General features: G+C 72.6%; 38 protein-coding genes and 2 pseudogenes. 16 read left to right on the top strand and 24 right to left on the bottom strand.

Annotation, left to right across the window (positions count from 1 at the left end; genetic code table 11):
- Window positions 1-56 precede the first annotated feature (56 nt).
- Entirely contained in the window at window positions 57-944 is an 888-nt protein-coding gene (locus NMN56_RS38310; protein ID WP_274047442.1) for a methyltransferase domain-containing protein, read from the top strand.
- Between the two features lie 40 nt (window positions 945-984).
- Here the strand turns inward: NMN56_RS38310 and NMN56_RS38305 are convergent, their stop codons facing one another.
- Window positions 985-1,548 carry a GNAT family N-acetyltransferase gene (locus tag NMN56_RS38305; RefSeq protein WP_274047441.1) on the bottom strand — a complete coding sequence of 188 codons (564 nt, stop codon included), beginning with the start codon at window positions 1,546-1,548 and terminating at the stop codon, window positions 985-987.
- Window positions 1,549-1,575: 27 nt separating this feature from the next.
- Complete coding sequence (locus NMN56_RS38300; RefSeq protein ID WP_274047440.1) at window positions 1,576-1,983, bottom strand: CoA-binding protein; 408 nt, start codon at window positions 1,981-1,983, stop codon at window positions 1,576-1,578.
- Window positions 1,984-2,087: 104 nt separating this feature from the next.
- Between NMN56_RS38300 and NMN56_RS38295 the strand changes: the two genes are divergently transcribed.
- Entirely contained in the window at window positions 2,088-2,750 is a 663-nt protein-coding gene (locus NMN56_RS38295) for a YigZ family protein (RefSeq protein ID WP_274047439.1), read from the top strand.
- 80 nt (window positions 2,751-2,830) lie between these two features.
- Here the strand turns inward: NMN56_RS38295 and NMN56_RS38290 are convergent, their stop codons facing one another.
- Window positions 2,831-3,289: a peptidase inhibitor family I36 protein gene (locus NMN56_RS38290; RefSeq protein ID WP_274047438.1), complete on the bottom strand. Its 459-nt coding sequence runs from the start codon at window positions 3,287-3,289 to the stop codon at window positions 2,831-2,833.
- A 414-nt stretch (window positions 3,290-3,703) separates the two neighbouring features.
- Here NMN56_RS38290 and NMN56_RS38285 point away from each other — a divergent pair, with 414 nt between their 5' ends.
- From NMN56_RS38285 to NMN56_RS38270, 4 genes are all read left to right on the top strand, one after another.
- On the top strand, window positions 3,704-4,672 hold the full coding sequence (locus tag NMN56_RS38285; RefSeq protein ID WP_274047437.1) for an AraC-like ligand-binding domain-containing protein: 969 nt from the start codon (window positions 3,704-3,706) through the stop codon (window positions 4,670-4,672).
- A gap of 185 nt (window positions 4,673-4,857) precedes the next feature.
- On the top strand, window positions 4,858-6,033 hold the full coding sequence (locus NMN56_RS38280; protein WP_274047436.1) for an exonuclease SbcCD subunit D: 1,176 nt from the start codon (window positions 4,858-4,860) through the stop codon (window positions 6,031-6,033).
- Window positions 6,030-9,176 (top strand): SMC family ATPase, encoded by a 3,147-nt coding sequence (locus NMN56_RS38275; protein ID WP_274047435.1) that lies wholly within the window; start codon window positions 6,030-6,032, stop codon window positions 9,174-9,176. The genes NMN56_RS38280 and NMN56_RS38275 overlap by 4 nt, the downstream gene beginning before the upstream one ends.
- 100 nt (window positions 9,177-9,276) lie before the next feature.
- Complete coding sequence (locus NMN56_RS38270) at window positions 9,277-9,606, top strand: hypothetical protein (protein ID WP_274047434.1); 330 nt, start codon at window positions 9,277-9,279, stop codon at window positions 9,604-9,606.
- 178 nt (window positions 9,607-9,784) lie between these two features.
- On the opposite strand, the gene NMN56_RS38265 is transcribed toward NMN56_RS38270, so the two are convergent.
- From NMN56_RS38265 to NMN56_RS38250, 4 genes are all read right to left on the bottom strand, one after another.
- Window positions 9,785-11,536 (bottom strand): DUF885 domain-containing protein, encoded by a 1,752-nt coding sequence (locus NMN56_RS38265; protein WP_274047433.1) that lies wholly within the window; start codon window positions 11,534-11,536, stop codon window positions 9,785-9,787.
- Window positions 11,537-11,716: 180 nt separating this feature from the next.
- Window positions 11,717-13,078, bottom strand: coding sequence for a GNAT family N-acetyltransferase (locus NMN56_RS38260; RefSeq protein ID WP_274047431.1), 1,362 nt, complete (start codon window positions 13,076-13,078; stop codon window positions 11,717-11,719).
- Window positions 13,079-13,276: 198 nt separating this feature from the next.
- On the bottom strand, window positions 13,277-13,825 hold the full coding sequence (locus NMN56_RS38255; protein ID WP_274047430.1) for a DUF1990 domain-containing protein: 549 nt from the start codon (window positions 13,823-13,825) through the stop codon (window positions 13,277-13,279).
- Window positions 13,826-13,862: 37 nt separating this feature from the next.
- Complete coding sequence (locus tag NMN56_RS38250; RefSeq protein ID WP_274047429.1) at window positions 13,863-15,455, bottom strand: alkaline phosphatase D family protein; 1,593 nt, start codon at window positions 15,453-15,455, stop codon at window positions 13,863-13,865.
- Between the two features lie 219 nt (window positions 15,456-15,674).
- On the opposite strand from NMN56_RS38250, the gene NMN56_RS38245 reads away from it, so the two are divergent.
- Window positions 15,675-18,842, top strand: coding sequence for a hypothetical protein (locus tag NMN56_RS38245; protein ID WP_274047428.1), 3,168 nt, complete (start codon window positions 15,675-15,677; stop codon window positions 18,840-18,842).
- A 108-nt stretch (window positions 18,843-18,950) separates the two neighbouring features.
- Window positions 18,951-19,775 (top strand): annotated as a pseudogene (locus NMN56_RS38240) (EamA family transporter); the annotation flags it as partial.
- A 73-nt stretch (window positions 19,776-19,848) separates the two neighbouring features.
- On the opposite strand, the gene NMN56_RS38235 reads toward NMN56_RS38240, so the two are convergent.
- On the bottom strand, window positions 19,849-20,772 hold the full coding sequence (locus NMN56_RS38235; protein WP_274047427.1) for an alpha/beta fold hydrolase: 924 nt from the start codon (window positions 20,770-20,772) through the stop codon (window positions 19,849-19,851).
- Window positions 20,773-20,893: 121 nt separating this feature from the next.
- Between NMN56_RS38235 and sigJ the strand changes: the two genes are divergently transcribed.
- Entirely contained in the window at window positions 20,894-21,817 is a 924-nt protein-coding gene (sigJ, locus tag NMN56_RS38230) for an RNA polymerase sigma factor SigJ (protein ID WP_274047426.1), read from the top strand.
- A gap of 30 nt (window positions 21,818-21,847) precedes the next feature.
- Here sigJ and NMN56_RS38225 read toward each other — a convergent pair whose 3' ends face one another.
- Entirely contained in the window at window positions 21,848-22,621 is a 774-nt protein-coding gene (locus tag NMN56_RS38225) for an SDR family oxidoreductase (RefSeq protein WP_274047425.1), read from the bottom strand.
- Between the two features lie 184 nt (window positions 22,622-22,805).
- On the opposite strand from NMN56_RS38225, the gene NMN56_RS38220 reads away from it, so the two are divergent.
- Complete coding sequence (locus tag NMN56_RS38220; protein ID WP_274047424.1) at window positions 22,806-23,570, top strand: GntR family transcriptional regulator; 765 nt, start codon at window positions 22,806-22,808, stop codon at window positions 23,568-23,570.
- 80 nt (window positions 23,571-23,650) lie between these two features.
- Here NMN56_RS38220 and NMN56_RS38215 read toward each other — a convergent pair whose 3' ends face one another.
- Window positions 23,651-24,826 carry an ROK family protein gene (locus tag NMN56_RS38215; protein WP_283742552.1) on the bottom strand — a complete coding sequence of 392 codons (1,176 nt, stop codon included), beginning with the start codon at window positions 24,824-24,826 and terminating at the stop codon, window positions 23,651-23,653.
- A 256-nt stretch (window positions 24,827-25,082) separates the two neighbouring features.
- On the opposite strand from NMN56_RS38215, the gene NMN56_RS38210 reads away from it, so the two are divergent.
- Together NMN56_RS38210 and NMN56_RS38205 are read left to right on the top strand one after the other, a co-directional pair.
- Window positions 25,083-25,427, top strand: a complete 345-nt coding sequence (locus NMN56_RS38210; protein ID WP_274047422.1) for a hypothetical protein — start codon at window positions 25,083-25,085, stop codon at window positions 25,425-25,427.
- 47 nt (window positions 25,428-25,474) lie between these two features.
- A complete protein-coding gene (locus NMN56_RS38205; RefSeq protein WP_274047420.1) occupies window positions 25,475-25,885 on the top strand; it encodes a hypothetical protein in 411 nt (136 codons plus the stop codon).
- A gap of 94 nt (window positions 25,886-25,979) precedes the next feature.
- On the opposite strand, the gene mug is transcribed toward NMN56_RS38205, so the two are convergent.
- The 8 genes and pseudogenes from mug to NMN56_RS38165 all read right to left on the bottom strand — a co-directional run bounded on the left by mug (window position 25,980) and on the right by NMN56_RS38165 (window position 35,458).
- Window positions 25,980-26,474: a G/U mismatch-specific DNA glycosylase gene (gene mug, locus NMN56_RS38200; RefSeq protein WP_274047418.1), complete on the bottom strand. Its 495-nt coding sequence runs from the start codon at window positions 26,472-26,474 to the stop codon at window positions 25,980-25,982.
- 56 nt (window positions 26,475-26,530) lie between these two features.
- On the bottom strand, window positions 26,531-27,961 hold the full coding sequence (gene purB / locus NMN56_RS38195; RefSeq protein ID WP_274047417.1) for an adenylosuccinate lyase: 1,431 nt from the start codon (window positions 27,959-27,961) through the stop codon (window positions 26,531-26,533).
- 24 nt (window positions 27,962-27,985) lie between these two features.
- On the bottom strand, window positions 27,986-28,801 hold the full coding sequence (locus NMN56_RS38190; protein ID WP_274047416.1) for an SGNH/GDSL hydrolase family protein: 816 nt from the start codon (window positions 28,799-28,801) through the stop codon (window positions 27,986-27,988).
- A 115-nt stretch (window positions 28,802-28,916) separates the two neighbouring features.
- Entirely contained in the window at window positions 28,917-29,927 is a 1,011-nt protein-coding gene (locus tag NMN56_RS38185; RefSeq protein ID WP_274047415.1) for a hemolysin family protein, read from the bottom strand.
- Window positions 29,924-31,288 carry a hemolysin family protein gene (locus tag NMN56_RS38180; RefSeq protein ID WP_274047414.1) on the bottom strand — a complete coding sequence of 455 codons (1,365 nt, stop codon included), beginning with the start codon at window positions 31,286-31,288 and terminating at the stop codon, window positions 29,924-29,926. The genes NMN56_RS38185 and NMN56_RS38180 overlap by 4 nt, the downstream gene beginning before the upstream one ends.
- 219 nt (window positions 31,289-31,507) lie before the next feature.
- Window positions 31,508-31,965 (bottom strand): annotated as a pseudogene (locus NMN56_RS38175) (GNAT family N-acetyltransferase).
- 127 nt (window positions 31,966-32,092) lie between these two features.
- Complete coding sequence (locus NMN56_RS38170; RefSeq protein WP_274047413.1) at window positions 32,093-34,663, bottom strand: ABC transporter permease; 2,571 nt, start codon at window positions 34,661-34,663, stop codon at window positions 32,093-32,095.
- Between the two features lie 12 nt (window positions 34,664-34,675).
- Window positions 34,676-35,458, bottom strand: a complete 783-nt coding sequence (locus NMN56_RS38165) for an ABC transporter ATP-binding protein (protein WP_274047411.1) — start codon at window positions 35,456-35,458, stop codon at window positions 34,676-34,678.
- Window positions 35,459-35,735: 277 nt separating this feature from the next.
- On the opposite strand from NMN56_RS38165, the gene NMN56_RS38160 reads away from it, so the two are divergent.
- Window positions 35,736-37,244 carry an aldehyde dehydrogenase family protein gene (locus tag NMN56_RS38160; RefSeq protein WP_274047410.1) on the top strand — a complete coding sequence of 503 codons (1,509 nt, stop codon included), beginning with the start codon at window positions 35,736-35,738 and terminating at the stop codon, window positions 37,242-37,244.
- 232 nt (window positions 37,245-37,476) lie between these two features.
- Here the strand turns inward: NMN56_RS38160 and NMN56_RS38155 are convergent, their stop codons facing one another.
- From NMN56_RS38155 to phnA, 3 genes are all read right to left on the bottom strand, one after another.
- A complete protein-coding gene (locus tag NMN56_RS38155; protein ID WP_274042635.1) occupies window positions 37,477-38,673 on the bottom strand; it encodes a TIGR03364 family FAD-dependent oxidoreductase in 1,197 nt (398 codons plus the stop codon).
- Between the two features lie 31 nt (window positions 38,674-38,704).
- Complete coding sequence (locus NMN56_RS38150; protein WP_274042634.1) at window positions 38,705-40,177, bottom strand: MFS transporter; 1,473 nt, start codon at window positions 40,175-40,177, stop codon at window positions 38,705-38,707.
- A 132-nt stretch (window positions 40,178-40,309) separates the two neighbouring features.
- Window positions 40,310-41,560, bottom strand: coding sequence for a phosphonoacetate hydrolase (phnA, locus tag NMN56_RS38145; protein ID WP_274042633.1), 1,251 nt, complete (start codon window positions 41,558-41,560; stop codon window positions 40,310-40,312).
- Window positions 41,561-41,795: 235 nt separating this feature from the next.
- On the opposite strand from phnA, the gene NMN56_RS38140 reads away from it, so the two are divergent.
- From NMN56_RS38140 to NMN56_RS38130, 3 genes are read left to right on the top strand one after another with little or no spacing between them, the layout of a single operon-like run.
- Window positions 41,796-42,779: a LysR family transcriptional regulator gene (locus NMN56_RS38140; RefSeq protein ID WP_274042632.1), complete on the top strand. Its 984-nt coding sequence runs from the start codon at window positions 41,796-41,798 to the stop codon at window positions 42,777-42,779.
- Between the two features lie 15 nt (window positions 42,780-42,794).
- Entirely contained in the window at window positions 42,795-43,046 is a 252-nt protein-coding gene (locus tag NMN56_RS38135; protein ID WP_274042630.1) for a toxin-antitoxin system HicB family antitoxin, read from the top strand.
- A complete protein-coding gene (locus NMN56_RS38130) occupies window positions 43,043-43,414 on the top strand; it encodes a fic family toxin-antitoxin system, toxin component (RefSeq protein ID WP_274042629.1) in 372 nt (123 codons plus the stop codon). Before NMN56_RS38135 ends, NMN56_RS38130 begins: the two co-directional genes overlap by 4 nt.
- A gap of 18 nt (window positions 43,415-43,432) precedes the next feature.
- Here the strand turns inward: NMN56_RS38130 and NMN56_RS38125 are convergent, their stop codons facing one another.
- The 3 genes from NMN56_RS38125 to NMN56_RS38115 form a co-directional block, all read right to left on the bottom strand.
- Window positions 43,433-44,101 carry a class I SAM-dependent methyltransferase gene (locus NMN56_RS38125; RefSeq protein WP_274042628.1) on the bottom strand — a complete coding sequence of 223 codons (669 nt, stop codon included), beginning with the start codon at window positions 44,099-44,101 and terminating at the stop codon, window positions 43,433-43,435.
- Window positions 44,102-44,172: 71 nt separating this feature from the next.
- Window positions 44,173-45,276, bottom strand: a complete 1,104-nt coding sequence (locus NMN56_RS38120) for a hypothetical protein (RefSeq protein WP_274042627.1) — start codon at window positions 45,274-45,276, stop codon at window positions 44,173-44,175.
- A 2-nt stretch (window positions 45,277-45,278) separates the two neighbouring features.
- Window positions 45,279-46,331: a hypothetical protein gene (locus NMN56_RS38115; protein ID WP_274042626.1), complete on the bottom strand. Its 1,053-nt coding sequence runs from the start codon at window positions 46,329-46,331 to the stop codon at window positions 45,279-45,281.
- Between the last annotated feature and the right edge of the window lie 197 nt (window positions 46,332-46,528).

Genomic DNA, 46,528 nt, shown 5'->3' with positions numbered 1-46,528 from the left:
TCCCGCGCACCCGCGAGCATCGCCTTTCCCAGGCCAATAGGACTCGCTTGAGCCGTGTGCCGCGACGAGTGGCACGCACGGTTCTTAGGGGGGACCGCCGCAGCAATGCGGCGGTCCTACCCGACACGGGATGGAACGCCGCACTGCTCTCCTACCGTCTCGGCCAGGACAACGTTGTGACCGTCGAGGTGGACCCGGCTGTCGCGGCGGAGGGCAGGCGCCGCTTCGCCGGGATCGGCCTCGTCCCGCTGTCCGTCGTCGGCGACGGCGCGCAGGGGTACGCACGCCGGGCTCCGTACGACCGGATCATCGCCACATGCGGGATCGCGCGCGTGCCGTACACGTGGGTGGAGCAGGCCAGGGAGGGCGCCGTGATCGTGGCTCCGTGGGGGCCGCCCTACGGTGGGCAGGCGGTCGCGCGGCTCCGGGTCGGCGGGGACGGCGTCGCCACGGGCCCGTTCGTGGCCTCGTCGGCCTTCATGCGCCTGCGCGACCAGCGCGACCGGTTTCCGGTGACGCGTACGTTCCCTGGCGCGGCCCAGTGGCCGGGCGAGGGGACGCGGCGTACGACGACGCTCTCGCCCGACGACATGGGCGCTTGGCACCACATGTTCACGCTCGGTGTGCGGGTGCCCGACCTGTTCTGCCGCGTCGAGCGGGGCGAGGGAGGCCGGGAAGGCGGGGAGGGCGCCTATCGGCTATGGCTGTTGGAGATGTCCGGGCAGTCATGGGCGACGGCGGATTACGAGGACGGCCGCACCGAGTACGAGGTTGTCGAGTCCGGGCCGCGGCGGCTGTGGGCCGAAGCGGAGGCCGTCATGTCCTGGTGGCGCGAGCAGGGTGAACCAGGGTTCGAACGGTACGGGTTGACGGTCATGCCGCACGGGCGGGAGACGGTGTGGCTTGACCGCCCGGACAACCTGGTACCCGTTCGGGTGCCGTAGGGCGCCGGTCGGGGTCCTGGCCGGGGCATTGGGCGGGGCCTCAGCCGGTGGCGTTCCGCGCGTCGGGTACGTGGTGCGTCCCCGACAGGTCGAGGGAGAGGGCGATCGAGTGTTCGTTGAAGCCCAGTGCCCGGTACATGCCCTCGGCCTCGTCCGTCGCGTGCAGATCGACGCGGGTGACGCCGTGCTCGGCGAACCAGGCGAGCAGCGCCTCCGTCGTCGCGCGCGCGAAGCCCTTGCCCCGGTAGCGCGGATCGGTGCACACGTTGAAGACGAACCCGAACCGCCCCGCCGGATGACCGGGTGCAGGCAGCCGTTCCTCGACCCTGCCCACCGCGCACGCGGCGAGGTGCGGCGCCCCCGGCTCCCCACCGTCCACGACGAAGCCGCCCAGGAGCGTGCCCGCACCGGTAGCACCCCCGGTGCCGGCAGCACCGGCACCCCCGGCCGCGACGGCCTCCGCGAGCTGGCGTCGCGCCATTTCGGTCGCCTCCGCCTCCCACGGGCCCGGCTCGTCCCGCCCGTTCATGGCGGCGAACATGATTCTGCGCAGCCGTACGATCTCGGCCGCGTCCTCCGGCTCAGCACGTCGTATCGCGATCATGGAATGGACGCTAGCGCACGGCCGCGCTCAGCTCAGGCGCGGGATCTCGATGGCAGGACAGCGGTCCATCGTCATCTCCAGTCCGGCGCCGCGTGTCCTTTCGTACGCCGCCTCGTCGAGGACGCCGAGCTGGAACCAGACCGCCTTCGCGCCCACCGCGACCGCCTCGTCGGCGACCTGGCCGGCGAGGTCCGAGTTGAGGAACACGTCGACCACGTCGACGGGAAAGGGGATGTCGGCCAGCGAGGCGTACCCCTGTTCCCCGTGCACCGTCTCGGCCTTGGGATGGACGGGCACCACGCGCTTGCCGTAGCGCTGGAGCGTTTCGGCGACACCGTAGGCGGCACGGGAACGGTTGCCCGAGAGGCCGACAACGGCCCAGGTGTCGCCCAGCTCGGTGAGAATCCTGCGCACCGTCGCATCGTCGCCGTACATCGTCTGCCTCCTGGAGCCCATGGCATTCCTGCCGCGTGTGTCTGTCACAGGCAACGGCTCACACCGCCAGGTGATTCCCGCGCACGGGGCCATAGGCTGGCCGGATGCAGCAGGACCAGCGCGAACACGCAGAATCCGGCGGGCCCCCGCGGTACGTGACCGTGGCCGCCGAAGGGGTGCACGAGACCGAGATCAACCGCTCGCGCTTCCTGTGCGCGCTCGCGCCCGCCGCCACCGAGGCCGAGGCGCAGGAGTTCATCGCGCGCGTACGCAAGGAGCACCCGGGCGCGAACCACAACTGTTCCGCGTACGTCATCGGCGCCGACGCGGGAATCCAGAAGGCCAACGACGACGGCGAGCCGGGCGGCACGGCGGGCGTGCCCATGCTCCAGATGCTGCTGCGCCGCGACATCCGCTACGCCGTCGCCGTCGTCACCCGTTACTTCGGCGGCGTCAAGCTGGGCGCCGGTGGCCTCATCCGCGCGTACGGCGGCGCCGTCGGCGAGGCGCTCGACGCGCTCGGCACCGTCACCCGGCGCCGCTTCCGGCTGGTCACGGTCACCGTCGGCCACGAGCGCGCCGGCCGCCTGGAGAACGACCTGCGCGCCACGGGCCGCGAGGTGCGCGACGTCCACTACGGAGCCGAGGTCACCATCGAACTCGGCCTGCCCGAGACCGAACTGGCCACTTTCCGCGCCTGGCTCGCCGACGCGACAGCGGGCCAGGCACGGGTGGAGACGGGCGGCGAGGCATTCGGCACGGTGTGACCCGGAAAGCCCCCACTTTCAGGGTCGGTCGGATTCCGACGAGCACACGTGCCGATTACCCCTGTCGCAGTGGAAAGAAATCAGCAGGGCGCGTACACGGAACTGATCTTGTCGTTGAAGTTCGTCGGGAGGTTGATCGGCGGGCCGAACGCTCCGTAGCTTCCCAGCATGGTGACCCCTCCATTCCCGTTGTAGATGTTCAAGGTGCTACCCGCCCTGTTCCACAGGGAACTGGCTCGGTTGTTCATGCTGGAATCAAGGGTGTACACGCGGTTGCAACTGGGCACGACGTACATCGTTTGCCCTGGGCTGTTTGCGTTGCCGTCCTTGTTCTGGAACAGACATGCCTGTCCATGCAGGCAGTTGTCCCAGGCCGCAATGCGCGCTTCGGCGGTCTTCAACTGGACCGGTTTGATGACCCCCGCGGGTGCGCCCGCATTTCCTGCGGGCTCGGTACGCTCCTGTGCGGATGCGCTGCCCACCGCTGATGCGAACAGCAGAGCGGTGCTCGCCGCGACCAGTGCGATCTTTCGGTTCACGTTTTTGTGCCTTCCTCGTGGGAGATCCGTGGGAGATCTCGTGGGGATTTCTCTGGCACGCGGATCGTTCTCGCCTGATCCGCTGTGGAATGACCATAGGCCGATCGAAGAAATCCGAATGTGCTGGCCGTGCACGGTTCTTGACCAGGCGTGCACGAGCCGCGCCAGGATTCCGGAAGTGATTCCCGGGGACCGGCGCGTCACTTCGCGGTGAGCCGGCTCCGGGAGTGCGGCGGCTTTCGGACAGTCGCCGTTGCGCGGGTGTATCGGGCCCTGTAAGGGTGAGGGCCACAACGGATTCCTTCTTGGAGCGGAGGACGGCTCGGTGAGGAAGCGGCACGGCGGTGAAAAGATCCACGTGTCCGGACCGCACCGGTCCGCTCGGCACCGTTCCCACCCGCGGAGGTCCGCACCGTGAGTCCGGTCCTGGACACCGCGTCCTTACCCCCGGGGGACCGCGAGGAGCTGGTACGGCTGGCGGTGTGGGAGTCCGTCGTGAGAATCGACATCGCTCACCACCTGCCGTCGACCGACCTCTCGGTCCGCATCGGGTGGGAGACCGTCGGGCCCATCGGCATCTGTTCGGCGCGGGCGACCGCGCTGACCATCCAGCGCACACCGCGGCTGGCGCGGGAGGACGAGGAGCCGGCCGTCTTCCTCGGCCTGCAGCTGAGGGGCGCCAGTCTGGTGGTGCAGAACGACCGCCAGGCGCTGCTGAGACCGGGGGACTTCGCCCTCTACGACACGCGGACCCCCTACACGCTTGTCTTCGAAGAGGGCGTCGATCAGCACTTCCTCCGCTTTCCCCGCTCGGCGCTCGCGCTTCCCGAACGGTCCCTGCGCGACATCACGGCCGTCACCCTCGGCACCGACAACCCGGTCGCGCGCCTCGCCTCCACGTACTTCTCCCAACTGGCCGTCAGCGAGGACCTGCACGAGGGCCGGCACGCAGCGGCGGTCGCTGAGCCGAGCATCGAACTGCTCCGCGCCGTCGTGGCCTCCCAACTGCGGAACACCGATCTGGCCAGGGCGCCGCTGGAGGCGACGCACGGCCTGCGCGTCCTCGAATACATCCGGGCACACCTGGCCGAGCACGATCTGTCGGCCGCGCGGATAGCCGCCGCGCACGGGATCTCCGTCCGCCATCTGTACGTCGTCCTGGCACGCTCGGGTGTCAGCCTGGGGGACTGGATACGGACGCGCCGGCTGGCCGAGTGCCAACGGGAACTGGCCGACCCGGCGGGCCGGCACCGGACGGTTGCGGCTGTTGGCCGTGGCTGGGGCTTCGCGGACGCCGCGCACTTCAGCCGGGTGTTCAAGCAGGCATACGGCCTCTCCCCCCGAGCCTGGCGCGACCAGAACCGTCCAGATCCCAGCACCTGAACCGGTACACACGCGGCACATGTCACGGCCCGAGACCTTCCGAGCAGACCCACCACGGCGCCCTTCCGCCGGGGTGTGCGGGCGAGCACCCCCTCATGCCGGGCACCTCCTCTGGTGCTTCCTTTTCCTCCCGGGGCATGGGTTGCCGCACGTGCTGTCAGTGGCGGGCCTTAAGGTCGTTGACCATGCGCCTGCTGCACACCTCGGACTGGCACCTGGGCCGGAGTTTCCACCGCGTGAGCCTCCTCGAAGCCCAGCGCGCCTTCCTCGACCACCTCGTCACCACCGTCGAGGAGCGGGCGGTGGACGCGGTGCTCGTCGCGGGGGACATCTACGACCGCGCGGTGCCCTCCCTCGCCGCCGTCGAACTGTTCGACGGCGCGCTCCACCGGCTCGCCGACCTGTCCGTACCCACCGTCATGATCTCCGGGAACCACGACTCGGCACGCAGGCTCGGCGTCGGCTCGGGCCTCATGGGCAGAGCCGGAGTCCACCTGCGCACCGATCCCCGCACGTGCGGCACGCCCGTGCTGCTGTCCGACGGCGCCGGCGAGGTGGCCTTCTACGGGCTGCCCTATCTGGAGCCGTCCCTGGTCCGCAGGGCCCTCGAAGCCGAGCGGGGCAGCCACACCGCCGTGCTCACCGCCGCCATGGCCCGGGTACGCGAAGACCTCGCCGCGCGCCCCGCGGGCACCCGCTCGGTGGTACTGGCGCACGCCTTCGTCACGGGGGCCGAAGTCTCCGACAGCGAACGGGACATCACGGTGGGCGGTGTCGGCTCCGTGCCGGCCTCGGTGTTCGACGGGGTGGACTACGCGGCACTCGGCCACCTGCACAACTGCCAGCGGATCACCGAACGTGTCCGCTACTCCGGCTCCCCGCTCGCCTACTCCTTCTCCGAGACGGGGCACCCCAAGTCCATGTGGCTGGTCGACCTCGCCGCCGACGGCGGCCTGGAGACCGAGCGGATCGAGTGCCCCGTGCCACGCCCGCTCGCGCGGCTGCGGGGCACGCTCGAAGAGCTGCTGGACGACCCCGCGCACGAGCCGCACACCGGCTCCTGGATCGAGGCCACGCTCACCGACGCGGCCCGTCCGCACGACCCCATGGCCCGGCTGGAGAAACGCTTCCCGCACACCGTCAGCCTCGTCTTCGACCCCCAGCGCGAGGACACCGAGGCCGGCGTCTCCTACGCGAAGCGGCTGCGGGACCGCACCGACAGGCAGATCGCCGAGGACTTCGTCGGGCACGTACGCCCCGGCCGCCAAGCGGCGCCGGAGGAACGGGAGATGCTCGGACGCGCGCTGGACGCCGTGCGTGTGAGCGAGGCGGCCGACGAGACCCGCGAGGTGGCCAGGTGAGGCTGCACCGGCTCACGCTCACGGCCTTCGGCCCGTTCGGCGGCACGCACCACGTCGACTTCGACGCGCTGTCCGCCGCCGGGCTCTTCCTCCTGCGCGGCCCGACCGGCGCCGGCAAGACCTCCGTGCTCGACGCGGTCTGCTACGCGCTCTACGGGGGCGTGCCCGGCGCCCGCCAGCAGCCGGGCGGCACGCTGCGCAGCGACCACGCCGAGTCGCACATCCGTACCAGCGTCACGCTCGATCTCACCGTCGCCGGCCGCAGGCTGGAGATCACCCGCGCTCCCGAACAGCTCCGCCCCAAGGCGCGCGGCACCGGGCTCACCCGCGAGCGCGCGCACTGCGAGCTGCGCGAATGGGACCAGCAGAGCGCGGCGTGGCAGCCGCTCAGCCGCTCCCACCAGGAGATCGGCGAGGAGATCGGCCAGGCGCTCGGCATGAGCCGCGACCAGTTCTGCCAGGTGGTGCTGCTGCCCCAGGGCGACTTCGCGCGCTTCCTGCGCTCCGGGGCCGAGGACCGCGCCAAACTCCTCGGACGGCTCTTCGACACCGGCAGGTTCGCGGCCGTGGAGGACGAGCTGACCCGCATGCGCAAGGAAGCGCAGCACGAAGTGGCGGTCGCCGACGAGCGGTTGCTCACCCTCGCGCACCGTATGCGGCAGGCGGCGGGGGAAGCGTCCGAGCTGGGCGAGGGACCCGGAGGGGCCAAGGAGGAGCTGCCCGCACAGCGCGGCCGGGGAGGCGGAGCGGCAGCGGCGCGAGCAGAGCGCGGGGGCGGCACGGAGCCCGCAGCCCGCGCGGGACGGGCCGCTTCCCGGGAGCCCGGCTCCGCGCGCCTCGCTCCGGGCGAGCCCGGCCTCGCCGACGCCGTGCTCGCCTGGGCCGCCCAGGCCCGGGTGTACGCGCGGGAGCGCCGCACCTACGCGGGGCTCGCCGCCCGTACGGCAGGTGAGCACCACGAGAAGGCCGCGCGGGAACTGGAGGACGTACGCGAACTCGCCCGCGCGCAGGAGCGGTTCGCGCGCGCCAGGCGCCGCGCCGAGGAGCTGGCCGAACGCGCTGGAGAGCGCGACCGCCTGCGGTGGCGGCTGGAGCGCGCGCACGCGGCCGAGGCCGTGGCCCCCGCGCTGGACCTGCGGCGCTCGGCACACGCCGAGCACACGAGTGCGTGCGAGGCCGAAGGGCGCGCACGCGCGATGCTGCCCGGCACCCTCACACAGGCCGGACCGGGGCGCCTGTCCGAGCTGGAGCGCGCGATGCGCCAGGAGCTGGGCGCGCTCCGGGCAGCCCGCGAGGAGGAACCCCGCGCCACCGCCATCGACCGTGAACTGCTCGCCCTGGACGCCGAGTCACGCGCCGACGAGGAGGCGTCCGACGAGGCGGGGGAGTGGCTGGCGGGCTGGGAGGACAGGCGGCGCACACTCCAGCGCACGGTCGAGGACGCACAGCAGGCCGCCACCGACGCCGAGCGGCTGGCCGGCGAACTGGCCCCCGCACGCGCGCGCCTGGACGCGGCACGCCGCCGTGAGCAGCTCGCCCATGAGGTCCGCGAGGCCGAGGAGCGGTGGCAGGAGGCCAGAAGCGAGGCCAACGAGGCGGACCGGCGCTGGCTCGACCTGCGCGAGCGCCGCCTGCGCGGCATCGCGGCCGAGCTGGCCGCGGGTCTCACCGCAGGAGAGCCGTGCGCGGTGTGCGGCTCGGCCGAGCACCCCGCACCCGCGCGCGCCGAGGCGGGGCACGTGGACCGCGCCGCCGAGGAGGAGGCGCTCGCCGCTTCCCAGCGAGCGGGAAAGGAAAGGGAGTCGGCCGAACGGGACCTCGCCGCACTGCGTGAGTCCCACACGGTGGCCGAGGACGCCTCCGGCGGCGAGAGCACCGACGCGCTCGCTGCGGCCGTCTCCACGCTCGAAGAGGCACACGCAGCGGCACACGCCCAGGCTGCCCGTACCCACGAGGCTCGCGAGGCGCTCGCCGGAGCCGAGCGCGAACACGCGGAGCGGCTCGCCCTGCGCCAGGAAGCCGACCGCCGCACAGCGGCGCGCACCTCGCACCGCGAAGCGCTCGTACGGGAACGCACCGCACTCACCGAGCGCCTGGACAGGGCGCGCGGCGAGGCCCCTTCCGTCGCGGCACGCGCCGCCGAACTGGAGCGCCGCGTCGGCTTCCTGGCCACGGCGGCCGAGACGGCCCAGGCGGCCGAGGCAGCGGCCACCCGCCTCAAGGACGCCGACGCGCGCCTCGCCGACGCCGCGTACCAGGCACGCTTCGACACCCCGGAGGAGGCCGTCGAGGCCGTACTGCCCGAGGACGAACAGCGGGCGCTGCGCGAACGGCTGGAGGGGTGGCAGGCCGAAGAAGCTGCCGTGGCAGCGGAGTTGGAGGACCCGGCGCTCGCCGCAGCAGCCGCGCTTCCTGCCGCCGAACCCGAGGACGCTGACCGCGAAAGGGAGGCAGCCGAACGCCGGCTGCGCGCTGCGAACTCGGCGCTCGACGCCGCGCGCTCCGCCACCGAGGCGCTGGACGCGCTCGGCCGCGAGGCCGTGGACCGCGCCCTGCGCCTCGCTCCGCTGCGGGCCCGCTACGAGGGAGTGGCCAGGCTGGCCGGGCTCACGGCGGGTACGTCGGCGGAGAACGAGCGCCGGATGCGCCTGGAGTCCTATGTGCTCGCCGCCCGGCTCGAACAGGTCGCAGCCGCCGCCTCGGCACGCCTCGCGCGGATGTCAGGAGGCCGCTACACGCTCGTGCACTCCGACGAACGCGCGGGTGGGCGCGGCAGATCGGGGCTCGGGCTGCACGTCGTGGACTCCTGGACGGGCGCCGAGCGGGACACCGCGACGCTCTCGGGGGGCGAGACGTTCTTCGCCTCCCTCGCGCTCGCGCTCGGCCTCGCCGACGTGGTGACCGACGAGGCGGGCGGTACCCGGCTGGAGACCCTGTTCATCGACGAGGGCTTCGGCAGCCTGGACGAACAGACGCTGGACGAGGTCCTGGACGTCCTCGACGGGCTGCGCGAGCGTGACCGCTGCGTCGGCATCGTCAGCCACGTCGCCGATCTGCGCCGACGGGTTCCCGCGCAGCTGGAGGTCACCAAGTCGCGCGCCGGCTCGGCGCTGCGCCATCACGACACCCCGGCCGACGACTGAAGGGCCCCGCCAGGACCGGGTGCGGCACGGCGCTTGCCGGAGTGGCAGGCGGGGCCTATCGTCCTGGTTCAAATTCAAAACTGAACCAGGAGGTCCCCCCATGCGACGAAGGGCACGACTCGCTGCCTTAGCCGCCGCGGCCGGCGCCGTCGTCGGCGTGCTCGGTGTTCCCGCGGTCACCGCGGGCACCGCGACCGCGGCGCAGGCGCCCGCACCTCCCGGCGCGCAGCAGTTCTACTGCGGCTACAACGACGCCAACTACCAGCCGTACTGGCTCAGTTGCAGCGGCCAGGACCGTGAGATCAAGGTCCGCGACAGCGTGCAGGGTGAACACACGCGCTGCGCGCCCGCGCGCAGGCTGACCAGGATCGGCGACAACGTCTACCAGACGACCCTGGCCTGGGAAACCGGCCGAAGCTGCCGCGCCTGACCGGCCCGGCCCGCCGACCGGCCGGCGGGCCGGGGTGCCCAGCGACGGCGCCGGGCACCCCGGTCCCCTTGCCGCGTACGGGGATTGCGGGTCACAGGCCCCGCGTACGGGGATCGCGGCTCGCAGTCACCGCGTACGGGTCCTGTGGGTCGCCGTCACCGCGTACGCGGAACGCGGGTCACAGCGCGGACAGTTCGGCCTCCAGGTCGTCCAGGCCCAGGGAGCCCAGCGACAGTGCCGCCATGTGCCATGCCTTCGCGTCGAACGCGTCGCCGTGTGCCTGCCGCGCGGCGGCCCGGCCCTTGAGCCAGGCGCGTTCGCCCAGCTTGTAGCCGATCGCCTGTCCCGGCATGCCCAGGTAGCGGACCAGTTCGCTCTCCACGAAGTCGGCCGGCCGCCCGCTGTGCAGCCCGAAGAACTGCTGCGCAAGCTCCGGCGTCCAGCGCTCGCCCGGGTGGAACGGCGAATCCGCGGGGATCTCCAGCTCCAGGTGCATCCCGATGTCGACGATCACCCGGACCGCGCGCATCATCTGCGCGTCCAGGTAGCCCAGCCGCCGCTCGGCCGTCGTCAGGAAGCCCAGCTCGTCCATCAGCCGCTCCGCGTACAGCGCCCAGCCCTCGGCGTTGGCGCTGACCATGCCCACCGTCGTCTGGTAGCGGGAGAGCTGGTCGGCGACGTACGTCCACTGCGCGAGCTGGAGATGGTGCCCCGGCACGCCCTCGTGGTACCACGTGCTCACCAGGTCGTAGACGGGGAAACGGGTCTCGCCCATGGTCGGCAGCCAGGTGCGTCCCGGGCGGGAGAAGTCCAGCGAAGGCTGCGTGTAGTACGGGGCAGCCGCGCTGCCGGGCGGAGCGATACGGGCCTCCACCTGCCTGACCTCATCGGCCAGTTCGAAGTGCGTGCCGTCCAGCTCCGCGATGGCCTGGTCCATCACGCCCTGGAGCCACTCGCGTACCGCCTCGACACCCTCGATGGCCTCGCCGTGCGTGTCCAGGTGGCGCAGCGCCTCCCAGGGCGTCTCCGCGCCGGGCAGGATCTTCTCCGCCTCGGTGCGCATCTCGGCCAGCAGCCGGTGGAACTCCGACCAGCCGTAAGCGTACGCCTCCTCCAGGTCCAGGTCCGTGCCGTTCCAGTAACGCGACCAGAGCGCGTAGCGCTCGCGGCCCACGGTCTCGGGGGCGCCGGCGATGCCCGGCGCGTACACGTCCCGCATCCAGTCACGCAGCCCGGCGATGGCGCGGGCCGCGTCGGCCGCCGCGCCCTCCAGCTCCCCGCGCAGCGCCTCGGGCCCCTGCGCGGTGAAGTCGGCGAACCAGCTGCGCCCGCTGCCGGGGCCGCCGCCCTCTGCGGTCTCGCCCAGCCACTCGGCGAACTGCTCAAGCACCGTGGAAACCTGGCGGGGACCGGCGAAGAGTCCCCTGGTCAGGCCCTCTTCGAGCGAGGCGCGGTACCCCTCCATGGCCACGGGCATGGCGCGCAGCCGCGAGGCGACGGCACGCCAGTCGTCCTCGGTCTCCGACGGCATCACGGACAGGATGCCGCGCGCCGAGTGCGCGGGGGAGCTGAGGTTGCTGACGGACCGCAGGCCCTCTTCTTCCTCGTGCACGGCCAGTTCGGCCGTCAGCCGCTCACGCAGCAGCCGCGCGCAGCGCCGCTCGGCCGCGCTGTCGCCTCCCGGACGCGTCTCGGCGGCCGTCAGCTCCTCCAGGGTGGTGCGGTTGAGCACCGCCAGCGCCTCCTGGCCGGCGGGGGAGTAGTCGGGCAGCTTGCCGTGGCTCTCGGGCACGCCGAGGTAGGTGCCGGTGATCGGGTCGAGTGCGACGAGCGCGTCGACATAGGTGTCGGCGACCTGGCGCGGGAGCGGCGCTGTGCTCGCCGTCTGTGCCGCGTTCGCTGCGTTCGCTGGATTCATTGCATCGGACATGGGCCCATCCTCGTACGGACCTGCCTCCCCCGTCAGCATCACTGCCGCTTGGCAGCTCTGCGCCGCCTGGCGGCATCACGCCGCCGGTCCGCCGGCCGGGGCCGTCGCGCCCGGCGGACCGGGGCCGGGATGGGGCACGGTGATACGGGGATACGGGGGCGCGGGGCACCCCGGCAGGGGTCAGGGTGAGGTGACCTCGACGGGGGCCAGCGAGGCCGTGACGACGAGCGTGCCCTCTTCCACCTGGTAGTCCAGCGGGAGGCCCAGGCCGCGCATCGCCGCGACCATGCCGGTGTTGGACGCCTGCGTGACCGCGTAGACGCTCTCGCAGCGCGCCTCGCGGGCCAGCGCCGTCAGCCTCCGCAGCAGCTCGCCGCCGAGACCGCGCTGCTGCCACGCGTCCTCCACCAGCAGCGCCGCCTCCGTCTCCTCGCCGTCCCACAGCAGATGGCCGAGCGCGACCAGCTTGCCCGAGGCCGTCTCCACGGCGAGGGTGCGCCCGAACCGGGGCGAGAGCAGGTGCCGCAGATAGCGGTCCGCGTCCCCCACGGGCCCGTGGTAACGCAGCGCGAGGCTCTCCTTGGAGCAGCGTGCGTGCATGGCGAGGGCCGCGTCCAGGTCTTCGACACCGGCCCGCCTGAGGGTCAGCGAGGGCCCTTCGGGCAGGGTCAGCGCGTCCTTGCCGCGCGGCGTCCGCTGCCCGAGCCGCGTGTCCAGTTCGACCAGGGCGCGGGCACGTGCGAACTCGGTCGGTGTGAAGGCCAGTTGGGGCCGCTCCACCACGATCTCACCTCCGGCGGGGTCAGGCAGCCGCAGTACGGTCCCCTCCAGTGTGCCCTCGGCCGGGGCCGTGCCCGGTACGGAACGGATGGCGCAGCGGCCGAGCAACCGCCGCAGCGCGAGCGGCAGTTCCGCCGTGTCCAGTGCCGTACGGGTGGCCAGGCCCAGCACCCGGGTCGGGGTGTCCACCAGGTCGTGCGCGTCGGCACGCTCCGTCCAGGTGTCGTAGCCGCCAGCCCCGGTCACCAGCAGCGCCAGGGAGCGCGGGTCCAGCGAAGCGGGAGCACGCAGCAGGAACTCGTCCACGGTCGCCTCGCCGAGCGGGTGGGTCTGCAGGGCCAGGATGTCCACCCGGCCGCCGGCCAGTGCGGTGCACAGCCGCGCGAGAGAGCCGGGCTGCTCCCGTACGGTCGCGCGCATCCGCCACAGCGCCGTCCCGCCGTGCGGCTCCTCCGCCTCCGCCCCTGCCCCTGCCCCGGCTCCCGCTCGCGCGTCGGCGTCGCCGCCGCCGTCGGGCCCTGGCGGGACGCGCTCGGGCGCCGGGGGAGGGGCGTGCGTGTGCCGCCGTGCCCACCAGGTGTGCCAGCCGGCCGTACCCGCGAGCGCCGCGGCGCACAGCACCAGCGTGACGGGGCCGTCGGGCGCGTTCACCACCGTCTTGGCGACGGTGTCGGCGACCGTGACCGCGGTGAACAGCGCGGCCAGTTCGACCAGGTCGCGACGCCAGTGGTGGTGCTTCCCGTGCGGGGAGTTGTCAGCCATGCGACCACCCTCCAGGACAGGCGTTGCGCGATCACGAACGAGGTGTGACCGGTGAGTTAAGAGTGGATCTGGCGCCCAACGCCCGATTCCCACCTTTACGCCCCTCGCCTCGTCATGTTCTGCGCCCGTCGCTTCAAGACGCTCAGCGTGCCTCGCTTGGTGACACCCGCGCCTCCCGGTTGGTGACGCCGCTGCGCCTCACCTCCCGGCCGACGTACCCGCGCCCGCCACCATCCGGCGCAGCACCTGCCCGCAGCGCCGCGCGTAGGCCCGCTGGAAGAGGCGCATCAGCGGTCCCGCGGCGCGCAGGAACCAGGTGCCCGGTCTGCTGTACGCCGTCACCGTCAGCCATACGGAGCCGTCGTCCTCCGCCCGTACCAGGAACGCTTCCTCACCGACGGCCGGATGCCCGGGGAGCGTGCCGTAGGCCCAGCCCGTCTCGCGTTCCTCCTCGACCGTCCACACCACCCGGCAGGGCCCCTTCATCCGGAAAGGACCCACGCCGAGCCCCACCGTGACCTCCGCACCCGGTGCGGCGCGCGGCGCACCTGTGGTGACGCGTACGCCCATGCGGCGGTGCATGCGCCAGGTCATCAGCGCTTCCGAGGCCGCACGGAAGACCGCGTCGCCCGTGCCGAGACGGGTACGGGCGCACAGCCCGCCGAAGCCGGGCGGTGTGACACCGCCCGCCGTGGCCCCGACGGGCGTGTAGGTGAGGGCGGTTTCGCGCGAGGGTGGGGGCGTCACGGTCGCCGAGTATCCCGCAGAAGGTCACCGCGCCGGATCACTGCCCCACGCGGCCGGGCTGCAGCGTCTGTGTGAACAGGACGGCCCCGCCCTCCTCACGCAGCCTCACCGTCAGCTCTCCTGTCCCGCCGTCGATGTCGACCTGGCCGAAGTACTGTCCGCCCTCCGACGGCGGTGTGTTCGCGCGCGTCGGGGCCTTCAGGAAGCGCTGGTCCGGCCCGAAGGTGCCGTCCAGCTTCAGCGCGCCGAACCCGCCCGCGTTCATCGGCCCCGAGACGAACTCCCAGAACGGCGCGAAGTCCTTGAAGCCCGCCCTGTCCGGGTCGTAGCGCTGCGCGCAGGTGTGGTGCACGTCCGTGGTGAACCACACGGTGCCGGTGATCTTCCGCCGCTTGATGTGCCGCAGCAGCTCGGCGATCTGCAGCTCGCGGCCCAGCGGCGCCCCCGGGTCGCCCTGCGCCACCGCCTCGAAGTCCGTCTTGCCGTCGGGCACGACCAGGCCCAGCGGCATGTCGGAGGCGATCACCTTCCATACGGCACGCGAGCGCGACAACTCGCGCTTCAGCCACGTCAGCTGCCGCTCGCCCAGGATGCCCTGCTCGTCGTCCGCCTGGCGGCCGGGCGAGTTGGCGTTCCTGTAGGAGCGCATGTCCAGCACGAACACGTCCAGCAGCGGCCCGTGGCGCACCACGCGGTAGACGCGTCCGTCCTCGTCCTTGGGCGGCAGGGTGCTGATGGGGAAGTACTCGCTGAAGGCACGCAGGGAACGGGCCGCGAGCGTGTCCACGTCCTTCACGGTGTATCTGGCGTCGTCCAGGATCTCGCCCGGGTACCAGTTGTTGAGCACCTCGTGGTCGTCCCACTGCACGATCCACGGCACCTGTGCGTTAAACGTACGCAGCTTCTCGTCCAGCAGGTTGTAGCGGAAGTTGCCCCGGAACTCCCCGAGGGTCTCGGCGACCTTCGACTTCTCCTCCGTGGTGACGTTCCGCCAGGTCTCGCCGTTCGGCAGCTCGACCTTCTCCACGATCGGCGAGTCGGCGTAGATGGTGTCCCCGCTGTTGAGGAAGAAGTCCGGGTCCAGGCGCCGCATCTCCTCGAAGATCGGGTAGCCGCCGCGGTCGGGGTTGATGCCCCAGCCTTGGCCCGCCAGATCGCCCGACCACAGGAACCGCACCCCGCGCCGCCGTTCGGGCGCCGTACGGAACGTGCCGTACACCGGCTCGCCGGTACGCCTGGGGTCGTCGGGGTCGGCCAGCGTCACGCGGTAGTGGATCTGCTCGCCCGGCGGCAGCCCCCGCAGTTGCGTACGCCCCGTGAAGTCCGTGTCAGGGCCGACGACGGGACCGTGCCAGCGCGTGGGGCGGCGGAACGACTCGGTCGCCGCGGTCTCCACCACCATCCGGGCCCTGCGGTCGGCGCGCGCCCACACCAGCCCGGACGAGGTGGTCACGTCCCCGGCCTGCACGCCCCAGTTCGCCGCGGGCCGCCCGCGCAGCGCCTGCGCCGGAGCGGCCGAGGTCAGCAGCGGCAGGGACAGCGCTGCGCTCGCGCCGAGCGAGCCCCGCAGCACCGCGCGCCGTGCGGGAGTTCTGGCGGGACCGCCGGTCGTCGGATCGCCTTGTGCCATGAACGGGCCTCCTAGGAGCGTCACGAAAGTGATCTGTCAGCTGTATCCCGCCCGTGTGCCGTACACACGAACCCACAGTGAACACCGACGCGACACCGGACAGAAGGGTTCCCGCGTCCCCGCGTGCTGTGCCCGCCCGCCACCCGCCGCCTAGGATGCCGCGATGGCCGTGCCCCGCACCGATCCGACAGTCCCGCGACGGCGGGCAGAGGAGAGCCGATGACCAGCCCTCGCACGTCCGGCCGCATCCGCGAGGAGATACGGGTGCGGGAGAGCGAACCGTACGGACAGGCCCGGGTGGCGGCGGCCGGGGAACTGGTCGCGGAGGCACGCGCGTCGGGCGACAGGGCCACCCTGGTCGCCGCGCTCAACCATCTGGCCGTGAGCTGCGCGCTCGCCGCCCGCGCCCGCGCGGCCCTGGAGCCCGTGGTCGCGCTGCTCGGCATGTGGGACCTGAACAGGGACGACTTCGGCGAGGACGAGGCGCTCCGGCTCCACCGGGTACTCGGATGGCTGGTCGAAGGGCTCCTCGACGACCCGGGGACGCCGCTCGCGCAGGTCGAGGAGTGGCTGGCCGAGACGCGGCGGCGCCACACCGAAGCGGGCCACTCCCCGCTCGCGGCGCACCGGCTGGAGTTCCTGGTCGCCACGGAAGCCGGGGACAGGACGCGCGCCGCCTCTGCGCGTACCGCCTGGCTCGGCGCGGGACGCGACGCACCCGCCGACTGCGACGCCTGCGAACGGGCGGCGTGGGGCGGCGCACGGCTCGCGGAGGGCGACGAGGAGGGAGCACTGCGCGAGTGGCGCCCTGTGCTGCGCGGCGAACTCACCTGTCCGGCACGGGCGTACGGCGTGCACGCGCGTTCGCTGCTCCCGCTGATGCGTCTGGGCCGCACCGATGAGGCGCGGCAGCTCCACATCAGGGGCTACCTCCTCGCGCGCGACGAGGAGGGAGCCAGGCGCGCTCTCGCCGACCATCTCGTCTTCTGCGCCCTCACCGGCAACGAGCCCCGGGCGCTGGAGATCCTCGGCGAGCAGAACGTACGAGCCCCGCACCGCTGGCTGGAGGGCGAGGACCCCGGCGGGTACGGCGCCTGGACGGCCGCCGTCGCGCTGCTCACGCGCCGCCTCACGGTGCTCGGCCACGGCGACACCCCCGTTCCCGGGCCGCCGGGCCGGCACTGGACGGCCACGACCCTGCTGGACCACGCGCGTTCCGAGGCACTTGCCGTCGCCGCACGCTTCGACCGGCGCCGGCGTGGGCCGGAGAGCACGGAGGCACGCGACACGTGCCGCTCCCTCCTCGCGGCCGAACCCCTGCCGGTACCCCTGCCGCTCGGCCTGGGCGGCCCCGAACTGCACACTCACGGGCGGCCCGCGTCCACGGGGGCGGCGCTCACGGGGGCGGCGCTCACGGAGGCGCCGTTCACCGTGGCGGCGTCCACGGAAGCCGCGTCCACGCAAGCCGCATCCGCGGAAACCCCGTCCGCGGAAACCCCGGCCGTAGAAACCCCGAACCGGGAACGGGAGTTCGCTGACCCGTACGCGCTGCTGGACGAGGCCCGTGGTCTCAGCGCCGTCGGTCACCCGACGGCGCTGGCGGTCTGGGCCCGCGTGGAGGACGCGGTGGAGCGCACCGGCACCCGGCTCACCGACGGCGAACGGGCCGAACTCCTCGACCACCGGGCCATGGAGCTGGTGCGCACCGATCCGGCGGGTGGCGCCGCGCGCTTCACCGAGGCGGCCCAGCTCCACGCGACGGCAGGGATGCGCGGCGAGGCCCTCGCCTGCCGGGCGCGCGCCGTGCTCGCCGGTGCCTTCGCCGGGCAGGAGGCGCAGGCGCAGGCGGACATCGGGCCGCTGTGCGAGGAGGCACGGCGGCTGCACGCTGAAGGCCGCATCGGCACGCGGCACGCCACGGCCGTCCTGCTCACCCGCGCCCGCATCGGCGCCCTGCGCGTGGGCGGGGCGGCCGGTGAGGAGGCGGCACGGATCGGCACCGCGCTCGACGCCGAACTGGCCGACCTCATCGCGTTCGCCGAGCCCGACAGGGCCGAACCCGCCGTGCTCGCCCGTATCGCCGAGGCGACGGAGAGCCGAGGCCGGCTGGCGGCACAGTGCGGCGAGAGCGCGCGTGCCGGGGAACTGCTCACCGAGGCCGCCACGCTGAGCCGCGCCGCGGGCAGGCCGTGGGCCGCCACCGGCGCCGAACTCGCCCTCGCCCGGCTGCTGACGGAGACCGGCGAACCCGCGGGCGCCGCCGCCCTGTTGCGGAGCACGCTGGGGGACGGTGACCGTGCCGGGGCCCACACGCCGGGTGACCTCACCCGGCTGCACCTCGCGCTCGCCGACGCGTACGCGGCCGAAGGGCAGGCCCAGGAAGAGGCTGCCGCGCTCCGCCACGCAGCGCACTGGGCGGCGCGTGGCGGCGGGAGCGGAGCGGGAGTTCACGCCAGGCTGCGGCTGGGCGGCTGCCTTCTGGGCCTCGAAATCCTCGATGAGTGCGAGGCCGTGCTCGCCTCGCTGCTGCCCGAACTCCTCGGCGCCCGCGAGGAGTCGGCGGCCCTCCAGGCGTGCGACTGGCTGGCCCAGGCGTGCGACCGCGCGGGACGGCTGACCGAGGCGGCCGAATGGCTCCTGCTGGCCGCCGGCTCGGCGCACGAGTGGGAGGACCGGCACGGTCACGCCGCCGTCGCCCACCTCGCGGCCGACGCGCTGCGCGGATCGGGCCAGTACGCACGCGCGGAGGAGGCGTACGCACGCGCGGAACAGGTCTGGCGCGGCCTCGGGGACATCCACGCCGTCCTGCGCACGCTGCACGCCCGTGCCTGGCTCGCGGCCGAGGCACAGCGACCCGTGGACGACACCCTCGCGTTCATGGCAGCGGCCCACCGCGAGATCGAGGCCGCACGCGAGAGCCCTCTGCGCGAGAACGGGGACGGCCGTCCTGACGAGCGTCCTGACGAACGGCTCGACGAAGGGCTTGACGAAGGGCTTGACGAGCGTCCCGACGAGCGGCTTGGCGAGCGGGAAGACCTTTTGCTGCGGCTCCAGACGGGGCACACCCACCGGCAGACGGCCGAGATCCTCGCTGAGCGGGCCGACCGTACGGACACCGCGGCGCACACGCGTGCCCTCGGCTACGCGGACAGGGCCGTCGAGGCGTTCCGCGCCTGCGGAGAGGACGGTCTGCACGAGGCGACGGGGACCGAGCTGTTCGCCGCGGCCCTGGAGACGGGCCTCGACCGCCATGTCGCCGCGCTCGCCAGGACGGCCAGGGTCAGGGCGCTCTATCCGTTCGGCACCCCCGACCCGGACGGCACCGTGGCCGAACGCCTCAAGGAGGCCGAACGCGTGGAGAACCGCGCGACGCTGCCCCGGAGCTGACCGCGGCAGGCGCAGGGAAGTGGTACGCGGCAGGCGCCCGAAGTGGTCCGCCCGAGCCGCGCGAAAGTGGTCACCAACGGGCGGGCACCGCCCGCCTAACGTCGCCGCATGACCACCGTTTCCCCAGCTCAGCCCGCCCAGCCGGCACGGTACGAGCAGCTGAGAGGCCCTGCGCTCGCCGCGTTCGCCTGTGTGCTCGTCGGCGGCTCCTTCACCGCCAACAGCGTCCTCGTCGGCTACCCGCACGCGGGCGGCCAGGCCGTCCGCTACGCCCTGGCCGCGCTGCTGCTGCTCCCGCTCCTCGGCAGGGGCGGCACGGCGCCGCTGCGCGCGCTCACCCGGCGCCAGTGGATACGTCTCGCCGCGCTCGCCGCCGTCGGCATGGCCGGTTTCAACCTGGCGATCCTCGCCGCCGAACGTACGGCCGAGCCCGCCGTGCCAGGGGTGTTCGTCGGCTGTGCGCCCGTCGTCGTCTCCGTACTCGTCCCGCTGCTGAACGGCCGCAGGCCCGCGCGCGCCGTCACGGCGGGAGCCGTGCTCGTCGCCGCCGGCGCCTTCACGGTGCAGGGCTGGGGCCGTACCGACGGCGCCGGCGTCGCCTGGTCCCTGGCCGCGCTGGCGGGGGAGGTCGGCTTCGCCGTCATCGCCGTACCCGTGCTGCGGCCCCTCGGCCCCAAGCTGCTCTCCGCAGCGGCCTGCGCCCTGTGCGCCGTCGAATCCGCGCTGCTCGCGCTGCTGGTGGACGGCAGGGACTGGCTGCGGCTCCCGCACCCGGGCGAGGCGGTCGCGCTGCTGTGGCAGGCGGTCGTCGTCACCGTGCTGGGCTTCGTGTGCTGGTACGCGGGCATCCAGCGGATCGGCGCCGAACGCGCCACGCTCTTCTCGGGCCTCATCCCCGTATCGGCAGCGCTCACCGCGCCCCTCGTCGGCACGGGAGGCTACGGCACCGCGCAGGCGGGCGGGAGCCTCCTGGTCGCCTGCGGCATCGTGCTCGGCGCCGGGCTCCTCACGGTGCGGGGACAGCGGCGTCCTCGCCGGCTCCTTCGGTCTTCGGGGGCAGCGCGCCGCGCAGGGTGTCCAGCACGACCCGCGCGACCGTGGCGGGGTCGTCGTTCATCGGTACGTGCCCGCATCCGCGCAGCCGCACCAGACGCGCACCCGGAATCAGCCGCTTCGCGCGTATGCCCTGACGGCGCAACAGCACCCGGTCCCTGTCGCCCCACGCGATCGTCACCGGAACGTCCCTGATGTCCTCCTGGAACAGCGACGTCCGGCGCCGCCCCTCGGCCAGCGCCTCCGAGAACCCGACGGCCTGGCGCAGCGCCCGTGTCTCCGCGACCACGGCTTCGGGCGAACGCCGCCCGGGGCGCGCGTATATGGAGCTGGTCAGCGCGGCACGTCCGGCGGCGCCGCGCGCCAGCAGGCGGACCACGGGGTCGGGCAGCAGCCGCGCGCCGGCCCGCATCCCGAGCAGCACACCGAACGCGTACCTGCGCTCGGCCTCGGTCCAGAACCCGGCGGGGGAGAGCGCGGTGACCGAACGGGCGTGGCCCAGCAGTCCCATCTCCAGCGCCAGCAGCCCGCCCAGTGAGTTGCCCACCACGTGCGGCCGTTCCACGCCCAGTTCGGCGCAGGTCGCGGCCAGCAGCGGCACGACGCTCCGCGTCCCGTACGAGATCCCGTCCGGCAGACCAGGGGAGGCGCCGAACCCCGGAAGGTCGGGCGCGATCACGTCGTACCGCGAAGCCAGTACGGTCAGCACCGGCTCCCACGCCTGCCAGTGGTGTCCGACGCCGTGCAGCAGCAGCACGGGCTCACCGCTGCCGCGCCGCTCGTAGGCGATGTCGAGCGCGGGACCACCGGGAGGGGAGACCCGCACGGCCGAGCCGGAGAAGCGGGCGGGGGTCTGCGGGGTGAACACGGCGGCCATGGCCCCTCCTACGGGTCCTGTACGGGTGCTGGCGCTGTTCTTCCGCTGACACGATGGCAGCGGCGGCCCGTGCACGGAAGGCCGTACGGGGAACGGCTGTTCGCGGTGGCATCATGGCCGCGTGAGCGCAGACGTGACCGAGGTCTTCGAAGAGCACAGGACCGTCCTCGAAGGTGTGGCCTACCGCATGCTCGGGCGTGTGCACGATGCCGAGGACGTCGTGCAGGAGGCATGGCTGCGCTGGTCGGCCGCCGACCGCGAGGCGGTGCGCGAGCCCCGCGCCTATCTCGTACGGATCACCACCCGGCTCGCCATCGACAAGCTGCGCCAACTCCGTTCCAGGAACGAGGCGTACGTGGGCCCCTGGCTGCCCGAGCCCCTGGTCACGGACCTGCGCCCGGGCGGGCCCCGGGAGGAGGAGGGCGGGGAGGAGCGCGCCGTGCTCGCCGAGTCGGTCTCGCTGGCCGTTCTCGTCGTGCTGGAGTCGCTCTCCCCGCTGGAGCGTGCCGTCTTCGTGCTGCGCGAGGCGTTCGGCTTCCCCTACGCGGAGATCGCGGAGGCGCTGGAGCGCGGCGAGCCCGCCGTGCGGCAGCTCGGCGCACGCGCCAGGCGGCACGTGGACGAGCGCAAGCCGCGCTTCGAGGTGGACCCGCAGCTGCAGCGGTCGCTGACGGAGCGCTTCTTGAAGGCGTCGGTCGAGGGTGACCTGGAGGGGCTGATGGCGGTGCTGGCGCCCGAGGTGCGGCTGGTCTCCGACAGCGCGGGCAAGGCCAAGGCGCCCCGGCAGGTCATCGCGGGCGCCGACAAGGTGGGCAGGTTCCTGGCCGCTGTCGGCCCGGAGGGCGCAGACGGGGCCTACGGGTTCAGCTTCCTGGAGATCAACGGCGGCCAGGCGCTGCTGGCCACCGTCGAGGGCCGCCCCGACGCGGTGTTCCTCGCCGATGTCGCCGACGGCCTCATCCAGTCCGTCTACCTCATCAGGAACCCGGACAAGGTCGCCCACCTCGGGGTGCACGTCCCCGAGGCGGGCGGTGAGCATCCCTGAGCGAGCCGCAGTGCCCCCGGGCGGTGGGTTTCACAGGCCCCCGGCGACGCGCAGAACGGCGCCCGAGGTGTAGGACGCCTCGTCCGAGAGCAGCCACGCGACCGCGTCGGCGATCTCCTCCGGCTCGCCGGGGCGCCCGGCCGGCGTGATCGCGGCCTTCTTCCACGCCCTGTCGGGGTCGCCCATCGCCGCGTGCATCTCCGTCAGCACCGAGCCGGGCTGCACACAGTTGACCCGTACACCCTGGGGGCCGAACTCCTTGGCCAGGCCGACCGTCATCGCGTCGACGGCCGCCTTGGACGCGGCGTAGTGCACGTACTCGCCGGGGGAGCCGAGCGTGGCCGCCGAGGAGGAGACGTTCACCAGGGCCCCGCCCTGGCCGCCGTGCTCCGTGGACATCTCCAGCAGCGCGCGCCGCGCACACAGCAGAGCGCCCGTCACATTGACGTCCACGACGCGGCGCATCACCTCGGGCGGCGTCTCGGTGAAGCGGCCGAGGGGCCCTGTCACCCCGGCGTTGCCGACCGCGCCCGTGATCGGCCCGAGCCGGTCCCTGACGGTGGTGAAGAGCCGGTCGACGTCGGCCTCGTCGCTGATGTCGCCCTGGACGGTCACGGCCTCGCCGCCCGCCTCGCGTACGGCAGCCGCCGTACGCGCCGCGGCCTCCCCGTCGCGCGCGTAGCCGATGCCGATGTGGTGCCCGGCGCGGGCGAGGCGCAGCGCGGTGGCGGCGCCGATACCGCGGCTGCCGCCCGTCACGACGGTGACGGGCTGCCGGGAGGCGGGCGTGACGGGACGGGGCATGAGACCCTCCAAGGTGATCGATGATCGATCATTACAGTGCCGTTATGGGTCAGCAAGAGGTCAAGCCCGACTGATTGGTCTTGACCAAGGGTGGGGGTCGCCCTATCGTCGGGCATACGCAAGGACCTTTAAAAAACAAGCACACATAAACGCCTCTGGGCGTACGGGGATTGCGGAGGCAAGGGTGGGGACCACGCAGCTGGAGACGGTGCCGGAGCCGAAGTACTGGCACCTCAAGACCGTGCTCTCCGACGCGCTCGACTCGGAGTTCGCGGTCGGGGAGATCCTGCCGAACGAGCGTGAGCTGGCGGCCCGCTTCGGCGTCGCGCGCGCCACGCTCCGGCAGGCGCTCGAACAGCTGGAGCTGGAAGGCAGACTCCAGCGCCGCCGCGGTGTCGGCACCACCGTCGCGCCGCCCCGCGTGGGCGTCGACGTCGGCCCCGGCCAGGGCGGCCCGAACGTATGGCCGGGAGCGGCAGGGGACGCCTGGTACACCGAGGACCACGAGGAGACCGTTCCGCCCGCCATGGTCGCGAGCCTGCTCGGCACCGAAGGCGAGCCCGTGCACGCGGTGCGCCGCAGCCGCACGACCAACGGCCAGCCGGTGGCGACCGAGATCCTCTACGTCCCCGCGGCCACCGTGCCGGGACTTCCGGCCGAGCCCGTCGAGGCCGTCCCGGGGACGGGCGGAGCGGCACGCGCCCGCGCGGTACTGCGCGAGCTGCACCGCCGTGAACTCGACGGCCAGGACCGTACGGTGGAGCTGGGTTCGATCCGCGCCGACGACGCACGCAGGCTCGACCGGCTGCCCGGAGCCCCCGTCCTCGTCGTCACGACGCGGTACGTCGCGGACGGGCACACCGCGGCCCTCGCCGTCTCCACGTTCCGCGCCGACACCTGCCGCCTCTCCTTCAGCGACGGCGAGGGCGTCCCACTCCTCGCCGGCTGAACCGCACGCCCCCGGCTTCGGCCCGGCGCACTGCGTCCCGCCGCGGCTGAACGCGGGCCGCGCGGGCGCCCGTTCCGGGCTCAGCCCGCCTCGGCGCCCTCGACGGCGAACAGCTCGCGCTCGACATGGTCGAGCGCGAGCCGTAGTGCGCCCGTCGCCACCGCCGTCTCGCCGCGCAGTGAGAGCGCCACACGCGGCGGGCGCAGGCAGTAGCGCTCCAGTTCGGCTCTGAGCGGGTCCAGCACGCCGTCGAGGCCCGAGGCCCAGCCGCCGACTATCAGCAGCTCGGGATCGAGGGCCAGTACCAGCGCCGCCACGTCGTGCACGAGGCGGGCCAGGAAACGGTCCATCGCGCGTCCCGCGCGCTCGTCACCGCCCCGCGCCTGCGCGAACACCCGCGCGACGGCTGCCTCGTCCAGCGGATGCAGCGGCTCGTCCGTCGTCGACAGCAGCCGCTCCGGCGTCGCCTCCCTGCCCAGCAGGTGCAGCGCCCCGATCTCGCCGGCCGCGCCCCCGAATCCCCGGTGCAGCCGCCCGCCGATCAGCGAACCGGCGCCGGGGCTCAGCCCCGCGAGGACCATCACCACATCGTCCACACCGCGCGCGGCGCCCTTCCAGTGCTCGGCCAGCACACCCGCGTTCGCGTCGTTCTCCACCAGTACGGGGCACCGGAACGAGCGCCGCAGCCGCTCTCCCAGCGGCAGCCCCGTCCAGCCGGGCAGCGCCGTGCCCAGGCGTACCGTTCCGTCGGCCTCCACGATGCCCGGGGAGCCCACGCCCACGGCACGCAGCGTGTCCCGCGCGACATCGGTCCTGCGCAGCAGCTCGGCCACCGTGCCGCGTGCGCGTTCCAGGCGTACGTCGGCCGTGGCCGTCTCGGCGACCTCGCGGGCCACCGTTCCCGCGATGCGGCCCGTCAGGTCCGAGAGCACGGCGGCGACCCGGTGCGGCCCGATCTCGACACCCAGCAGGTGCCCGGCCTCCGCGCGGAAGCGGAAGCGCCGCGCCGGCCGCCCGCGCCGCGAGGGGACGGGCGCTTCGTCCGGGTCGTCGGGCGCCTCGGCCACCAGCCCCGTCTCGATCAGCCCCTCGACCACGCCCTCGACCGTCGGACGGGAGAGTTCCGTCGCGCGCACCAGCTCGGTGAGGGTGAGCGCGTGTGCGGCTGAGGTGTCGGACCCGCGCAACGCCCGCAGTACGACCGTGGAATTGATCCGCCGCAACAAGGACGGATCCCTCCCCGTGAGCCTGCTCAACGTCGCCCTCCTCGCCAGTCCGTGGGGCGGATCGTAGCCGGTCACGGCGGTCACGGCGAGTGTTCTGCACCGCACACGACCAGCGGGAAGGCCCCCTCCACACCGCCCCCACACGCCCCGGTTCGGCCCAATCCGCATATCTAAGGCAAAGCGGCGGTTGGATCGGGCGCGGGTGGGGGCGGCCGTCGTGGTGCACGCGGCGGGTGCACGGGGGGTGGCGGACGAGCGAGGCGAGAGGCGAGCGAGGGGAAGCGACATGCGAGTTCCGGTGAGGGCGGCCGTCGCGAGTACGGCGGTCGGGCTGTGGGCGGCCTTTGTACCCGCGACGGCGGCGACCGCCGTATCCGTCCCAGGGCCCGTGCCGACACCCTCGGCGGTCACGGCGGGGACAGGCGGCGGTGTGAGCGCGGACCGTGAGGCCGCGGGCGGCCCGGGGCGGTCGCTGCCGGTGCCGGGGCCGCACCCCTCCCAGGACGGCGGCGAGCGGGACGGGCCGGGCGCCGGCGGGATCGGCACACCCGCCCTGTCAGCAGCGGTGCTTCTGCTCCTGGCCGGTGGCTGGTTGGTCAAGCGCGGCCGGGGGCGTCGCGCCGGGCGGTGATCGCCTGCGGCCAACGGACTGTCAGTGGTGCGAGGTTGACTGTCCCCATGTTCGTCGCACCGCATCTCGCCGCCATCGACAGCCTGCGCTCCCAGCCCGCCGCGCGCGTCGCGGAGTTACGCACGGGTGAGGTGGGAGCGGACGAGGACGCGGCGGATCTGCTGGAGGCCGAGCGGGAGTTCGACACCGACTGCGAGGCGCTGTGCTTTCTTCTCTCCCAGCGGTGGGGCGAGCCGGCGACGCTGGATCTCACCGGGCACCTCGTACGGCTCGCCGGGGGCGCCGAACTGCCCGAACCCGAGCGCACGCTGTGCGGCCTGGTCACCGAACTGCGCGTATGGACCGTGGAGAACAGATGGCTGGGCGTCGGCGTGGCCCGCTGGGGCGAGGCGGGCCCGCTGCAACTGCTCGCCGCCATAGGCGAAGAGGGCAGAGGGCGCCCCGCGGACCCCGGCTGAGCCGGTGCCGGGACCCCGGCCTGGATCTCGGCCGGGGCCCCGGGCGGGCCGGTCGCCGTCCGGGCCCCGGGCCGGGCGGTCCGGGCGGTCCGGGTCAGTCGCCTTCCGAGGCGGCCTCGCGCAGCCGCGCGAACTCCGCTGCCATCGCGGACGGTGACCAGTGCGCGTTGAGACCGCTCGGGTTGGGGAGCGCCCAGACGCGGGTGGCCCCGATCGTGCGGTCCTGCGGGCCCACCTGGGCCGTACGGTCGCCGAACGCCGAGCGGTAGGCCGTGATGCCGACGACCGCCAGCCAGGCGGGCCGCAGCCGTGCCACCTTCTCCTCCAGCAGCCGCCCGCCCTCGGTGAACTCCTCGGGGCTCAGCTCGTCGGCGCGCGCCGTGGCCCGCGTGACGACGTTGGTGATGCCGAGCCCGTACGTGAGCAGCTCGCGCTCCTCTTCGGGGCGCAGCAGGCGCGGAGTGAAGCCCGACGCGTGCAGCACCGGCCAGAAGCGGTTGCCCGGCCGGGCGAAGTGGTGGCCCGAAGCGGCCGACATCAGGCCGGGGTTGATGCCGCAGAACAGGACCCGGAGGTCCTCGGCCGCCACGTCGGGGACGAGACGGCCGCGCGCTGCCTCCAGTTCCTCCTGGGTGAAGCGGGGGCTCAGAGGATCGCCCCGGGGGTGTAGGCGGCGGCCTCGGGGTACAGCTTGGCGACCTCACCGACCCGCGCGACCACCTCGGTTGTCTGCGCGCCCGCCGCTCCGGTGAAGGAGAGCTGGTCGGCCATCAGTTCGGCGAGCCCGTCCTTGTCGAGCGGGATGCGCGGGTCGGCCGCGAGCCGGTCCAGCAGTTCGTTGCGCTCGGCGCCCGCGCGCAACGACAGGGCCGAGGCCACCGCGTGCTCCTTGATCGCCTCGTGCGCCTCCTCGCGCCCGACACCGGCGCGCACGGCGGCCATGAGCACCTTCGTGGTGGCCAGGAACGGCAGGTACCGGTCCAGCTCCCGCGCGACCACGGCGGGGAAGACGCCGAACTCGTCCAGCACCGTCAAGAACGTCTCCAGCATCCCGTCGAACGCGAAGAACGCGTCCGGCAGCGCCACGCGGCGCACCACGGAGCAGGAGACATCGCCCTCGTTCCACTGGTCGCCCGCCAGCTCGCCCGCCATCGAGGCGTAGCCGCGCAGGATCACCATCAGCCCGTTGACGCGCTCGCAGGAGCGGGTGTTCATCTTGTGCGGCATCGCGGAGGAGCCGACCTGGCCCTCCTTGAAGCCCTCCGTCACCAGTTCCTGGCCCGCCATCAGCCGGATGGTCTTCGCCAGCGACGAGGGCGCGCCGCCCAGCTGCACCAGCGCGCTGACCACGTCGTAGTCCAGCGAGCGCGGATAGACCTGGCCGACCGAGGTGAACACCTGCCCGAAACCGAGGTGTTCGGCGATGCGCCGCTCCAGGTCGGCGAGCATCTCCTCATCGCCGCCCAGCAGGTCCAGCATGTCCTGCGCCGTGCCCATGGGCCCCTTGATACCGCGCAGGGGATAGCGCTTGAGCAGGTCGTCCAGCCGTGCGAAGGCGGCCAGCAGCTCGTCGGCCCCGGTCGCGAAGCGCTTGCCCAGCGTGGTGGCCTGCGCGGCGACGTTGTGCGAACGGCCCGCCATCACCAGGGCCGCGTGCTGGCCCGCCAGCCCGCCCAGCCGCGTCAGCAGCGCGACCGTGCGGTCGCGTGCCAGCTCCAGGGAGAGCCTGATCTGGAGCTGCTCGACGTTCTCTGTCAGATCCCGCGAGGTCATGCCCTTGTGGATCTGCTCGTGCCCGGCCAGCGCGTTGAACTCCTCGATGCGGGCCTTCACATCGTGCCGGGTGACCTTCTCGCGCTCCGCGATCGAGGCGAGGTCCACGTCCTCCACGACCCGCTCGTAGTCGGCGACGGCCTCCTCGGGCACCGCGATGCCCAGGTCCCGCTGCGCCTTCAGCACGGCGAGCCACAGCCGCCGCTCCAGCACGATCTTCGACTCGGGGGACCAGATACGGACCAGCTCGGGGGAGGCGTAACGGGACGCCAGGACGTTCGGGATACGCGGCTTGTCAGTCACGTCACCGAAGTCTACGGGCCCGGCCTACGGGGTGTCGTCGCAGGCCAGTGCCGTCAGCTCGGGCCGCTTGGGAACCCGTCCGTCGCCCGTGGAACGGCCGGTCAGCCGACGCCCTATCCACGGCAGCAGATGGGTGCGGGTGAAGCGCAGGTCGGCGGTCCTGCGCGCGTACCAGGAGGGCGGGGGCGAAGGCGGCAGCGGAGCGTTCCAGTCCGATTCGGCGGGCAGCCCGAGCCGCTGCCACACGGCCTCGGCGACCCTGCGGTGCCCCTCAGCCGTCAGATGCAGCCGGTCGTCGGCCCACATCCGCTGGTCGGCCAGCGCCTCGGACCCGTACAGGTCCACCACCAGCGCGCCGTGCCGCTCCGCCAGCCCGTCGATGAAGTCGAACAGCTGCTCCATGCGCGGCCGGTACCGCTCCAGCACCGGGCCGTTGCGCCCCGGGCTGCGCATGAGGACGAGCGTGCCGCAGGTCGGTGCGAGGGTGGCGGCTGCCTCCTCCAGCAGCGCGCACACCCGCTCGGTGTCGCAGTTCGGCCGCAGTACGTCGTTGAGCCCTCCGACGAGCGTCACCAGATCGGCGCCCATCGCCGCGGCCGGCGCGATCTGGTCGGAGGTGATCTGGCCGATCAGCTTGCCGCGCACCGCGAGGTTCGCGTAGCGGAAGCCCTCCTGGCGGGCGGCGAGCCGGGCAGCGAGGAGATCGGCCCAGCCACGGTAGGAGCCGTCGGGCAGGGCGTCCGACATGCCCTCGGTGAACGAGTCACCGAGGGCGACGAAGGAGCCGATCGCCGTGCGCTGCGCGGGCGGGACGGGAGAGGTGGGCACTGTGCTGGTCACGATCGCCCATCGTAGCTCGATGCCCCGGGCAACCAGTCCTCTCCCGCCCCGGCGCCGGCCCGCGAGGGCGGGCCACGGCGGCCCGACGGACCATGGCGGCCCACCCTCGCGGGCGTTACGCCTGACCCACCAGTTCCCGCAGCAGGTCCTCCATCGTCACGATGCCCGTCGCGCGCCCGTCGGTGCCGGTGACGGCCGCCAGGTGCGTGCCGCTGGAGCGCATCGCGCCGAGCACGTCGTCCAGCGGCAGTGAGCCGCGCACCCGGGCGATCGGCCGCATGGCCGTGACCGGGAACGGCTCCTCGCGGGGCGAGGCGTCCAGCGCGTCCTTGACGTGGAGGTAGCCCAGCACGCGCCCGTCGTCGTCGACCACGGGGAAGCGGGAGAAACCGGAGCTGGCCGACAGCCGCTCCAGGCTCTCCGGGGTGACGCCCCAGCTGGCCGTGACCAGCCGGTCGAGCGGCTGGGCCACGTCACCGACCGGGCGGCTGCCCAGCTCCAGCGCGTCCCGCAGCCGCTCCGTCGAACGGTCGTCCAGGAGCCCCGCCTCGCTGGAGTCGGCGACCATCTGGGCCAGGTCGTCGTCCGAGAACGCCGACTCGACCTCGTTCTTCGGCTCCACCCGCAGCAGCTTCAGCAGCGTGTTCGCGAACGCGTTGACCGTGAAGATCACCGGCCGCAGCCCGCGTGCCAGGGCCACCAGCGAGGGACCGAGCGCCAGCGCCGCCCGGGTGGGCCCGGCCAGCGCGATGTTCTTGGGCACCATCTCGCCCAGCAGCATGTGCAGATACGTCGCCAGCGCCAGCGCGATCACGAACGAGATCGGGTGGATCACGCCCGTGGGCATGCCGACGGCGTGGAAGACCGGCTCCAGCAGGTGCGCGATGGCCGGTTCGGCGACCACACCGAGCACCAGGGTGCACAGCGTGATGCCGAGCTGGGCCGCCGCGAGCAGCTGCGAGACGTGCTCCAGGCCCCACAGCACCTTGCGTGCGCGCTTGTCGCCCTCCTCGGCCAGTGGCTCGATCTGGGCCCGCCGTACCGAGATCAGCGCGAACTCGGCTCCGACGAAGAAGGCGTTGACCACCAGGGTCAGCAGACCGATGAACAGCTGTACCGCGATCATCGTCGCGCCCCCCTGCTTCTGGCGTGCTCGGCGTGCTCGGTGTGCTGCTCCGCGGGCGAGGGCCCGTGGAGCCTGACCCGTGCCGCACGCCGCCCGCTCGCGTCCGCCACCTCCAGACGCCAGCCGGCGACGGTCACCCTGTCGCCGGGGGTCGGAATCCGGCCCAGCTCGGTGGCGACGAGGCCCGCGAGCGTCTCGTAGGGACCCTCGGGCGCCCGCAGTCCGATCGTCTCCAGCTGGTCGGTGCGTGCCGCGCCGTCGGCGTCATAGACCTTGCGGCCCTCGGCGTCCTCGCCGGCCGGCGCCAGATCGGGGGTCTCCAGCGGGTCGTGCTCGTCGCGGACCTCGCCCACGACCTCCTCGATGATGTCCTCCAGCGTGACGACGCCGGCGGTGCCGCCGTACTCGTCGATGACGAGCGCGATGCTGCGGTCCCCGCCCGAGAGCTGGTCAAGCAGCCGGTCCACGGTCAGCGACTCGGGTACGAGCAGCGCCTCGCGCATCAGCTCGGTCACCGGGCAGCGGTGCCGCTCTTCGGCGGGCACGGCCAGTACGTCCTTGATCCGTACGACGCCGACGACCGTGTCCAGATTGCCCCGGTAGACGGGGAAGCGGGACAGGCCCGTGGCGCGGGTGGCGTTCGCGACGTCCTCCGCCGTTGCCTGCACCTCCAGAGAGGTGACCTGCACACGGGGGGTCATCACGTTCTCCGCCGTCAGCTCGGCCAGATGCAGGGTCCGTACGAACAGGTCGGCCGTGTCCTCCTCCAGCGCGCCCTCCTTGGCGGAGTGCCGCGCCAGCGCCACCAGTTCCCTCGGTGAACGGGCCGAGGCCAGTTCCTCGGTGGGCTCAAGGCCCATCCGCAGCAGGATGCGGTTGGCGGTGTTGTTCAGGTGCCGGATGAGCGGACGGAAGGCCGCGGAGAAGATCCGCTGCGGCGTCGCGACCTTCTTGGCGACCGGCAGCGGCTTGGAGATCGCCCAGTTCTTGGGCACCAGCTCACCGATCACCATCAGCACCATGGTGGACACGGCGGTGCCCAGCACCAGTGCGATGGACGAGGAGGCGGAGGCGGGCACGCCCATGGCGCGCAGCGGGCCCGCGATCAGTCGTGCGATGGACGGCTCGGAGAGCATGCCGACCACCAGGTTGGTGACGGTGATGCCCAGCTGGGCGCCGGAGAGCTGGAAGGTGAGCGACTTGACGGCCTCAAGGGCGCTCTTCGCGCCCCGCTCCCCACGCTGCTCGGCCCGCTCCAGTTCACTGCGTTCGACCGTCGTCAGCGAGAACTCCGCCGCGACGAAAGCGCCACAGGCGAGCGCCAGAAGCAGGGCCACCAGCAGCAGGAGCACTTCCGTCATCGGTCCTTCACCTCCCTCCCATGGTCGGGCAGGGAGCGCGTGCACGCGCGGTGTCTGTGGCTACTACTAGGAGGGTCGCCCATGGGCGGACGCTCACACCTTTCAGATCCGATGAAGGCGCCGGGCCTGCTCTGGCAGGTCCGGCGGGGGCTGTTCATCGTAAACGGGGAGTGACCTGTCCGTGTTCCCGACGGGACGGGTATGCGGTGCTCCGGTACGTCAGCCCGCCAGCGTTTTCACCCAGCGACGCCATTGCGGCTGCGGAGCGTAACCGGCGGCCTTCCAGGCGCGCTGTGCCCGCTCGTTGTCGTCCAGCACCATCGCATCGCCCCGCCGCCCTCCGAGCGCGGCGAACCGGTCCTCGGCCGCGGCCAGCAGCGCGCGGGACACACCCCTTCGGCGGTGCGAGGGAAGGACGGCCAGGCGGTAGAGCGAACACCTCCAGCCTCCCCCAGGCTCCGCCCGGGAGGTGCCCCCAGGCCGGCGACAACGGTCCCGACCAGCGCGCCGTCCGCCTGCGACTCCGCGAGCAGCAGCGCTTCGGGGTCCCGTGCGATCAGGTTCGCCACGCCCGTCCTGTCGTCGCTGACGCTGGTGCCCTCGGCCGCCTCCGCCCAGAAGGCCAGCACCGCGTCGATGTCGTCCTCGCGCGCGGGACGTATCCGGAGATCGTTCATGGCGGTATCCCAGCACGCGGCGTACGCGGGCCGCCAGGGAGTTCCACTGGGCGGACGGGGGTCCGCGCAGGTCAAGGCCCCTTCTGTGAGCGATGTCAAGGCTCCTTCCGTGAGCGGGCGTTGGTCCTCACTCGTGGGCGATGGCCGCGAGCACGTTCATCCGGGAGGCGCGCAGTGCGGGCAGCAGCGCGGCGACGAGGCCGATGAGTGCCGAGCCCACGACGACACCGCCGATCGTCCACCACGGGATGCCCAGCGCCGTCATACCCTCAAGCGCCAGCACCTCCCGTATGGCCACGCCCCACACCAGCCCGAGGCCGAGGCCCAGCACGGCTCCGAACACGGCGATGACCACCGACTCCAGCCGCACCATCCGCCGCAGCTGCCGCCGGGACATGCCGATGGCGCGCAACAGCCCCAGCTCCCGCGTCCGTTCGACGACGGAGAGCGCCAGCGTGTTCACCACGCCCAGCACCGCGATCACGATGGCGAGCCCCACCAGCGCGAACAGCAGATAGAGCAGCACCGCGATCTGCTCCCGCACCAGCTCCTTGTAGTCCGCCCTGTCGCGCACCTTGACCTGCGGATAGCCCTCCAGCGCCCCGTCCAGCGAGGCACGCAGCTCCTTGGTTTCCGTGCCGGAGGCGGCCGTGATCAGCAGCGAGGAGTCCAGCCCTCCGGGCGCCGCCTTCTCCAGCGTGGGAAGGCCCATCACCAGGCCCGCGCCGCCGAGCCCTTCGCCCGAGCCCGTACGGGTCACGGCCGCGACGGTCAGCCGCATCCGCTCGCCCGTCGCGAGCCTGGCCGACAGCCGTGCGCCCACCTTCAGGTTCTGCTTCTCCGCGAACCTCTCGCTCACCGCGGTCCGTCCAGGGCGCAGCGCGGCGCGCGTACTGCCCTTGACGTACTCGACGGACGTCACCTTCTCCAGCCCCGGGTCGGCCGCAGCCGCGGGGCTCATGACCTCCTCACCGTCCGGGAGGGTCAGCCGCGTCTGCACGATGCGCTGCCGTACGAGCGTGCCGACGCCGTCCGTCCCGCGCACCCGGTCGGTGACCTCCTGCGGGAACGGCCCGAAGCTGTCGTTCTGCACGACCAGGTCGGCGCCCAGGGATCTGTCGATCTGCTCGTCGAAGGACAGCGTGATCGAGGAAGCGGCCACCGACATGCCCACCACCAGCGCGAGCCCCACCATCAGCGCGGACGCCGTGGCGCCCGTACGGCGCGGGTTGCGCAGCGCGTTGCGCTGGCTCAGCCGTCCCACCGACCCGTACACGCGCGGGAAGGCGCCGCCCAGCACGCGGATCACGGGCCGTACCAGCAGCGGCCCCGCGATCACGGTGGCCACCAGCGTGCACACGATCCCCAGCCCCAGCAGCGGGAAGGCGCCGGAGGTCTCCGTGCTGAGCGCGCAGCCCACCAGCGCCGCTGCGCCCGCTGCCGCGATCAGCGTCCCGGCAACGGCGCGTACGCGCAGCGGGCGCCCCACGCCGGTGGTCTCCACATCGGCGAGCGCCGCCATGGGCGAGATCCGCGCGGCACGCCGGGCCGGCAGATAGGCGGCGAAGAACGTCACGCCGACCCCCACCACGTAAGCGGCCACCGGTGTCGACCAGCGCACCGTGACCTCGGCCGCCTCCAGGTTCATGCCGAAGGCGCTCATCAGGCCGATCAGCCCCAGCGCGAGCCCGATGCCGGCCCCGAGGCCCAGCGTCGAGCCGAGCACGCCCAGCAGCAGCGCCTCGGTCAGCACCGATCTGCGCACCTGGCGGCGGTCGGCGCCCAGCGCGCGCAACAGGCCCAGTTCGCGGGTGCGCTGCGCGATGAGCATGGAGAACGTGTTGACGATGAGGAAGACGCCGACCAGTACGGCGACCCCGGCGAAGCCGACCATCACATACGTGAGGATGTCGATGAATTCGCCGAAGTCCTCGGCCTGGGACGTGGCCTGCTCGGCCGCCGTCTCGTACTCGTAGTCCGCCGGGCCCAGCGCAGCCGCGATCCGCTTCTTCAGCGCGGCGTCAGCCACCCCGGGCTCGGCCTGCACCTGCACACCGGTGGCCGCGGCTTCCTTGCCCAGCAGCTTGCGCTGAGCCGTCGCCGTGTCGAGGAAGACGAGGGTGGCCCCGGGGTTGGTGGTGGTGAACGTGGCGATGCCGACGATGCGGACGTCGAAACTGCCGGGCGCGGCCTGGACGCGCAGCGGGTCGCCGATCTCCAGGTCCTCGCGCTCGGCCGTGTCCGCGTCGATCAGCGCCTCGTCCGGGCCGCGCGGCGCGTGTCCGCTGGTCAGCTCGACCGGACTGCGGTCCGTGACATACCAGTTGTCGGCGATCGTGGGTGCGCCGGTGTCCGGGCCGACCGAGTTGTTCTCGCTGTCGACGACGGTGATGTTCTCCGCCGACACGTTGAGCCAGGACTTCTGCACGCCCTCCACGCGCGCGACCTTGTCGCGCACCTCGGCGGGAAGCGTCGGTACGCGGCCCGAGGGGAACTGTCCGCCCTCCTCGAACTCCGTCTTCGGTGACACGGTCACATCGGCGGCCGTCGACTTGAACAGCGCGTCGAACGTACGGCTGACGGTGTCGGAGAAGATCAGGCTGCCGGAGACGAAGGCCACCGACAGCAGCACGGCCAGGCAGGACAGCAGCAACCTGCCCTTGTAGGCGAGGAAGGACCGCAGCGTCGCGCGTAACACGGCCGCCGCCCCTCAGCCGTGCCGGATCACGTCGAAGCGCTTCATGCGCTCCAGCACGGCCTCGGCCGTCGGGTTCGCCATCTCGTCGACGATCCTTCCGTCACCGAGGAACAGGACCAGGTCCGCGTAGGAGGCGGCCACCGGGTCGTGCGTGACCATCACCACGGTCTGGCGGAGGTCGTCGACGGCGGCCCGCAGGAAGGTCAGCACCTCGGCGCCCGAACGGGAGTCGAGGTTGCCCGTCGGCTCGTCCGCGAAGATCAACTCGGGCCGTGAGGCCAGGGCCCGTGCGCACGCGACCCGTTGCTGCTGCCCGCCGGACAGCTGCGCCGGCCTGTGCCGCAGCCGGTCGCCCAGCCGCAGCGTCCCGATCACCGTGTCCACCCACGCCTTGTCGGGCTTGCGGCCCGCGATGTCCATGGGCAGCGTGATGTTCTCGGCGGCCGACAGGGTCGGCAGCAGGTTGAACGACTGGAACATGAACCCCACGCGGTCCCTGCGCAGTTGGGTCAGCCGCCGGTCGTCCAGCCCGGTGACCTCCGTCTCTCCAAGCCATACCCGGCCCGATGTGACCGTGTCCAGGCCGGCGAGACAGTGCATCAGCGTCGACTTGCCCGAGCCCGAGGGGCCCATCACCGCCGTGTACCTGCCGCGTGCGATCGTCACATCGACCGCGTCCAGCGCGACCACCGCCGTCGGTCCCGTCCCGTACGCCTTGGTGAGCGACTCGGCACGCGCGGCGACCCCCGCGCCCTCGGCGGCCCCGTCGGGTTTCGCCGTCTCCGGTGTGGACATTGTTCCTCCCCCGGTCCCAACTCCCCTGGAGTGCTTGAGAGTAGAGGCGCCGCAGCCGCCTGGGAATCCGCTCGGGGTAGGACATCAGGGGAGACGGACGGGCCCCGGGGACCGCCGTACCGGGCCCCGAGAGCCGCGTGCCGGCCGCGTGCCGACCGTGGGCGCGAAGGGACCATAGGGGCGCCCTATCGCCCCCATTCGCGAATCACGGATGGTCCGCGCGCCCGTACTGCGTGAGCCTGGCCGCGACCGAGCAGACCAGCGGAAGGGCCGCTTCATGGCAGACAGCGAGGCAGTCGGCGAGGCAGACAGCGCGGACATCCGGCGGCAGGCGGTGGCGGCACACCACACGCTCAACCTCATCGACGGCCGATGGCGGCCGTCCGAGTCGGGCCAGACCCGCACCAACCACAACCCCGCCGATGTGACCGACACCGTCGGCGAGTTCACCGAGTCCGGCGGCGTGGACACGGACCACGCCGTCGACGCGGCGGCAGCGGCGCTCCCGGCCTGGCGGGGCCTCGGCTCCCTGCGCCGTGGCGAACACCTCGCCGCCGCTTCGGCGTTGCTCGCCGGGCGGGCCGAGGAGTTCGTGCGCGCCATCACCCGCGAACAGGGCAAGCTGCTGGCCGAGGCCAGGGGCGAGGTCAAACGGGCCCGCGCCGTACTGGACTTCACGGCCGGGCAGGCCCGCCTGCTCGGCGGTGTCACGGCACCCGCCGAGGAGGAACGCACCTTCGCCTACACCTTCCGGCGCCCGCTGGGCGTCGTAGGGCTCATCTCGCCCTGGAACTTCCCCCTGGCCATCCCCATGTGGAAGGTGGCACCGGCTCTGCTGTCCGGCTGTACGGCGGTGCTGAAGCCGTCCCCGCTGACCCCGCTCACAGCCGCGCTGCTCGCCGAGGTCTTCCACGAGGCGGGGCTCCCTGCCGGTGTCCTCAACCTCGTCCAGGGCGACGCCGCTGCGGGCGAGGCACTCGTCGCGCACCCCGAGGTCAAGGGCATCAGCTTCACCGGTTCCCTGGGTGTGGGCACCGCCATCCACACCGGTGGCGCCGCACGCCTGCTGCGCACACAGCTCGAACTCGGCGGCAAGAACGCGGTCGTCGTGCTCGACGACGCCGACCTCGACAAGGCGGTCGACGCTGTCATACACGGCGCGTTCGGGCAGGCCGGCCAGCGGTGCAGCGCCACCAGCCGCGCCGTGGTGGACGTCAGGGTGCGCGACGACTTCCTCGACCGCCTCGTCGCCCGCGTCGCCAAGCTGCGCGTCGGCCCCGGCGACGACCCCGACGCGCAAGTCTGCCCCCTCGTCAGCCCGGCCCGCGTGGAAGCGGCACTGGACGCGGTCGCCGGAGCGCGCCGCGACGGCGCCACGGTGCTGTGCGGCGGGGCACGCGAGGAGCGCCCCGGGCTCCCCGACGGCTGCTACGTCCAGCCCACCGTCATCAGGGACGTGCCCTGGGACAGCGAACTCGCCCAGGAAGAGGTCTTCGGTCCGGTCCTCGCCGTCGTGGACGCCGACGGCTTCGACGACGCCATGCGGATCGCCAACTCCGTGAAGTACGGCATGTCGGGGACGGTCTTCACCGCCTCCCAGGCCCGGGCCTTCGAGGCGGTCGAACGCTTCGAGGCGGGCATGCTGCACGTCAACCGGCCCGGCGTCGGCGCGTACGCCCATCTCCCGCACGTCGGCAGCAAGGCGTCGCAGTACGGGCCGCCCGAGTGCTCCCCGGAGGTCTTCGACTTCTACACCGAGTGGCACTCGGCCTGCATCAGCTACTGAGCCCGCCGCACCCACCTGCACGGACGGCGGCCCCCGGGACCGCCGTCCTGAGCCGCACGAGGCGGTCTCCCGGGCCGCACAGAGGCAGCCGAGCCGCACAGAGGCGGGGGGGGCCCCCGGGTTTGCGCCCACCAGGATTTCCGCGTCCGGGTCTTCCGCGTCCGGGTCTTCCGCGTCCGGGTTGTCCGCCTACGAGGCCGGGACGTCACCCAGGGCGAGGGTTTCCCACGGCCTAGCCGGGCCGGGGACCGGCCGGGACGGGGGTGTTCGCGGACGTGGGGGTTGGGGCGGGAGCGCCGTGTCCGACGACCTCCTCGGCCAGGCCGAAGGAGAGCGTCATTCCCGCGCCGCCCACGCCGTTGACCACCGTCACGCCGGGCTCGGGACTGACGACGAGTTCGGTACGGCCGTCACGCAGCGAGGGATAGTGGCCCTCCCACCGTTCCGTCACGACCGGCTCGGGCACCTTCGCGAACGTACGCAGATACCGGAGCACGGCCTCGTTGATGCCCTCGTCCTGGAACGGGTCGTGCGTGCCCGCGTACGCGTGGCTGTCCCCGATGGTCAGCCGCCCGTCCGCCGTCTGCGAGAGCAGGACGTGGACGCCGTGCTCCCTCTCGTAGGGCAGTTGGGTGTCGAGCCTGGCCCGCAGCGCGGCCTGCGCCGCCAGGCCCTCGAACGCCGCGTAGTGCAGCAGCGTCAGCCCGCCGCACAGCATCGGCCCCAACTGCCAGCCGCCCGGCTGGACCCGGGTACGCATCATCTGGAGCTTGCAGCGCAGCAGACCGCTGGTGGCGAACACGTCCGGGTACAGCGTCGCGAAGTCGTTCCCGCTGCACACGTACACCCGGTCGGCCCGCCACTCGCCCGCCGTCGTGGAGACGGACGGCATGTCGATGCCCCGGACCGTCTCACCGAACCGCACCTCGACCCCGTACTCACCGGCGAGATGCGCGGCGACGGCAGGGATCGCCGCACGCGGATCGACGTTGACCTCCGTAGGGCTCCACAGCGCGCCCAGCAGCCCTTCCTCGCGCACCGCAGGGCCACGTGCGGCGGCCTCGGCCGCCGTGACCATCCGCGCTCCTCGCTCGCGGGCGGGAGCGGAGGCGGTGAGGAACTCCTCCAGCACCGCCACCTCGTCCTCGTGGTGCGCCAGATGCAGCGAGCCGGTCTCCGCCGCCCACATGCCGGTCATGGCGGCGATCTCCAGCCACACCTCGCGGCTGCGCAGCGCGCGTTCGTAGACGGCGCCGCGCTGCTGGCCCACCGCCCAGATCATCCCGAAGTTCCGTATCGAGGCGCCGGCGGCGAAGTCGTCGCGTTCGAAGAGGACGACCCTGTCGCCGCCCCGCGCCGCGGCCAGCGCGTGTGCCAGGCCCACGATCCCGCCCCCGACGACCACGGTGTCAACTCGCTTGGCTCTCATGCGTTTTCCCTTCTTCCTCGGGCGGTCCCCGTCAGACGGCGGCGGGGTCGGCGGCGCGTGGCCGCCTGTTCCAGTGCGGAAGGAGCAGCAGCCCGGCGAGCAGAGCGGCGCCCGCGAAGCCGTAGAAGAGCGCGCTGCCCGAAAGGAACCCGGGCAGCAGCCCGCCGAGCACGGCGCCGAGGGAGCCGCAGCCGTTGACGAGCCCGGCGGCCGTACCCGCGCCGCCCTCGGAGCCGAAGTCGACGGCGGCCACGCACGAGATCATCGCGTCGGCCGCGTACACGGCCAGGCCGATCACGGCGAGCACGGCGATCATCACGCCCGGGTTGTGTGCCGCCGTCAGCGGCATGAACAGCGCCATCGCCACCGTGAGCAGCGCCAGCGCGAGCACACAGGGCGGCACCCTGCGCGAGCGGAAGACCTTGTCGGAGACCCAGCCGATGAGGATGGGCGCCGCGACCCCCGCGACACCGAAGGCGATGGGGATCAGTGTCGCGCCGACCTTGTCGACCTCGGGCAGCCGCTTGCTGACCAGGACGGGACCCCACAGCAGGATCGCGTAACGCGCGGGCTTGAGCAGGAAGTACGCGGCGCCGAGCGTCAGCACCATGCGGTCGCGCAGGGTCTCACGGTAGAGCGAGAGCGCGCCCCGCCGCGCAACCGTGCCCTCCTGCTCCCTTACGTCCGCCGCCCGTTCGCCCTGCTCCCGTACGTCCTCCGCCCGTTCGCCCTGCTCCCGTACGTCCTCCGCCCGCGTGCTCTCCGCCTGCCTGCTCTGAGCCCGTATCAGCTCCTCGGCGTCGTCCGCGAGCGGTGGCAGGCCCACGTCCTGTGGCTTGTCGCGCTGGAAGACGAGGAAGAGCACCAGCACGACGGCGAGCGTCGCCGAGCCCGCGAAGAACGCCGCGTGCCAGGAGTCGAGGACCGCGTAGGCCCACCAGCCCAGGAACGGGGGCGCGACCAGGCCGCCGAAGGCGTAGTTGGTGCTCCACACCCCCAGCACCCTGCCCCGTTCGCGCACCGTGAAGAAGCTGCTCATGTTCTTGCACAGCGGCGCCCAGCCCGCCGACTGTGCGAGGCCCTGGACGACCATCGCGGCGGCGAAGACGAGCAGGGCGCCGCTCAGCCCCATGGCGAGGGAGGCGAGGATCGCGCCCACCATGCCGCCGGCGACCACCACCCGCGGCCCGAACCTGTCGGCCCACATGCCCCAGGTGAACTGGCCCACCGCGTACGCGACCAGATACACCGCGTCCACGACGCCGAGCACCCGCTCCGTCAGCACCCCGTTGACCGCAGGGTCGTCGAGGATGCCGAGCTTGGCGACGGAGAACGCCTGCCGGACGAAGTAGAAGCCCGCGTACGTGATCCAGGTGATGGCGAAGATCTGCCAGCGCCAGCGCGCCACACGGGGCCAGGGGCGCGTCCTGGCCACCGCCTCCCGCGTGCTGACGGCCGGTTCTTCGGGCTCTTGCTGTCTTTCGTGTGGTGCGAGGTCGGCCATGGCGGCGTCCTGTCCTCGGCGAAAGGGGAGTGCGGGAGGTGCGGGGGAGTGCGGTACGTGCCGCGTTGCGGTACGTACCGCACCGGCAGGAGGAGCTGAGGGTGTGGAGGCGTACGGGCAGGGGGAGGGGGCTCAGCCGGCGGCGAGCGCCGTACCGATCCAGTAGCTGTCGAAGTTGCGCAGCCTGTGCCCCTCGGGCAGGCCGCTCACCTCGGCGTTCACCAGCAGCGGCACCCACTGCTCGGACAGCCCGCCGTGCGAGCGCAGGGGCTCCTTGAACCCCGAGATGTCGTGCCGCGCCGGGACCGTGCCCAGGGCGGTGTTCCGCTCGGAGATGACGACCAGTTCACCGATGCGGTCGCCCGGCAGCTCGAACCGCTCGCACGCCTCCTCGCGGGTGAGCACCGTCTCCACTCCGCCTAGTGCCCCCAACTCCCGTACGAGGGAGGGGACATCGGCGCTCTGAGGAAGGTGCACCGTCGCGTACGAACCCAGTGCGCCGTGGTGCACGGTGTACGGGTCGGTGATCGGCAGCACGACCCGTGCGGCGCCCTCACCGAGCCGGGCGTCCAGCTCGTCCTGGAGGAAGACGACCCGCGCCTCGCCCGCCCCGTCGCTCTTGGCGTTCATGCCGTGGTCCGCGGTCACCACCAGTACGGCGCCCAGTGCGTCGATCCGCTCGAAGTAGCCGTCCAGCATCGCGTAGAAGTCGTTCGCCACGGGCGAGCCCGGCGCGTGCTTGTGCTGGATGTAGTCCGTCAGCGACAGATACATCAGCTCCGGCCGCTCCGACTCCAGTACGGACACCCCGGCGGCCATCACCAGCTCGCTCAACTCGGCGCTGTAGACCGAAGGCTGCTCCATGCCGGTGCGCTCCAGCACCTTCGCGATGCCGTGCTCCTCCTCGGTCGCCTCGCTCGCCTTCTCCGCCGAGAAGCACATGCCGCCCCTGAGGCCCCGCCCCAGCAGGCGGCGCAGCTTGTCCTTGGCCGTGATGACGGTGACGAGGGCGCCCTCCTGCGAGAACCGCGCGAACAGCGTCTCGGCGCGCAGCAGTCCGGGGTCGTTCATCATGACCTCGGTACCGGAGTCAGGGTCGTAGAAGTAGTTGCCGCAGATGCCGTGCACCGACGGCGGTGCGCCCGTCGCGATGGACAGGTTGTTGGGGTTCGTGAACGACGGCATCGTGCACTCGGCGCGCAGATCACCGCCCCGGGTCAGCATCCGTTCCAGGAACGGCATCCGGCCGTCGGCGATGGCCCGTTCGTGATACGCGGCCTCGCTTCCGTCCACACACACCACGACGACGGGCCGGCGAGGCCAGGCGTACGAGCGTCCGTTGATCTCCAGCCGTGCGGGCAGCGCGGAATCGGCGTCCCTCATGTACGTGTCCATCCCTGTGGTCGGTCGGTGGGGAGAAGCCCGCGGCGTTCGTGCCGCGTTGCCGTCATGGGTAACACCGGCCGTGAGACGCGCAGAACCACCGGAAGCGCTATAGCCCGCATAGCCATATGGGCGCCCCCCGGACCCCTCCCCGCCAGCGCGTTTCCGGGTTACGCTCGCGGCGCTCCGCCGATCTTTCAGCGGCCGGCCGATCTTCAGCGGGAGGGGGAGCGCCGTGGAACTGAACCTGCACCGACTGTGGATCTTCATGCAGGTCGTCGAGCACCAGGGCTTCTCGGCCGCGGCCCGCGAGCTGTACATGAGCCAGCCCTCGGTCTCCAACCAGGTGCGCCGCCTGGAACAGTCCCTCCACGTCCCGCTCATCGACCGCTCGGGCGTCCGTGCGACGCCGACGGCCGAGGGCGAGGTCCTCGCCGCCTACGGCAAGCGCGTCTTTCTGCTCGCCGAGGAGGCGGTCGCCGCCGTACGCCAGGTCAGCGGCCTGGTCACGGGGCGGCTGCTCGTCGGCGGCTCCACCACCGTCGGCACCTATCTGCTGCCCTCGCTCCTCGCCAGGTACCGCGCCGCGCACCCCGGCATCGAGTGCGACATCTACGTCGGCAACAACGAGGCCGTACAGGAACGGCTGCTCAGCGGCGAGATCGGCGTCGCCGTCGTCGCGGGTAACCCGCACGCCACCCAACTGGTGGCCGAGACCATCCTCGACGAACGCCTCGTCCTGGTCGCGCCGCCCGCGCACCCGCTGGCCGCCCACGGAACCGGCGGCGGCGGTATCGCGCCCGAGGCGCTGGCCGGGGAGCGTTTCCTGCTGCGCGAGCCCGGCTCACAGACCCGTGAGCTGCAGGAGAAGGTGCTCACGGACTGGGGCCTCGACGGTGCGGCGCGCGGCGACGTGTGGGGGCCCGAGGCGGTCAAGCAGTGCGTCTCGGCCGGGTTGGGCCTCGCGCTGATCTCCGAGCATGCCGTCGATGTCGACGTACGGGCCGGGACCCTTGCCGTGCTGCCCGTACGTCCTGCGCCGCGTGCCCGCCCGATCAGCCTCGTACGCCGCCGGGACCGGCTGCTGTCTCCCGCGGAGAGCGCGTTCACCGCTCTGCTGCGGTCCCAGCGGGGCTGGCCGCCGCACGGTCAGGCCGCCCGCGGCCCACTGGAAGCCCCGGCAGCGGTCCCGGCAGCCTGGCGGGGGCTAGCGGAATAGTGCTAGCTTGAAGAGGTGGCCAAGACACAGATGAACGTGCGCGTGGACGAGACGACGGCGCAGGCGGCCCGGGAGCGGGCCCTCGCCCAGGGGGTGAGCGTGAACAGGTACATCGAGGAGCTGGTCCAGCGCGACGCGGCCGAGGTCGGCCGCTCCTTCGTGGACGCGGCATCGGACTTCATGAAGAGCTATGAATCGATCTTCTCCGAGGAGTTCGGCGCCCCAGAGAGCGGCGGAAGCGGGACCGGAAGCCGTCCGAAGGCGTGACCGTACGCATCGACCTCGCCTGGCTGCTCATCCTCGCCGAGGAGAAGACCCCCGGCGACCCGCGCGTCACCGACTACGGCGCACTTGTCGCCGCCGTCAGCAGGCACGAAGCCGCCATATTCGAGCGCCCCGTCTACGCCGAGCCGTCCGACCGCGCCGCCGCGCTGCTCCAACTCCTGCTGCACGTACCGGCGTTGGAGCGCTCCAACGCGATGTTCGCCTCGGCGGTCGCCTACGGATATCTCGTCGCCAGTGGCCTCAAGGTCGTGGTCTCGCCCGAACGCATCCGCGATCTGGCCCGCCTGATCAAGGACGGCACGGCTGACGTCCACGCCATCGCCGCCGAACTGCGCACCTGGACCCTGTAGTCACCCCGTGCCGTCCTCTTACGGCCGCCGGGCCCGCCCCAGCACATGGAAGGCGTGCGGCAGCGCGGGCCCGCCCTCCGGTACCCGCACCCGCCGGAACTCCAACTCCGTGAAGCCCGCGCCCTCGATGTCGGCCAACGGCTCCCGCGAGGTGTGACAGCCACCGAACAGGCGCGGCCACACCGTTGCGTCCACGGCGCGCTGCACAGCGGCCAGGCCAGGACGCCCCTCGGCCACGCCGTGCTCGTAGAACCGCAGTTCACCGCCAGGACGCAGCACCCTGGCGATCTCCCGCAGCGCGCGCTTCACATCCGGCAGCGAGCACAGCACCAGCGAGGTGACGGCCGCGTCGCACGAGGAGTCCGCCAGCGGCAGCTCTTCCGCCGTACCGGGCAGCACATCGATGTTCGCCTTCACACCGAGCGCTTCCTCAGCCGCCAACTGCCGCATCGTGCGCTCCGGTTCGACCGCGACGACCTCTGTGACGGTGTCCGGGTAGTGCGCGAAGTTCCGGCCGTTGCCCGCGCCGATCTCCGCAACGCGGCCCGAGAGCCCGGCCAGCAGCTCCGCCCTGTGTGCCGCTGTTCCGGCGCGCTGGTCGCTGATCACACTCATACGGGCGTAACACCGGGCGAACACGGGATGCCGTACGGCATCCCGTGGTGGACGGTTGGTCTTCGCGGGCATGCCGTGCTCCTCCCATTGGCGTCCCGCCAGCGTCCCTCGTGTGCTTCCCGATTCCAAGTAACCCCCTCGTCTCAGCCGAACCGCAGGATGCGCGGGGCGAAGGCGCCCTGGGGCCCGTCGGCCCTGCCGACCGACCACACCGTCGCCGTGCCAGGCACCGGCGCCAGCCGCAGCGTCCAGGACTCCCCCTCCCCGGCCACCGCGGGCTCGCTCTGCCCGGTGAACGACTCTCCGTCCCAGGCGAGGAAATCCGGCCCGGGGACAATCGGCGGAACCTCGCCCGGGGCCCACTTCTGCGAGCGCGCCACCGAGACCCAGCCCAGTTCACCGGAGGTGGCGGGCGCCAGCGAGCTGATCGAGCCGAAGTCGGTGGGCACGGCCACCCTGTCCCATGCCTCCCCGTCGAAGCGGACCAGCAGCGGCGGAATCGGCTTGCCGACCGGACCACCGACGAACCCGGCCGTGCCACCCGCCCACACCTCCGTAGGCGAGACCGCCAGCACACTGCCCACGGCCGCCCGCGGGAACCCGGACACGATCGTCTGCTGCCACTCCTGCCCGTCCCAGTGCGAGACGGTCGCACCCGAGTTGGAGGCGCCCGCCGCCCATACGTCGCCGGAGGCCAGGACATGCAGGCCGTACACGGCACCCGGCGGCACCGGCATGTCCCGCCAGCCGTTCCCGTCCCGGCGCAGCAGCACCTGCGCGCCGTCCCGCGAACCGATCAGCCAGGTCTCGCCGCCGCCGGTGACGACTCTGGTCAGCACGACACCGCGCGGCGCGCGGCTCTCGTTCCAGGCGCTGCCGTCGAAGCGGAGCAGGCGGGCGCCGCCCGCCGAGTCGCGGCCGACCGCCCATACGGCGGTCGGCGAGGTCGCGGCGACGGACAGCAGCTCTCCCTGCCAGCGGACCCCGGGCAGATTCTGGCGCTGCCACGCGGTTCCGTCCCACCGCAGCAACAGCGGGAAGCCCGGCGCCTCGCGCCCGACGGCATCGGCACCCACGGCCCACGCCTGGTCAGGCCCGAACGCCACGGCCTCGTTCAGCCCGGCCTGCGGGCGTACCTGCTCCGGGACCGGAACGTGCTGCCAGGACAGTTCCGCCGCTGCCGAGGTCACGAGGGCCACGAGGGTCATGGCGACGGCGAGGGCCAGAACGAGAAGTCGGCGTGCCATGGTCAGCCTCCCAGCCGCTCGCTCATCAGGTTCGGTTTGGAGCCGTAGATCTCAACGGTCCCGAAGGCCAGCAGCGAGGACCCGGCCCGCGCCAGCTCACGCGGTTTGACGTCGATCGCGTTCGTGCGCTCGGGCCCGTAGGAGAAGGTGGTGCGGCGGCCCTCCAGCCGCGCGTACTTCGACTGGAAAGCGCGGTCGCTGCGCACCGGCAGCCACAGCGCACCGTCAGGACCTCGCACCATGGCCTCGGTGTAGGTGTCACCCAGCGGCGGAAAGGAGGTGCGCCAGGCACGCCCGTTCCAGGCCATCAGATACGTGCGGCCCCCGTCGTCCCCGTACTGACTGCCACCGACCGTGACACGCCCCGCCCGTTCGAGCAGAACCGTGTGCACGTTGCTGTTCGCAGGCAGCGCCACCTTCGCGTCCCGCCACACCTTCCCGTCCCAGCGCAGAACGCTGGTCCCGGTGCTGCTGTCCCCCCAGGCCCAGGCGTCGTCAGCGGCACGCGCGTTGATCCCCATCACGTAATGCACACCGTCAGGCGCCGACTGCGTGGTCCAGCCGGACCCGTCGTAGTGCAGCACCTTCAGCCCGCTGTCGTCCTCACCGACCACCCACGCCGCACCCGGCACCGCGGCGAAGTCCTGATAGGTCCACAGCGTCTGCGGCAGCGGAACGGCACTCCACCCACCCGCGGACCGGCGCAGGATCTCCCCCTCACCCCCGCGGTTATGGAAGATCCACACCTCCTTACCGACGAACTGCACCTTCCCGAGCCAGCCCAGCTCACCGGCACCGGGGAAGGAGGTGTCCCGGCTCCATTCCACGCCGTCCCACCGGTACAGCATCGGCCGCAGCCCGTCGCCGGCATGCTCGTACCCGGTCGCCCACGCCTCCCCCGACCCCCGGGCGGCAAGATCCGACACGGTCACAGGCGAGACAGCAGCCGCAGGCACAGGCAACGCCGACCAACCCGGCGCCACAGCCGAAGCAGGCGAAACCGACGCGACACACGCAAGGAACAGGCAGACAACAACCACACGGAGACCGTTCACGAGCCCCCCAAAGCGCGAAGGCCGCACAGCCTAGGGCCGCCCACACGCCCCCGCACAGGAGCCGTCCGGCCCTTGACTTCCCAAGCCCTCGCCCCCCTCTGCCCCTGAAGGACGCGGCAAGACATGTCCCCCGAGGCTGCGACACAAGCACTTCGGACCAGGCCCCGATACGGGCGGGGGGAGTCCTAGAGGGGGGC

This window comes from Streptomyces iconiensis (genome assembly GCF_028657195.3).
In the GTDB taxonomy this organism is placed as follows: Bacteria; Actinomycetota; Actinomycetes; order Streptomycetales; family Streptomycetaceae; genus Streptomyces; species Streptomyces iconiensis.
The sequence above is the reverse complement of the archived record's forward strand: the minus strand, read 5'-3'. Positions and strand labels throughout refer to the sequence as shown.

Excerpts from the sequence above, each read along its gene's own strand:
- NMN56_RS38180 (WP_274047414.1), bottom strand. The coding sequence starts at position 31,288 with ATGACGGAAGTGCTCCTGCTGCTGGTGGCCCTGCTTCTGGCGCTCGCC.
- NMN56_RS38205 (WP_274047420.1), top strand. The coding sequence starts at position 25,475 with ATGTTCGTCGCACCGCATCTCGCCGCCATCGACAGCCTGCGCTCCCAG.
- NMN56_RS38160 (WP_274047410.1), top strand. The coding sequence starts at position 35,736 with ATGGCAGACAGCGAGGCAGTCGGCGAGGCAGACAGCGCGGACATCCGG.
- NMN56_RS38300 (WP_274047440.1), bottom strand. The coding sequence starts at position 1,983 with ATGTACGGCGACGATGCGACGGTGCGCAGGATTCTCACCGAGCTGGGC.
- NMN56_RS38280 (WP_274047436.1), top strand. The coding sequence starts at position 4,858 with ATGCGCCTGCTGCACACCTCGGACTGGCACCTGGGCCGGAGTTTCCAC.
- phnA (WP_274042633.1), bottom strand. The coding sequence starts at position 41,560 with ATGAGGGACGCCGATTCCGCGCTGCCCGCACGGCTGGAGATCAACGGA.
- NMN56_RS38185 (WP_274047415.1), bottom strand. The coding sequence starts at position 29,927 with ATGATCGCGGTACAGCTGTTCATCGGTCTGCTGACCCTGGTGGTCAAC.
- NMN56_RS38270 (WP_274047434.1), top strand. The coding sequence starts at position 9,277 with ATGCGACGAAGGGCACGACTCGCTGCCTTAGCCGCCGCGGCCGGCGCC.
- NMN56_RS38155 (WP_274042635.1), bottom strand. The coding sequence starts at position 38,673 with ATGAGAGCCAAGCGAGTTGACACCGTGGTCGTCGGGGGCGGGATCGTG.
- NMN56_RS38250 (WP_274047429.1), bottom strand. The coding sequence starts at position 15,455 with ATGGCACAAGGCGATCCGACGACCGGCGGTCCCGCCAGAACTCCCGCA.
- NMN56_RS38150 (WP_274042634.1), bottom strand. The coding sequence starts at position 40,177 with ATGGCCGACCTCGCACCACACGAAAGACAGCAAGAGCCCGAAGAACCG.
- NMN56_RS38235 (WP_274047427.1), bottom strand. The coding sequence starts at position 20,772 with ATGGCCGCCGTGTTCACCCCGCAGACCCCCGCCCGCTTCTCCGGCTCG.
- NMN56_RS38295 (WP_274047439.1), top strand. The coding sequence starts at position 2,088 with ATGCAGCAGGACCAGCGCGAACACGCAGAATCCGGCGGGCCCCCGCGG.
- NMN56_RS38265 (WP_274047433.1), bottom strand. The coding sequence starts at position 11,536 with ATGTCCGATGCAATGAATCCAGCGAACGCAGCGAACGCGGCACAGACG.
- NMN56_RS38125 (WP_274042628.1), bottom strand. The coding sequence starts at position 44,101 with ATGCCCGCGAAGACCAACCGTCCACCACGGGATGCCGTACGGCATCCC.
- NMN56_RS38245 (WP_274047428.1), top strand. The coding sequence starts at position 15,675 with ATGACCAGCCCTCGCACGTCCGGCCGCATCCGCGAGGAGATACGGGTG.
- NMN56_RS38165 (WP_274047411.1), bottom strand. The coding sequence starts at position 35,458 with ATGTCCACACCGGAGACGGCGAAACCCGACGGGGCCGCCGAGGGCGCG.
- NMN56_RS38120 (WP_274042627.1), bottom strand. The coding sequence starts at position 45,276 with ATGGCACGCCGACTTCTCGTTCTGGCCCTCGCCGTCGCCATGACCCTC.
- NMN56_RS38260 (WP_274047431.1), bottom strand. The coding sequence starts at position 13,078 with ATGGCTGACAACTCCCCGCACGGGAAGCACCACCACTGGCGTCGCGAC.
- NMN56_RS38305 (WP_274047441.1), bottom strand. The coding sequence starts at position 1,548 with ATGATCGCGATACGACGTGCTGAGCCGGAGGACGCGGCCGAGATCGTA.
- NMN56_RS38225 (WP_274047425.1), bottom strand. The coding sequence starts at position 22,621 with ATGCCCCGTCCCGTCACGCCCGCCTCCCGGCAGCCCGTCACCGTCGTG.
- NMN56_RS38210 (WP_274047422.1), top strand. The coding sequence starts at position 25,083 with ATGCGAGTTCCGGTGAGGGCGGCCGTCGCGAGTACGGCGGTCGGGCTG.